Raw genomic sequence first — 57,121 nt, 5'->3', positions numbered from 1 at the left:
TAATTTTCCTAAGGAATTACTAGATAATTTAGAAGAATTATTAAGAAAAGATGAAACGCACTATAAAAATGTGGCATTAAGTGTGAGTGCTATAGATTATCAAGCTTTCGTCAGTTATTTTGAGAATATAAATAGAGAACTACAAATTTTATTTTTGGATTGTAGTGATGAAGAATTGTTGTTGCGCTATCGCTTTACAAGAAGGCAACACCCAATGATTGTAAATCATTTAGCTACAACATTAGAGGATGCGATTGAAGTTGAACGTGATTTCTTGGATCATCTACAAGAAAATTCGCAGAATACTATTCATATTGATACGACAAAATTAAGTACTTCAGCTTTGGCAAGTCGTGTTTTACATCGTTTTAAAAGTGCCAAACGAAGTGTATTTACTGTGACATTTCAGTCTTTTGGATTTAAGCATGGAGTGCCATTAGATGCAGATATGGTTATTGACGTTCGTTTCTTGCCTAATCCATTCTATGATCCTTTGTTGAGGGAAAAGACGGGAAATCAAAAAGAAGTTTATGATTATGTTATGGATAAAACCGAGACACAGGAATTTATTGTTCATCTAAAGAATTATTGTGATTTTGTATTTAATCAATATGAGAAACAAAATAAATCACATATGATTGTTGCGATAGGTTGTACAGGTGGACAACATCGTTCGGTTTCTATTTGTAACTGGTTATATGATACGTATAAAGATACATATCGTTGTTTTAAATCACATCGTGACATTGGAGTGGATGAAGAATGAAAAAGATAGTTGTGATTGGTGGAGGTACAGGTCTATCAAGCATGTTGAAAGGCATGAAGCGATTGGAAGATGTGGATTTGACTGCTATTGTTACTGTTGCAGATGATGGTGGTAGTACAGGAAGAATCCGTGACATTTACAATGTACCTGCAGTTGGGGATATTCGTCATGTTTTATGTGCGATGGCCGATGAAGAAGATGAAGGTTTCTTTTCAGATTTATTAAATTATCGTTTTGAAGGTAGTAAAGATATTGGTGGGCACAATCTAGGAAATTTGATTTTTTTAGCTATGATCAATACGACTGGTTCTTTTATGGGGGCTATTGAATCTATTTCAAGAGTTTTAAATGTGAAAGGAAATATTTTGCCAAGTACACTAGATGTTGTCACTTTGTATGCCATGATGAAAGATGGAACTTTGGTTCGTGGTGAAAAAAATATTCCGACTGTATACAATAGTATTGATCATGTATTTTATCAAACAGATGTACAAGCTTACAAGCCGGCTATTGAAGCAATCGAAAATGCGGATCTAATTATATATGGAATTGGATCTTTATATACTTCAATTATGCCAAACTTGATTATTTCCGATATTTCAAAAGCAATTGAAAAGAATCCTTGTAAAAAGATTTATTTTTGTAATGCGATGTCACAACCTGGAGAAACGGATGGGTATACTGTGCAAGATCATATTCGTGCCATTGAAAAGCATTCGTTTAAACATCCAGTGGATTTAGTTGTTGTGAATCAATCAAAGTTACCGAAGGAAGTATTGGATATGTATGCTTTACAAAAGAGTTATCCAATTTGTATTGGAAATGAGGCAACGGACTATGCTATTATACAAAGAGATTTGTTGGCCTTGGATTCAAAAGGACGTATTCGTCATAATCCAATGGCGGTTAAACAAGTTGTTGAGGAACTAATCAAGGGGGTATAGACTTGTCCTTTACTAGCGAAATCAAAAAGGAAATTTGTAAAGAAGAAATCGATGCTCAAATGATGAAGGCACAATTATGTGCCCTTTTTCAGATGCGAGCAAGTTTACATATGAACTGGCAAGGTATGTATTTATCTTTTCAGACTGAAAATGCAACGATTGCCAAACATGTATTTCAAATTATGAAAACATTATATGACGTAGATCCGCGTCTTTCTGTATTGAAAAAAATGCAGTTAAAGAAAAATAATATATATCGCATTCAAGTTTTTGATAAGGCACAGGAAATTTTGGAAGACCTTCAGATTTTGACAGATTCAGGTTTACGATATACGCCAAGTGTGAAAATGGTACGTTCAGAAAAGATGGCAAGAGCCTATCTTCAGGGATGTTTTTTGGCTAGTGGCAGTATCAATTCACCTAAGTCGAGTAATTATCATTTAGAGATGTCAAGTCAGGAAAAGGATTTGGCATTGAGTGTTCAAAAATTGATGCAGCGTTTTTATTTACCTGCAAAAGTAATTGAAAGAAAAAGTGTATATGTCGTATATATAAAGGCTGGAGATAAGATTGCTGATTTTTTACGTTTGTGTAATGCTTCCAATGCGTTGTTTGAATTTGAAGATTCTAGAATACAAAGGGATTTCTATAATCAAATTACGCGTTTAGACAATTGTGAAGTGGCAAATGAAGTGAAGAGTTTGAAAGCGGCAAAATCACAATTAGAGGCGATTGAATTTTTGGAGAATAACGCAAAAAAAATTGTGATTCCAGAAAAAATCATGCATGCGATGCAAATTCGAAAAATGTATCCGGAAGCGAATTTGAATGAATTGTGTTTAGAATGTAAAAATGAATTTGGTGAAGATATTTCAAAGTCAGGCATGAAACATCGTTTGGCTAAGGTGAAGCAGATGGCTAAAGATCTCAAGGAGGAGTTGGATGCTTAAGAAAATAGGAATTGTAGGTTTATCTTTCTTATTGTGTGCATGTTCAATGGGGGTTCAATTAAAAAAACAAATGTTTACGATTGAACTTGGTAAAGATATTTATGCCAATCCAACTTTGTATTTAAAAGATACTTCTCGATCAAATCGATTAAAAGTTGTTTCAAAAAGCGTTGGTGTAGATAAAAAAAATAATCGTTTTATGACATCGGGTATGGATTATCTTGTGGTTGGAGAATATGATTTTGCGATTCAAGATGGGAATAAAGAGTATCCGTTTGTGATCAAGGTAAAAGATACAACACCACCTGTTTGTGCAAGTGAAGTCAGTCAAATCACTGTAAGTGTTGGTCAAAATATTGATTGGAATTCATACTTCCATGCGACAGATCTATCCGGTGTGACTTTTGAAGCGAATGTGGATACATCAGCTGCATCTACACAAGATGTTCAATTGAAGATCAGTGATCGTTTTGGCAATGCAGTCACAAAAAATGTAAGTGTGGTTGTACAATGAGAAAAGCCGATAAAATATTGATTGTATGCATTATGGTTTTATCTGTTTTTCTTTGTGTTCCCTTGTTTTTTAGTAAAAATGCGAACAGCTATGCGAGTGTCTATGTGAAAGAAAAACAGGTGTTACGTATCGACTTATCAAAAGATAAATCGTATGTAGTGGATGGAAAGATTGGTAAAGTGCATATTGAAGTGAAACAAAAAAAGGTTCGTGTAACTCAAGAAAAGAGTCCGCATCATTATTGTTCAAAACAAGGATTTGTTTCGGATGCCAATGTTCCGATTGTATGTTTGCCAAATGAAACGGTGGTAAAAATCGAAAAAGAAGCCAGTCAGGATACGGTGATACAATGAATGTGAAAAAAAGTGTGATTTTAGCTTTTCTAGTTGCGGTGGGCATCTTATTGCAGCTGTTGGAAAGTTTTGTTGGTATCTTCATGATTGTTCCAGGATATAAAATTGGGCTTGCGAATATTTCAGGGTTGTTTGCACTTTATTTATATGATGAAAAATCGTTGGCTTATGTTTCGTTGCTTCGAATTTTTTTATCAAGCTTGATGCAAGGAACATTATTTTCGGTTTCATTCTATCTATCGTTAAGTGGTGGGATTTTAGCTTGTATTGCGATGATTATTGCGTATAAAAGTAAAGTGTTTTCTATATATGGAGTCAGTATACTTGGAGCTAGTTTTCATAATATAGGACAAGTGATTGCGATTACTTGGATCTATCAACAGTATTTTATGCAGCTTTTTTTGCCGATTCTTTTGGCATTATCCATTGTGAGTGGTATATTAATTGCAGTAGTATGTAAAAAGGTGTTAAGCCGAATTCATGGAGGTTTTTATGGAAAAATATAGTTATACACCAAAAGGTGTTTGTAGTCGTCAATTCAATTTTGAAATTGAAGATGGCATTATTCAAAGCTTTGAAGCCATTGGAGGATGCAATGGTAACTTAAAAGGTATTGGTTGTTTATTGAAGGGAAGAAGTGTAGACGAAGTTATTGATACATTGACAGGTGTAACTTGTGGTAATAAACCAACTTCATGTCCAGATCAAATTGCGTGTGCACTAAAGGCATATCGTGGCTGATCATTTCTTAGGGGCTTTAAAAGAAATTGAGCGTCGTGCACAAAATAATATTCTTGTATTTTCGGATGTTCTAAGCGAGCGCCTGGATATTATTGCACAAAGCATGATTTCTAAATCAATTTCAGACAATGATTATTTAAAGTTGGCGGAATTGTATTATAAGAAGTTTTCGAAAGAGGAAAATAAACAGGGAATGTTGTTTTGTCTTTTGAGGATGCAACAAATCTTGTTTTTAAAAGAACATACGGAAGCACAAACAGAAGACATTAAGATGGAGTTTAGTGAAGGGCTTGATAGTATTACGAAAGCATTTTTATCAAGGAAAAGAAATTATTATCAGAATACATTGAAGAATATATTTCAAAGATTCATCTTGTTGGATACGCTTGCATATGTCTTATTACTGATATTATTTGTGCTTTTATTCCACATTCCTTTTAAGGTGGCATTCATACTTCTTTTGCTTGTATGGATCGTCGCACTTGTCTATGCTAAACAAAAGGGTGTTCCACATTTTTATGATTTACGTATTCAAACGCTTTCACAAGATATAGATTCAGTATTTTTACAAGTAGATCAAGGTGTTTTTTCAAAAGTCGAGTAATCGACTTTTTTTCACAAGCTATCTTGTTAAATATATCACAAATGTGCTATTATTATGGCATGGGGTGATAAAAAATGCAGAATAGAAATGTGCCCAAAGCAACTTTACAAAGATACCCAGTATATTTAAAAGCTTTACGTAAGCTACAGAAAAATGGCGTTGAAAGAATCATGTCTAAAGAATTATCTAGTTTTGTTGATATTGAACCAACAACGATTCGACGTGATTTTTCATTCTTAGGTAACCTTGGAAAGCAAGGCTATGGATATGATGTGGATAAGTTGATTGAAATATTTAATAGTCAGCTTGGTGTTGATTTTGATGAAAAAATTATATTAGTAGGTGCTGGTAACTTAGGACGTGCATTAATGAATTATAATAAGTGGAATTATGTAGTTGGCGAAATTGCATGTGCCTTTGATGTGGATCCGGCAAAATGTGGAACTCAATTTGGTGTTGAAGTTTACCCAATGTCAGAATTGGATAATAAGATTCCAGAAGGATGTCGTATTGCTATTTTAACGATTTCACACGATGTACAAGAAACGGTGGATAAATTGGTTCAGTGTGGAATCAGTGGTATAGTAGATTTTACGCATCAGCATTTTTTGGTTCCAAAAGGGGTTGTCATTAAAAGTATTGATGTGGTATCATCTATACAAGAATTGGTATTTATTACAAATTCATTAGAAACAAAGACGCAGAAATAGAAGTCGTCCAAAACAAACATGTAAAGAGAGTCCTAGTCGGTGAAAATGGATAATGCAAGTTTGGATAGATAACACCTGTGGAGTCGGACTGGAGAAATGAAGTAGACAGTCACGTGTGGAATGCGTTAAATTCCAATTGAGTGCATACATACGTGTGATGAAACAGGATGGTACCGCGGTTATAATCGTTCCTTAATTATTAAGGGACGTTTTTTTATTTTGAAGGGAGAAACTATGTTAGTAAAAAAATTAAAAGAAACTTTTGAACAGTACGATGGACAAAGTGTTACTTTGCAGGGTTGGGTTCGTACAAATCGTAATTCAAAGGCAGTTGGATTCATTGCGTTGAATGATGGAACAACTTTTTCAAATGTTCAAGTTGTATATGGTGAAGGCTTAGCAAATTTTGATGAAGTATCTAAAATTACAACTGGATCTGCAATGGAAGTGACAGGTAAATTAGTTTGTACTCCAGATGCAAAACAGCCATTTGAAATTCAAGCTGAAAATATTAGCGTTTTAGGATTATGCGATCACGATTATCCTTTACAAAAGAAACGTCACAGTTTCGAATTTATGCGTGAAATTCCTCATGTACGTCCTCGTGCAAACACTTATTATGCGATGTTTAGATTAAGAAGTGTATTAAGTATGGCTATTCACACATTCTTCCAGGATCGTGGATTTGTTTATGTACATACACCAGAAATCACTGGTAATGATGCTGAAGGTGCTGGAGAATGTTTTACAGTTACAACTCGTGAGGATGCAAAATATGATAAGGATTTCTTTGGAAAACATGCACAATTAACAGTATCTGGACAATTGCATGTTGAACCTTTTGCCCTAGCATATCGTAATGTTTATACATTTGGTCCTACTTTCCGTGCAGAAAATTCAAATACAACTCGTCATGCTTCTGAATTCTGGATGATTGAACCGGAACTTGCATTTGCAGATTTAGCTGACAACATGGATTGTATTGAAGAAATGATCAAATATTGCATCAATTATTGTTTAGAACATGCTAAAGAAGAAATGGAATTCTTTGCGTCTATGATTGATAAAGAATGTATTAAGCGTGTAACGCATGTGGCTAATTCTAGTTTTGAAAGAATGACATATACAAAGGCAATCGAATATTTAGAAAAAGCGAAAGATCAATTTGAAAACCAAGACATTTTCTGGGGGATGGATCTACAGAGTGAGCATGAACGTTATATTTGTGAAAAAGTAGTAAATGGTCCAGTGTTCTTAACGGATTATCCAAAAGATATCAAAGCTTTCTATATGCGTATAAATGATGACAACAAAACAGTTGCAGCATGTGACTTGTTAGTTCCATATGTTGGAGAATTAGTTGGTGGATCACAACGTGAAGAGCGTTATGATGTGCTAGTAGATCGTATGAAAGAAATGGGAATGGAACAAGAAACTCTGCAATGGTATTTAGATTTACGTCGCTTCGGTGGATGTAAACACTCTGGATTTGGTTTAGGATTTGATCGTATGTTAATGTATTTAAGTGGTGTAGCTAACATTCGTGATGTACAGCCATATCCTCGTACACCAAGAAATTTAATTTTCTAGTGAATTAAACAGGTATCTCGTTGATACCTGTTTTCTTGTGTGATATAAATAAGGGGTATGAAAAAAACAAGAGTAATAAATAAGAAAAATTTAAGCGCAATGATTATCGGAATAGTTGCGATTGCGATCGCAATCGTTTGTGTTTTTTTATATGTTTCAAAGCCGAAACAAGCAGATAAGTCATCCCAGTCTTACTTGAATGGTGTGGATGTGGATAAATTACACAAAAAGGTAGAAAAAAATTTTGAAGGTACATATCTATTAAAGGATTATGTGGTTTATGGAGAAACGTTATCTTTGTATAAAAGTAAATATGGATCAACAGATGCTGATAAGATGCAAGGCAACAACATTGTATTAAAAAATGTCATGACGGATTCGACAACGAGTTTTACTTTTAACGGAAGTGTGGATTCAGGTATTGATTTAGGGGCTTTAAAAGAAGGAATCTATGAATTATATACGTATAATCATTTTGAAAAGGAGCGAATCTATTTCAAGGATGCTTTTAAGGCAAAGACAGTTACAACGATGCGCCGGGATGAAAAAGTGACTACGGTATCTTTTATAGCGGATAAAAATGCATTGAAAGAATATGGAATTCAATTTAAGAAGAATTATGCGTTTATTATTGTGACAAATCAAGAACCAAATGAAGATATTTATGATGTGGTTATTGATCCATGTGGTAATGCGATGAATTATTTTTCAAATACGGTTGATGTTGGTGCAAGTACATCTATTTTAGATGAGGCGAGTTCTTCTTTGAAATTTGCCAAGAAAGTCAAAAAAGAACTGGAAAAGAAAGGCTTAAAAGTAAAGATCTTGCGTAAGGAAAATGAAACTCCAGGCTATTATGGAGTGGATGGTCGTCCGGCGCGTGCTTATAAGACAAAGGCAAAACTATATTTAGCTTTAGGTGCTAGTTTAGATGAAAATGTATATGCTCCATACATGTTAACAAGTCCTTATACGAATAGTGGACTTGCCAATACGGTTTCATATTTTATGGAACAAAATGATTTAACTTTATATGAAGCAAGAACGAATACTACACAGGAAAATGGTGTTTTATATGATTCTTATGCAGAAAGTGATGATGGAAAAGTGTTAGATTATGAACTCTATCCTCAATTACGAGAAACAGGTGGAAGAGCCACTTATGCGGGTGTATATGGAGATGAGTTTAGAAATGCAGACTACAAAGATGCATACGGAATGTATGGTTTATATTTTTCATATGCGAGTGCAATGAACTCACAAAGTGTAACGTATTTTAATGAAAATGCGGATGCGATAGCTAAAATACTTGTTAAGAGTATTGTTAGATATTTTGAAATTTAAGGGTGATATAAGTATGAAATTACAATTGAGTAATATTCAAAAGTCTTTTGGTGCCAAAACGGTTTTGGCTGGTGCAAATTTTCAAGTGCGTGATAATGAAAAGATTGCTCTAGTTGGACGTAATGGTTGTGGTAAAACGACGTTGATGAAAATAATTTGTGGACAGGAAAATTACGATTCTGGCTCACGTATGGTATTGAATGGAACGAATATTGGTTATTTAGCTCAGATTACTTTTGTGGATGAGGAAAAAACGGTTTATGAAGAGCTTTTAACGGCTTTTGATAAGGTTCGTGAATTAGAGAAGCAATTAAATGAGCAAGCGGAAGTTTTAAAAACAGATTCAAGTGAAAAACAATTAGCGAAATATGATATGTTGCAGACTCGTTTTGAAGCTTTAAATGGATATCAATATGAGGTGGAACTAAAGAATGTATTTTTTCATTTTCAATTTGATGAAAAAGATTTAAATAAAAAGTTATGTGAATTTAGTTCGGGACAAAAAACGAGAATTGCCTTAGTTAAATTATTATTAACGAAGCCAGATATATTATTGTTGGATGAACCTACAAACCATTTGGATATTGCAGCTATAGAATGGCTTGAAAACTATGTGAAGCATTATCCTTTTGCGGTTGTTTTGGTCAGCCATGATCGTATGTTCTTAGATCATGTGGTGGATGAAATTGTAGAAATCGAATTTGGTAAGACGCAAAGATATGTGGGAGATTATTCGCATTATTTGAAGGCAAAAGAAGAATATTTAAAAAAGAATCATGAGGCGTATGTTCGTCAGCAACAGGAAATTCATCGTTTAGAGGATTTAATTGAGAAGTTCAGATATAAAAAGAACAAAGCTGCTTTTGCGAAAAGTAAACAGAAGTATTTAGATCGAATGGATAAAATTGAAGATAGTTCTTCGGATACAAGTCAAATGAAGGCAGTGTTTACTTGTGCAAGAAAAGGTGGTAAGCAAGTTCTTGAAGTTGAAGATTTGAGTGTTGGATATGATACAGTGTTGTCAAAAGTTTCCTTTCAATTGTTACAAGGACAACGCATGGCTATTGTTGGACCGAATGGTATTGGTAAATCAACTTTGATCAAGACTTTAGTCAAAGAACTTCCAAGTATATCGGGAAGCTTTAAATTTGGACATCAAATCGATGTGGGATATTTTAATCAGGAAAGTGCTCAGATGAAGTCCAACAAGAATGTATTGGATGAATTATGGGATATGGATCCAGATGCAACGCAAACACAGATTCGTAATACGTTGGCAAGCTTTTTATTTACACAGGATGAAGTGTTTAAAGAAGTCAATGATTTGTCGGGTGGAGAAAGAGTGCGTTTAGCTCTTGCAAAACTGATGTTAGAACATGATAACGTCTTACTTTTGGATGAGCCAACCAACCATTTGGATATACCAGCTAAAGAAGCGTTAGAATCGGCATTGGAAAAGTATGATGGAACGATTCTATTTGTGTCGCATGACCGTATGTTTTTAAAGAAAATGGCTACGCGTGTATTAGAGATGGATTCAGTTAGTAAAGTTTATGATTTGAATTATGAAGAATATTTGGATAAAAAGGCAAATAATGAATTGATTGAATCGGTAGTAAAGGTTGAAAAAGAGGTAAAGCCACAAACTGTATCTTTCACAGATTTAAAGGCTATTAAAAATCGTGTTGCGAAACTTGAAGTTTTATTAGATGAGGCGGAACAAGATTTAGAGGCTATGCGAGAATTAAGGTATGAGCCAGAGTATTATCAAGATTATCGTAAGATGGAAGAATTGGATGCGAAAATCGATGATAAGCATAATGAAATAGCAGCCTTAATGAAGGAATGGGAAGAGAAAATGGCTATGATGGAATAGGGGTGTCGTTTGGCATCCTTATTTTTTTAAAAAAAGTGTTGCGTTCAAAAATATGTTGTGGTAATATATATGGGCACTGATAAATGGACTCTTAGCTCAGCTGGCAGAGCAACTGACTCTTAATCAGTGGGTCTGGGGTTCGAATCCCCAAGAGTCCACCATTTATGTGTATAAGTCGATTTGTTCGGCTTTATTTTTTTGAAAAAAGATATTGAATAAACCAAGTCTGTGTGGTATTATCAATAAGTAAAAGAAATGGAAAGATAGAAGCACCCCTTCTCACCTGATGTCTAGAGGGACATAGGTTCACGGCCAATTCAGTTTGAATTCGTTTAAAAGAGTGATGGGTGTGGAATGCACCCATTTTCTTTTTGTGAAAATTAAAAAAGGATGGTGTCGAATATCAATAACAGAAAAGTTGCCCCAAATAATGTAAACGATGATTTGTTTAACGAAAAGATTCCGTTTAGAGAAGTTCTTGTCATCAATGCGGATGGAGAACAATTGGGAGTTATGTCAAAAAAAGAAGCATTGGACATTGCATACAAACAAAATTTAGATTTGTTGTGTGTTGCACCCAAAGCGCGTCCGGCTGTGTGTAAAGTTTTAGACTATGGTCGCTATCATTTCGAACAACAGAAAAAAGCTAAAGAAGCGAAACGTAAACAACATGTTGTTGAAGTTAAATCTTTACGTTTATCACCGATTATCGATACACACGATTTTGAAACAAAAGTTCGTCAGACGTCAAAATGGATCGAAGCGGGTATGAAAGTAAAGATTGATATGCGATTCCGTGGTCGTTTGATCACTCGCTTGGAAGTTGGTCGTAAGATCATGAATGACTTCATCGAAGCTATGTCTGAAGTAGCTGTCGTTGAAAAGAAACCTTCAATGGAAGGTAATACGATGTCAACTGTGTTGGCACCTAAAAAGAAGTAAGGAGGACTAGACTATGCCTAAAATGAAGAGTCATAGAGGATTAGCAAAACGTGTAAAAAAGACAGGTTCTGGAAAATTAAAGAGATCTCACGCTTATACATCTCACCGTTTCCATGGAAAGACTAAGAAACAACGTCGTCACTTAGCTAAACCAGGTACTGTACATGCTACAGATTACAAACGTATTAAGGAAATGTTAGTTAAGTAATTAAGGAGGATATAAAGAATGGCAAGAGTTAAAGGTGGAACAGTTTCACGCGCTCGTAGAAAAAAAGTGTTGAAACTTGCCAAAGGATACTTTGGATCAAAACATACATTATACAAAACTGCAAATGAGCAGGTAATGCATTCATTCAGATATGCATACAACGATCGTCGTAAGTTAAAAGGAAACATGCGTAAAATCTGGATTACACGTATTAATGCAGCTGCACGTATGAATGACTTATCATACTCTCGTTTAATGCACGGATTAAAATTAGCTAATATTGCGATCAACCGTAAAATGTTAAGTGAAATGGCTATTCACGATGCTGAAGGCTTCACTAAACTTTGCGAAGAAGCAAAAGCAGCTTTAAATGCATAATGAAACTGTCGTAAGACAGTTTTTTTTTCTTGTTGACAAAATAAAGATTATAGGGTATAAATTAGTTAGTTAGATGAAACTAACTAACACTAAATGCAATTATGAGATCGCTCTTTTCACTTGTTTAATAATTTATTAGATTTCATAAACTTCGGACATTTTTTTAAATGTCCTTTTTTTTATTTACAAATCTTCTGAGTAAGACTATACTAACTATAAGTTAGAATTAACTAATTCTAACTTTCATTCATAGTTCTAAGGAGGATATATATTATGAAAGACGGATGGAAAAATAAAACAATGTGGACATTTATTGGTGGTGCAGCTACTGCATTGGCAGGATCTAAATTCCTAAAAAGTGACACAGCACATGATTTAGCCGTTAAAGGTTTAGCTGGTGGTATGAAATTTAAGTCGGATACAACTTATAAGTATGAAACAATTAAGGAAGATGCAAAGGATTTATTAGAAGAAGCCAAAGTTCAAAACGAAGGCGAATAAAATGAGTAGTTTTACTATTGCCCATGACATTCCTGGACGAATGAGAATTCGCTATGGAAAGAATAAGTTTTCTAGTGTTCAGGGCGAAGTTTTAAAAAAGGATCTTTATGCATGGCCTATGATGGAAGAGGTTGAAGTCAATAGTGTTACGGGTAGTGTTTTGATGATGTATGACAAAGCCCAAAAGGATGTGTTGCTGAGTAAACTACATGCATTAGACATACAATATCTTCAAAATGCAGATACTTCTTCGATTGTAGTTCATTCACAATCACCAGAAGCTATTGCGATGAATCGAGAATATATGAATCGGTTCTTTAAGATTATTGGTAAACGTTATTTCATTAAATGGTTTTTACCAGTGGGACTTGGTAATGCGATTACAATCTATAAGTCGATTCATTTTCTTAAAGAAGGTTTAAATTCACTTTTACAATGCAAGGTCAATGTTCCTTTATTGGATGCCACAAGTATTGGTGTGAGTTTGATTCAAAAAAATTATACAATTGCTGGTAACATCATGATGTTACTAAATATTTCTGATTTGTTAGAAGATTACACACGTAAGAAAACAAAACTTGAATTATCCAATAGTTTATCGATTCAATTTGATAAAGTGTGGATTTTAGAAGATGGTGTAGAACAAGAGATTGCCATGTCTAAACTTCAAAAAGGGGATGTAGTCATCTCACAAATGGGTTCTATGATTCCAATCGATGGAGAAGTCGTGGATGGAGAAGCAATGATCAATGAATCAAGTTTTACTGGGGAGCCTCTTTCTAAACATGTAGAGAAAAATGACACGGTATTTGCGGGGACTTTAATTGAAGAAGGAAAACTGTTTATTCGTGTTCGTAATTTACAAGATGAAAGTCGTATTAGTAATATTGTTAAGATGATTGATACAAATGAATCATTAAAGGCAAGTATTCAAGCTAAGGCTGAGCATTTGGCAGATTCTATTGTTCCATTTAGCTTTTTAGGTTTCTTTGGTGTTTTGGCTCTAACAAGAAATGTAACACGCGCAACATCCGTATTGATGGTGGACTATTCTTGTGCCATTCGATTATCGACTTCCATTGCGGTTATTAGTGCAATGCTTGAAGCTAGTAAACGAAATGTTTTAGTAAAAGGTGGTAAGTATTTAGAGGCAATCAAAGATGCGGATGTGATTGTCTTTGATAAGACGGGTACTTTGACAAATGCCAATCCAACCGTAAAGAAAGTTGTTCCTTTAAACGGGTATACGCGTGATGAAGTATTAAGGATTGCAGCTTGTCTTGAAGAGCATTTTCCTCATAGCGTGGCCAATGCGATTGTAAATCAAGCTAAAGAAGAAGGCTTGATACATGAAGAAGAACATGCCAAGGTTGAATATATTATTGCACATGGTATTGCGACAAGTTTATATGGTAAGCGTGCCATTATTGGTAGTGATCATTTCATATTTGAAGATGAAGGTATTGAAAAGACGGATGATATGGATAATGTAATTCATTCTCTTGAAAGCGAAGGAGCAGGATCTATAATCTATCTTGCGATCGATAATGAAGTGGCTGGAATTATCAGTATCTATGATCCTATTAAGGATGAGGCTAAACAAGTTATTCGTAATTTAAAAACATTAGGAATTACGAAAGTTGTCATGTTGACAGGGGATTGTGATAATGCGGCTAAAGCCGTGGCTCATGAATTAGATTTAGATGATTATCGCTCATCGGTTTTACCAGAAGATAAGGCAGCTTATATTCAAATGTTGAAAGACCAAGGTCATATTGTCATTATGGTTGGAGATGGTATCAATGATACGCCAGCTCTATCAACGGCAGATGTTTCTATTTCAATGCAGGATAGCTCCGATTTAGCTCGAGAACTTGCAGACGTAACACTTGTTTCAAGCAATTTAAATGAGCTTGTGATTCTTAGAAAACTTGCGATGAATGTGTTTGATCGAATTCATGCGAATTATCGTTTTATTGTAGCCTTTAATTCAAGTTTAATTGGATTAGGTGCTTTAGGTTTGATGAGTCCAAACACTACAAGCTTATTACATAATGGAAGTACTTTTGCGCTAGCAGCATCGAGTACGCGTAATTACTTATAATAAAAACTGGATTTTTTGATCCAGTTTTTTTCTATAATGCCTTAGAAGTATATCCAACATTAGATAAAGTATCGATTAACTTATCGGTTGGATGTTGTTCTTTAGATAATATTGTCACTGTATTATCTTCAGTATTTACTTTGGCATAAAAGCCTTCTTGGCTATTAAATGTATTTTCAATCGTACGAACACAGCTTTGACAATGAATGTCATATACTTTTAAAACGGTTTTATAAGGATAATGCTCCTTGTTTTTATCTTTTACTTTAACTTTTTTAACCGTTTCACTGCCACCACAACATCCTGATGTGGCTCTTTTTTTTGTAGAACGAATGCCAATACAGATAATAATGCCTAAAATGACACAAATAATAATTGTTGGTAAGTTCATATTTTTAATCCTCCACTAAAGAAAATACAATAAATAGTTAGAATAGTCAAACTGAGTTAATCTTGTGTAACTTTTTATTGACATCACTTCATGGTAAGAGTACACTAACTGTGTTAGAAGAGTCTAACCAGGAGGGTTCGATATGCCATTATCTTTTGCAGATTTAAATTCAGTCAATACAATTAAGAAAATTGGTGGTTCAAAAGAACAGCAGCGACACTTAGAAAACTTAGGCTTTGTGCCTGGAACTGTAATTGTGGTTGTGAGTAAAACCAATGGAAATGTCATTGTGAATGTTAAAGAAGTTCGAATAGCCATTAGTGAAGAACTCGCAAGAAAGATCATGGTGTAGAAAGGAGTAATTATGACTTTAAAGGAAGTTTCAATTGGCCAAACAGTGACTGTAAAAAAATTGTCTGGTCAAGGAGCAACAAAACGAAGAATTATGGATATGGGAATTACTAAAGGAGTAAATGTTACTGTTCAAAAGGTAGCTCCATTAGGTGATCCAATTGAACTAACCGTTCGTGGATATCAATTGTCTATTCGTAAGGCAGACGCAGAAATGATTGAAGTAGAGTAAAGTTAAAAATTGGAGGGAATTATGTCAATTCAAGTCGCATTAGCAGGTAATCCGAACTGTGGTAAAACCACATTATTCAATGGCTTAACGGGTGCTACACAATATGTGGGTAACTGGCCAGGGGTTACAGTAGAGAAAAAAGAAGGAAAGTATAAGGAAGATAAAGATATTAAAATTACCGATTTACCAGGTATTTATTCATTATCACCATACACTTTGGAAGAAGTTGTATCTCGTGAATTTTTATTAAATGGAAATGTTGATGTTGTTTTAAACATCATTGATGGATCTAACTTAGAAAGAAACTTATTCTTAACAACACAAATCTTAGAGTTGGGTATTCCAACAGTTGTTGCGATCAATATGTTAGATGTCATTGAAAAAAGAAAAGATACAATTGACTATAAAAAATTATCAGAAGAATTAGGATGTCCTGTCTTGCCAATTTCAGCATTGAAAAGTACAGGAATCAAAGAATTGATGGCAGAAGTTAAAAAGACAGCTAATACTCAATTTGCAGCTAAAAATATTTATGCAGGTAAAGTATTAAATGCATTGAATACAATTGAAACAAGTTTGCCTTCAAGTATTGAAGCAAGTCGTCGTTTCTTCTATGCCGTTAAACTATTTGAAAGAGATGATAAAATTGAAGCAGCTATCAAGTCAAAGGCAGAAGCTAACGTTATTGAAGCTTGCGAAAAGTCAATGGATGATGATAGTGAATCAATCATTACGGATGCTCGTTATACATATATCACAAGTATAATTAAAGATTGCTATAAAAAAGGATCAAAAGAAGTATTAACAACTTCGGATAAGATTGATCGTATTGTCACAAACCGTGTTTTGGCATTACCAATCTTTGCGCTAGTGATGTGGTTTGTATATTATATTTCCGTAACTACAGTAGGAACGATTGTAACAGACTGGACAAATGATGTCCTGTTTGGTGAAATTATTCCACCTGCAGTAGATAGCTTCTTAACTTCAATTCAATGTGCAGATTGGTTACACGGATTGATTGTTGATGGTATTATTGGTGGTGTAGGAGCTGTCATTGGCTTTGTGCCACAGATGTTAGTATTATTCTTCTTCTTAGCTATTTTGGAAGATTGTGGATATATGGCACGTGTTGCCTTTATTATGGACCGTATTTTCCGTAAGTTTGGATTATCTGGAAAATCATTCATTCCTATGTTGATTGGTACAGGTTGTGGTGTGCCTGCCGTTATGGCAAGTCGTACCATTGAAAGTGATCGTGATCGTAAGATGACAATCATGACAACAACATTTATTCCTTGTGGTGCAAAGATGCCGATCATTGGTTTAATTGCCGGTGCTGTTTTCCATGGTGCTAGCTGGGTAGCTCCAAGTGCCTACTTTGTAGGTATGGCTGCTGTTATTATTTCTGGTATTATGTTAAAGAAGACAAAATTATTTGCCGGAGATCCTGCACCATTCGTTATGGAAATGCCAGCATACCACATGCCTCGTGCAGTTAACGTATTAAGAAGTATGTGGGAACGTGGTTCAAGCTTCATTAAAAAGGCTGGAACAATCATCTTACTTTCAACTATCGTATTGTGGTTCTTACAAGGCTTTGGTTGGGAAAAAGGTGGATTTGGTATGGTTGATGATATTGATCATTCAATTCTATCTTCAATTGGACAAACATTCGCATGGATCTTCTCACCTCTTGGATGGGGCGATTGGAAAGCTGCCGTTGCTAGTGTAACTGGTTTGATTGCGAAAGAAAATGTTGTCGCAACATTTGGACAATTGTATGGATTTGCCGAAGTGGCTGAAGAAGGAAATGAATTCTGGGGACAATTATCCGCTAGCTTTACACCTCTAGCTGCCTATTCATTCATGGTATTTAACTTATTGTGTGCTCCATGTTTTGCGGCAATGGGAGCTATCAAACGTGAAATGAATAACACAAAATGGTTCTGGATCGCCATTGGTTACCAATGTGGATTCGCTTATGTATGTTCATTGATTGTTTACCAATTAGGAAGTCTTTTCAATGGTGGATCTTTTGGATTTGGAACAATCGTAGGATTGATTTTATTGATTGGTTTGATTTATCTATTGGTTCGTCCATCAAAAGAAAGTGATACTGCAGAAGTTGAATTTGCGGTAAAATAATGTAAAAGGAGGGATTTTATGAATCTATCAACATTTCTAGTTTTATTGGTTGTGTGTGCATGTGCAGGCTTAGCTTGTCGAAGTATATATAAAGATAAAAAGAATGGTAAATCCAGTTGTGGTGGTAGCTGTGGGCATTGCGGCTCTCATTCGATGTGTGAAAATCCCAAAGCATTTTTTGATCAGATAAAAAAAGAACAATTTAGTAAATAAGAGCATCGAAAGGTGCTCTTTCTTTTGATATAATAGGTGCAAGAATCGAGGAAAATTAAAAATGAATTTAAAAGAAAAATATGCAGACTTAATTGTACGTTCAGGATTGAATGTTCAAAAAGATCAAATAGTAGTTGTACGTGCCAATGTAGAAATGAATGAATTTGTTCGTTTGATTGTAAAATCATGTTTTGAGGTTGGCGCAAAAGATGTCATTGTTCGCTATAGTGATGATGAAATCAATCGTATGCGATATCTTTCTGAAAATCGTATGCCTTATGATTATGAAGCTTTGTTCCACAATGAAACGGCTGAAAAAGGTGCTTGTTATTTGAGCTTGGTGGGCGAAGATCCAGATGGAATGAAGGGCGTAGATCCTAAACTAATGTCAAATTATAGTAAGACATTAAGAGGTATGACACAACCATATCGTGATAAATTAGATTATATGCATGCAGCATGGTGTGTGGCTAGTGTTCCAACTATGGCTTGGGCTAAAAAGGTATATCCAGAATCAGAAGATGCGTTAACTGATTTGTGGAATGCCGTATTAAAAATGAGTCGTGTCAATGAAAAGGATGCGAATGAAAACTGGAATGAGCATCGTGCTTCTTTTGATAAGCGAGTTTATATTTTGAATCATTTGGATATTGAAAGTGTTCATTATACAAATTCTTTAGGAACGGATCTAGTTGTAGAACTTCCAGAAGGCTATGTATTTGCGGGTGGAGGTTCATTCTTGGATAATGGCAATTACTATTTCCCAAATATTCCTACCGAAGAAATTTTCTCGGCTCCAAAAAAGACGGGTGTAAATGGTAAATTATATAGTGCTTTACCACTAGCTTATAATGGGGCTGTTGTAAAAGATTTCTGGTTTGAATTTAAGGATGGTCAAGTCGTTGATTATGATGCCAAAGAAGGAAAAGAAGTTTTGACAAGTATTTTAGAAACAGATGAGGGATCTAAATATCTTGGTGAAATTGCCTTGGTTCCTTATGGATCGCCAATCAGTGCTATGGATACATTGTTCTATGAAACATTGATCGATGAAAATGCTTCTTGTCATTTTGCCTTGGGTGCAAGCTACAATGAATGTATTGAAAATGGTTTAAATATGAGTGAAGAAGAATTGTTAGAACATGGTATGAATCAATCTTTTGCGCATGTTGATTTTATGGTAGGAACAAGTGATTTATCGATTGAAGCAATATTAAAAAATGGTGAAAAAATCTTTATTTTCAAGGATGGTAAATACACAAGAGAATTTGACGGATATACATTAAATTAGTACAATAGTAGAGTTGGAGGGATATTTATGGCAAATGAAAATGAAAAGAATCCCAGTGCTTTAGAAGAACTTAGACAGTTAAAAAGAACGGATCGTATTAAATCTTTAGATATACATGAACCTGAATTAAAGGGTTTTAATGCAGAAAATATTTTCCATATTGATGAAGAGCCAGAAAAGAAGACATTATTTGGAAAAAGAAGTGCAAAAACACATGTAAAAATCAATGAAAATATATTTGATGATGAAGTGAGTGAATCAGTTGAGATTACACCAAATACTTCTATTGAAGAAGTAGAGGCACCTATTGAAAAGCATACAGTAGAGCCTGTGATTGGTAAGCGTGCTGAAAAAGTGGAGGTTGAAGAACCTAAAAAAGCGGTTGTTGAAACTATTGATGCAGATGAGAATTTTACAACGGAATCGATTGAAAATGAATTAAAGACTTTTAATGTAAATCCAGTTGCAGAAGAAGAGGTAAAAACATCTGAACTTATTGAAGAAGAATCAGCTCCAGTTTTGAGTGAAGAAGATATTTATGATGATGACGAAGATGATGAAGTAGAGGAAGATGAAGATGAAAATCTTTATGAAGAAAGAAAAAGCTTCTTATATGCGGAATATCCTAAAATAGAGGCATACCTTCAAAAGAAATCAAATGAAGGATATCACTTTGTTCGTCATGAAGGAAAGAAATATTACTTCAGAAAAGGCCAGCCAAGAACATATTATTATTCTATGGATTACTTTGTGGATGAGCCTGATGCAGATCAATGGCGTCAATGGGAAGCGGATGGTTGGAAATTGGTTTCTAAATCCGAAGGTAAAAAGAAAAGTGATGCCGGATGGTTTACGTTTAGAAATGAAGAAGAAGATGGAGAATACCGTAAAGAAATTGATAATGATTCTGAAAAATATCGTTTCTTTAAGAAATATTCAAGTTCATGTCGTTCTACAATGTTCTTAGTATTTATTTGTATGGCATGTTGTGTTGTAACAGGCTTACTTCAAATTTATTTCCAGGGCTATTTAGCAGGTATCGCATTATGCGCGGCACTATTATTGATTTCATTTATTGTATTCTGTATGTATGGAAGAATGCTTAGAAAATCAAAGAAGAGAGCTCGTGAATTAAAATCGAAATTAAGAGTTAAAGAAATTCGTGCTAATGAAAGAAATAAAGATTTCTATGATACTTCTGAAAGCGAAGAAGAATTAGATACGGATTGGAACACATTAGAACAACATACGTCAAAACAAAAGAAAACATTGTTTAGACGTGTGGATGATGAATATGTGGATGATGATGAAGAATAAAGAGGCAAAATAAATTGCCTCTTTTTTAAACCGTTTCGATTTGTACATATTGTTTATAGTGTGCTAATACTTCTTCATCGATGGTATTGTCTGTAATCAATGTATCAAAGTTAAACAGATCATAATAAATATAGAAGTCAGCACGATTGAATTTTTTATTATCCGCCAATAGATATTTATTTTTAGAATTATCTAATGCGATCTGTTGCGATTCACCTTCTTCTAAAGAATATGTTGTGATGGAGGAGTTGTAGATTCCGTTACAACTTATAAAGGCTTTATTGTATTTTAATTTACCTAATACTAAATTTGTGATGGGACCTACAAATGTATTTGTGTTATCTCTATAATCACCACCTGTAAGAATAACTTCTGTAGGCGCGTGATTCACTAATATATTAAATACGGCAAGACTGTTTGTGATGACACGAATATTTCTTCCTGTCAGTTGTTCGGCTAAAAATTGAATGGTTGTTCCTGGACCTAAAAAGATGGATTCACCTTCTGAAATGAGAGTTGCTGCTTTATGGGCAATTCTCTTTTTTTCTTCAATTTGAACCGATGATTTTTCGATGTGACTCAATTCATGATCCATTGAAAAAGAAAGGCTTTGTGCACCGCCATGAACTCTTAATAACTTCCCGGATTTTTCAAGTTCGTCCAAATCTCTTCGTGCAGTCATATCCGACACACCTAATTCATCCATAATTTCTTGAATGGTAATGATTCCATTTTGATTTACTTTATGAGCAATTTTTACTAAACGTTCTTTTTTTAACATATCGATATCCTCTTCTATGTTAAACAATAACACTTCAAATTTACTGAGTCAACATAAAACAAACAAAAACAAACAGAATATACAAAAATGTTACTTAATATTTACATAAATGTTTTAAAATGTTTAAAAAAGTGTTAAAAAGTGTTTGAATGTGTTGACAATTGATTGGAAAACGCTTACACTAATGGTGTAAACGATAAGGCCGAATCGGAAAAGGAGAAAAGAAAATGACTAAAGAAGAAGTATCATTGATTGGATTTGAAATTGTTGCGTATTCAGGAGAAGCAAGATCAAAATTATTATTGGCTATTGAAAAAGCTAAGGCAAAAGAGTTTGAAGAATGTAAAAAGTTGATTGACGAAGCAAATGAATCTTTAAACGATGCACATAAATCACAAACAACTTTGCTTCAACAAGAGGCTAGAGGTGAAAATGTTGAAATTGGATTTATCACAGTACATGCACAAGATCATTTAATGACAACAATTCTATTGAAAGATATTGTGAATAATCTTTTAGATATTTATAGATAATTAATAGGAGAGTCTATATGAATAATTTAGTTGCTAAAATCGAAAAAATGAAACCTTTTTTTGAAAAGGTTTCTAGAAATAAGTATCTTAAGGCAATTCGTGATGGCTTTATGTCAGCGATGCCAGTGGTATTATTCTCAAGTATCTTTATGCTGATTGCATATGTACCTAATATTTTTGGATATTACTGGCCAGAAAATATTGAAAGTATGATTTTGAAACCATATAACTATTCAATGGGAATTTTAGCTGTATTAGTTGCAGGATCTACCGCAAAAAACTTAGCAGATAGCTTTAACCGTGAATTACCAATTAATCGACAAATTAATAATATTTCCACTTTCATGGCCGGAGTTGTTGGCTTATTGTTGATTGCTGCTGACCCTATTAAAGACGGCTTTGCAAGCGGATATATGGGATCAAAAGGTTTGTTAAGCGCATTCTTTGTTGCATTCTTTGTTTGTAATGTCTATAAATTCTGTGTAAAAAGAGATATTACAATTCACATGCCAAAAGAAGTTCCACCTAATATTTCTCAAACATTTGCTGATGTTATTCCATTCGCTATTTCAATTTTACTATTAGCTGTATTTGATATCGTGTTTAGAGATTTAGTAGGTATTAACTTTGCTGCAGCTGTAATTGAATTCTTTAAACCATTGTTTACTGCTGCTGATGGATATCTAGGATTAGCTATCATTTACGGAGCAATGGCTATGTTCTGGTTTGTTGGTATTCAAGGACCATCTATTGTAGAGCCAGCGGTTTCAGCAATCTATTATGTAAATATCGCAAACAACTTAGGATTATATCAAGCTAGTGAGCATGCAAATAATATCTTAACACCAGGTGTTCAACAATTTGTTGCTACTTTGGGTGGAACTGGAGCCACTTTGGTCGTTACTTTGATGTTTGCATTTATGGCAAAATCTAAAGAGTTGAAGGCAGTTGGTAGAGCAAGTTCTATTCCAGTATTATTCGGTGTAAACGAACCAATTCTTTTTGGAGCTCCATTGATTTTAAATCCTATATTCTTTATTCCATTTATTGGTGCACCAATTCTAAATGTTTGGTTATTTAAAGCGTTCGTTGATTTGTTAGGAATGAACAGTTTCATGTATATTCTTCCATGGACATGTCCAGCTCCATTAGGAATCGTTCTTGGATGTGGAATTAGTTTATTATCATTATTATTTGCAGTTTTAGTTCTAGTTGTTGACTTCATTGTCTACTATCCATTCTTCAAGGTTTATGATAAAGAAAAATGTGAAGAAGAAGCTTTAAAAGATCAGGAAGAAGCAGCAACAGAAGAAGCTGAGGAAAGTGTTGAAGTTTCTGGTGATGTAGTTGACGGTAAACGTGTGTTGGTTCTTTGTGCAGGTGGAGGAACAAGTGGTTTACTTGCAAATGCATTAGCGAAAGGTGCAGAAGAAAAGGGAATTAAAATGACTACTGCTGCTGGATCTTATGGAGCTCATTATGACATGTTAAAAGATTTCGATTTAGTTGTATTGGCTCCACAGGTAGCTAACTATTACCAAGATTTAAAAATTGATACAGATAGATTAGGAATTAAGAGTGTAGCGTGTCAAGGTAAGCAATATATTGCTTTAACACGTGATCCAGAAAAAGCATTAGAGTTTGTATTTTCAATTTTAAATGGTGAAAGTGAGGAACAATAACTATGAAATTTGCTGAAGATTTTGTATTTGGTGGTGCTACTGCTGCATATCAGTGTGAAGGTAGTACACGAGAATATGGTAAAGGAAAAGTGGCTTGGGATGATTATTTAGAAAAACAAGGGCGTTTTAAAGCAGATCCAGCTAGTGATTTTTACCATAAGTATCCAGTGGATTTAAAATTATGCAATCAATTTCATATTGGCGCTATTCGTATTTCCATTGCATGGTCACGCATCTTTCCGGAAGGAAAGGGTAAAATCAATCAAGAAGGTGTAGATTTTTATCACAGAGTATTCCAGGAATGTCATAAAAATGGAGTTGAACCTTATGTAACTCTTCATCATTTTGATACACCTGATGCTTTGCATCGCAATGGAGATTTCTTGAATCGAGAAACAATTGATGCATTTGTTGAATATGCAAAATTCTGTTTTGAAGAATATAAAGACGAAGTAACTTATTGGTTCACATTTAATGAAGTATGGCCAATTGCTACCAACCAATATATTGAAGGAACATTCCCTCCATGTATTACATATGATATCACTTCAGCTGTTAAGTCAATGCATGGCATGATGGTTGCGCATGCGAAGGCTGTGCTTGAATTCCACAAGGGAAATTATAAAGGACAGATTGGTGTTATCCATTCTTTAGAAACTAAATATCCTTTAGATCCGAACAATCCAGAAGATGTACTTGCAGCAAAAAAAGAGGACATTTTAGCAAACCAGTTCTTATTGGATGCAACTTTCTTAGGAAGATACACAGAAGAAACAATGTCAGTAATCCAGGATTTAGTAAAAATGAATGGTGGAGAATTTAGTGTAGATGCAAAAGATATTGAGATTATGGAAGAAGCTGCACAATATAATTGTTATCTAGGAATGAATCATTATCAGAGTCATTTTATCAAAGCATATAATGGTGAAAATGAAATTCATCACAATGGTACAGGTGAAAAAGGAACAAAGAAATTTAAATTAAAAGGCGTAGGAGAACGTGTATTCAAAGAAGGTATTCCTACTACTGACTGGGACTGGTTGATTTATCCAGAAGGTATGTATGACATGATTATGCGTATCAAAAATCAATATCCAAACTATAAAGCAATCTATATCACAGAAAATGGTATGGGATATAAAGATGATTTTGAAGATGGAATTATCTTTGATGAACCAAGAATCGATTATATTAAACAACATTTGGAATGGTTGTTAAAATCAGTTGAAGACGGAGCAAATGTCAAAGGATATTTTGTTTGGTCACTAATGGATGTATTCTCATGGTCTAATGGATACAACAAACGTTATGGTTTATTCTATGTGGATTATGAAACACAAAAACGTTATCCAAAATTGAGTGCGTATTGGTACAGACAAGTAATAGATGCAAAAGAGGTTTAATAATGCATAAATATAAAGGCGTAATATTTGATTTTAATGGAACATTGTTTTTTGACAATCCAAAACATATTTTGGCATGGTCAAAAATATCACAAGATATTCGTCATCATGGAATTGATGAAGAAGAACTTCATGTACATATTAATGGTGTACCAAACAATAAAGTTGTTGAATATATGTTTGGTGGAACGTGTGATCCATCTGAAATGGAAAAATATTCGCAGTTAAAAGAAGAATATTATCGCCAATTTTGTAAAGAGGATCAGGCAACATTTCATTTAGTAAAGGGAGCTGAAGCATATTTTGATTATTTAAAAGAATCAAACATCCCATTCACGATTGCATCTGCATCTATCAAGCCGAATATTGATTTCTTTGTCGAATCGTTTCATCTAGACAAATGGATTGAGCCATCTATGATTGTCTATGATGATGGATCGTATGAAAATAAAGTCGCAATGTTTAAAAAGGCTGCCAATAATATTGGTGTGGATATTCAAGATTGTTTAATTATTGAAGATAGTGTTAGTGGAATTTCAAATGCTTATAAAGCAGGATGTCACAATATAGTCGTTGTGGATTCAGCCAACAAAAAAGAAGAATACGAAAAGCTTCCTGGAGTTACACAAGTGATTGATTCTTTTGAGAATTTTAAATAAGAGCCATTCATACCAGAATGGCTTTTTCTATAAATAAAACATCAAATAAACAAAAACAAACAAATAATCAAGGTTTCAAACCTAAATCTAACATCTGCGTTCAAATTGTTGTTTGAATATGTTGACACAGATAAAGAAAACGCTTACACTAAAATTAAATGGGCAAATCTTATATTTATAACCAAATTTGCATTAAATTGATCGTTATAGTGTAGTGAAAAATAGGATTTGGTTGTGATAAAAATGATTGATTTTGTTTATATGGAAGGAGAAATAATGAACACAAAAATTAACCAATTATTAGAGTATGCTCTAAAAAATGGAATGATTGAAGATTATGATTATGATTATTGCGCAAATTTATTGATCGACCTATTTGGCATCAATGAATTTAAAAAAGAAGAAGTAGAAGATTGTTCAATCTATGAGATTTTAGATTTTATGTTGGATTATGCAGTTGAAAAAGGTACGATTCAGGATACTGTAACTGAAAGAGATTTATTAGATACTCGTATTATGAATTGTGTAATGCCTAGACCTAGTGAAGTTGTGAATACTTTTAATGGTTTATACTCTTCTGATCCAAAAAGTGCAACAGATTACTTTTATAAGTTAAGCATTGATTCAAACTACATTCGTAAATCAAGAATTGATAAGAATATCAGTTTCTCACATTTCTTTAAGTATGGTGATATTCAGATCACAATCAACTTATCAAAGCCAGAAAAGGATCCAAAGGAAATCGCAAAGGCGAAAAATGCGGTAAGTACTTCATATCCTGCATGTTTATTGTGTAAAGAAAATGTTGGTTTTGCCGGAAACTTAAATCATCCAGCAAGACAGACACATCGTATTATTCCGTTAGATTTAAATGGACATACATACAATTTACAGTATTCACCATATGTATACTATAACGAACACTGTATCGTATTTAATAGTGAACATACTCCAATGAAGATAAATCGTACAACATTTGAGAATTTATTCGCATTTATTGATAAATTCCCACACTATATGATTGGAAGCAATGCAGATTTACCGATTGTTGGTGGATCTATTTTAAGTCATGATCACTACCAAGGTGGAAGACACCATTTCCCAATGGAAGATGCCAAGGTTGTTAAGAGCTATACATATAAGGATGTACAAGTGGATATGTTGTATTGGCCACTATCTACACTTCGATTAACATCAAGTTCTAAAGAATCTGTGTTAGATTTAGCTACTCATATTTTTGAAACATGGTGTACATACAGTGATGAAAGCTTAGATATTATCGCAAATGAAGATGGCGTTCGTCATAATACCGTAACACCAATCGTTAGAAAGAAAGATGGTAAGTATCAAATGGATGTAGTACTTCGTAACAATCGTACGACAGAAGAATATCCATTAGGAATCTTCCATCCTCACTCAGAGCATCATCATATCAAAAAAGAAAATATTGGTTTGATCGAAGTTATGGGATTGGCTATTTTACCAGCACGATTAAAAACGGAGTTAGAAGAAATTAAATTATGTTTATCTGGAAAAGCAGATTTTGATTCTTATCCAGAACTTGAAAAACACAAAGAATGGTATGAACACCTAAAGACATGTACTTATACAAATATTGATACATTTATGGAAATGGAAGTCACAAAGAAATTCGTATCTGTATTAGAGAATGCGGGTGTATATAAAATGGATGATGAAGGGATGGACGGCTTTAGCCGATTTGTAAAGACATTATGGTAGAGGTAAAAGAAAGATTAGAGAATGGAATTGATGTATTATCGATTTCCAATTCACACTTAACTGTAGAAGTCACAAACTTTGGTTGTACTTTATTAAAAATCGTAACAAAAGATAAGAATGATCAAGATTGTGATTGTATTTTAGGATTTGAAAATGTAAGTGACTATCAAAAACGAGATGGCACTTATTTGAATGCTTTAGTAGGACGCGTTTGTAATCGTATTGAAAAAGGTACATTCACAATCAATGGCACAGAATATCATGTACCTATCAATAATGGTCCTAACTCACTACATGGAGGCATTGAAGGATTCTCTTATAAAGTATTTGATTATTCTTTGATTGAAGATGGCATTAAATTCCATTATGTATCAAAAGACGGAGAAGAAGGCTATCCAGGAACTTTAGATTTCTATGCGATCTATTGGTTGGATGGTGCAAGTCTTCATATTCAATATAGTGGAGTCAGTGACAAGGATACTTTGATCAATATCACAAACCATGGCTATTTTAATTTAAATGGACATGCATCGAATATTGATGATCATACATTACGCATTTCCGCATCTAAATTTGGTTGTGTGGATCCAGATGGTTTATATACAGGTGAATTAAAAGATGTGAAGGATACGGCATTTGATTTTAATACAGAAAAAAGAATTGGAGATTCTATTCATGCAGAGGATGAACAATTAATTAGTGCAAGAGGATATGATCATCCATATGTATTTGATACAAAAGAAAATCAAGTATGTTTATATAGCCCATTAAGTGGCATTGAATTAAAAGTATCGACTACGTATCCAACAGCACAAATCTATAGTGCCAACTATTTAGATGGACAGACAGATAAATATGGAAAGATCATGCATCCACAAGATGGATTGTGTATTGAAACAAGTTATATCGCCGATTCGATTCATAAAGAAGAGAATCCAAAAGTGTTATTAAAAGCAGGACAAGTATTTAAAGAAGAAACAACATATACATTTGAGGTAAGAAAATGAAAACAACAGAAATTAAAGAACAAGTTTTAGCAGGAAAATATGATGCATTGATTGAAGATCTATATGCAGATCCAAGTTTATTAGATTATCAAAAACAACGTTATGTAGCTGCATTAGATAAATACCAAACATTATTTGGAGATGATGAAGTTAGTATTTATAGTGCGGCTGGAAGAAGTGAAATTTCAGGAAATCATACAGACCACCAACATGGTTGTGTACTTGCAGGATCTATCAACTTAGATGCGATTGGAATTGTATCTAAACAAGAGAATGTAATCAAAGTGATTTCTGATGAATTTGATATTCAGCCAATTGATTTAAATGATTTAGATAAAAAAGAAAATGAATTAGGAACAAGTGAAGCTTTGATTCGTGGAGTCGTTTCTAAATTAAAAGAATTAGGTTATAACGTAGGTGGATTTACTGCATTTATCACAAGTGATGTATTAATGGGTGCAGGTTTATCGAGTTCAGCTGCATTTGAAACTATTATTGGTACAATTATTGATGGATTATACAATGATATGAAGATCGATATGGTTACGATTGCCAAAGTGGGTCAATATGCAGAAAACGTATATTTTGGAAAACCATGTGGATTGATGGATCAATGTGCATGTGCTGTTGGTGGGCTTATTTCAATTGACTTTAAAGATACTTCAAATCCAATTGTAAATAGTGTGAATGTTGATTTCTCAAAATATGATCACAGTTTATGTATTGTAGATACAAAGGGAAGTCATGCCGATTTAACCGATGCCTATGGTGCAGTACCACAAGAAATGAAAGAGGTAGCTCACTATTTTGGTAAGGAAGTACTTCGTGAAGTTGATGAAACAGAATTCTATTCAAAAATAGCTGAATTAAGAACAGCTTTAAATAATGATCGTGCCATCTTAAGAGCAATTCATTTCTTCAATGAAAATAGACGTGTCAATACAATCGTAGAACGATTGAATCATGATGATTTTGAAGGCTTTAAAACATTGATTCAAGAATCAGGTGATTCAAGCTACAAGTTCCTTCAAAACGTATATGCAGACTTTGACTATAAGAATCAGGCTGTATCTTTAGGTTTAGCTATGTCTGAAATGATTTTAAAAGATCATGGCGTATGTCGTGTTCATGGTGGAGGTTTTGCCGGAACGATTCAGGCCTTTGTTGAAAATGGCTATGTAGAAACATATAAAGAAGAAATTGAAAAAGTATTTGGAAAGGGAAGCTGCCATATTTTAAAAGTAAGAAAATTAGGTGGCTGCAAGGTTATTGACTAATGAATATTTTAGTAACAGGTGGAACCGGATATATTGGTAGTCATATTTGTGTTGAATTATTAGAAAGTGGTTATGATGTTGTCGTGATCGATGATTTCTCAAATTCAAAACCAGATGTATTGGATTCAATCTATAAGATTACAGGAAAGCATGTTAAGTTTTATGAATTTAATGTGTTAGATGAAGAAAAGACGGAATCTGTATTTAAGGAAAATAAACTGGATGCGGTCATTCATTGTGCGGCTTTTAAAGCGGTTGGTGAAAGTGTTCAAAAGCCAATTGAGTATTATACAAACAACTTGATGACTACTTTAGTGGTTGCCAAGATGATGAAGAAGTATCATGTGCCAAGTATTGTGTTTAGTTCAAGTGCTACTGTTTATGGAGATCCTGAAGTGGTTCCTTTAACAGAAGACTGTAAGCTAGGTGTTACTACGAATCCATATGGCTCAACAAAGGCTATGATGGAAAGAATTTTAAAGGATGTGCAATTCGCAAATCCAGAAATGAGTGTAACTTTACTTCGTTATTTCAATCCAATTGGAGCGCATGAGTCTGGATTGATTGGTGAAAATCCAAAGGGAATCCCAAATAACTTGATGCCTTATATTATGAAGGTAGCTACTGGAGAACTTAAAGAACTTGGTGTATTTGGCGATGATTATGATACACCGGATGGAACGGGTGTTCGTGACTATATTCATGTGGTTGACTTGGCAAAGGGTCATGTATTAGCGATTGAAAAATACAATACGCCTGGTGTTCATATTTGTAACTTAGGAACAGGTAAAGGGTATAGTGTATTAGATATTGTACATGCTTTTGAAAGAGTAAATGGAATCAAGATTCCTTATGTCATCAAACCAAGACGTGCAGGAGATATTGCGACTTGCTACGCAGATCCTACAAGAGCTAAAGAACAGCTTGGCTGGGTAGCTGAAAAGAATCTAGATGATATGTGTAGAGATACATGGAATTTTGCGAAACAATTTATTAAATAAATTAAAGAAAACAGGCAGCCAAGGATTTGGCTGCCTTATTCAATGAAGCATTGATAGTGTTTTAAGAAAGTTTCTACATGGATTCGAACTACTTTATATGTGACTTTCTTATCGATTGTTAGAATGATATACGATCCATGCCAGTCATCTCTAGGAAGGGTGATGGAGCCAGGATTTAGAATCAGACAATTGTTGTAGACTTGTTCTTTGACTAAATGTGTATGTCCATAAAGATAGATATCGGGATGATGGTGATCGATATCTTTTTTGATTTCATCCAAACCTTCATCTCCATGGGAAAAATGGATGCGTTTGTCTAGAATTGTTAATCTTTGGCGTATGGGTAAATCTAATGTATCATTATTTCCTTTGACACATATGAATCCGTTTAAATCATTGATATTTGTAGCTTGGGAATCTCCTAAATGAATAAATTTCACATCTTCTTTATAGAGTGAAGAATAGATGTGATAAAGAATTTTTAGGATATCCGGATTGCCATGATTATCTGAAACAATTACGATTCGCATGTGTAGGCATCAAAATAATCTTCATAAACTTGAAGATTATCATCACTATGAGCTAGAGCTGCAAAATAAGTAGAATCCTTAATTGCTTCCAATTCTACATTTTCCATAGGTTTTTGAAGTTTGTATTCTCCATCTTTTCCGGTTGCCCAAATGTTTTCATTATGATGATTTACATCTGAGAATTTATGTAACATTGTCGCAATAGCCATTTCTTCTGGATATAAACACATTTTAAATGTATTTGAACAATAGGCTAGATTATCGGCCAAGGCTTGAGCACTTTCATGTGTAAGTACAAACCAAGGATAGCTGATATAGATTGTGTCTTCAATTTCACGTTTTTTAAAGGAATGAACAAGACTGGATGTCATTTTGTTCATAGCACGAATGGTTTTTGATTTTTGGAAATCATAAGAGTTTGTAAAGAAGGCATAGTTTTCAAATCTTTTCTTAACTTCTTCATTATCATCTGAATTATCTACTTCATAATAGATATCTTCATCTTCATGTGCTTCTAAATATTCGACAAGTTTCGCTTTAGATTTTGTAGGGATCATACCATCTGTCATAATAATGAAACGATCATAAGTAAAGGACCCATCTTCTTTTTCATATTCTAGAGCATCTTTCATCAATACGATAAATCCTCTTGGTAGTGACATATCGGCTGGAAGAGCGGTTTGTTGATGGTGGGCAACATGTAGATTTGGTGTATCACAATAGGATAGAATCAAATCATCACGTAGATCATCATCGTTTACCATAATATAAACATCGTCTCCTTGATTGATCAATATATCTAGATTTTCTGTTATTTCTTCAAAATTATTTTTCATATAGTGCATTAAATAAGCAATTTTCATGGATTTCACCTCATGAAATATTATAACATTTTAGCATCGTATGATAAAATACATTTATGGAAAAAGCAATATTGATTGGTGTACAAACATACACAAGCCATTCTTTTGAAGAAAGAATGGAGGAAATGAAAGAATTAGCTCTAGCCTGTGATATTGAGATTTGTATGAGTGTATCACAAAATCTGGAGCATCCGCATAAAAAGTATTATATGAATCCAGGTAAGATCGAAGAGGTCAAACGGATTCTCGAAGACAAAGAATGTAGTATGGTTCTTGTATTGGAGGCCATTTCTCCTTCGGTACAAAGAAATTTATCGGACTTTTTTGATTGTGAAGTCATGGATAAGAGTGCTTTGATTCTAGAAATCTTTGCGTCTCGTGCTAAGACAAAAGAGAGTATGCTTCAGGTGGAGTGTGCAAGACTTAAATATTTATTACCAAGACTTCAAGGAAGCTATAAACATATGGATAGACAGCGTGGTGGTTCTAGAAACAAGGGAACGGGAGAAAAGAAAATCGAACTGGATGCGCGAAGAATTGAGGGTAAGATTCATTTTGTCGAAAAAGAATTGGATAAGATCCATACGCAAAGAAGTGTGCAGAGAAATCAGCGTAAAAAGGGCATGATCAAAAGTGTAGCACTTACAGGATATACGAATGCAGGTAAATCGAGCATTATGAATGGATTTGTGAATGAAGAGAAATCGGTATTTGAAAAGGATATGTTGTTTGCGACTTTGACAACTTCAACACGACAAATTGAAACGGAGAATCATAATGTATTTACTTTAAGTGATACAGTTGGATTTATTAGTGATTTACCACATAGTTTAGTGCAGGCCTTTCATTCTACACTTGAAGAAGCGGTGGTTTCGGATTTGATCTTAAAAGTCGTGGATATTTCAAATGAACATAAGGATAGCAAACTTCAGGTGTGTGAGGAAACATTAAAAGAAATTGGGTGTGAAAATGTTCCCTACTTGTATGTCTACAATAAGTGTGATCAGACAAATATTGAATATCCAAAACGTGTAGAGAATCGTATTTATATTTGTGCTAAGGAAAAGTCGAGTATTGAATTTTTAAAGCAGGAAATTGAAAAAGAGTTATTTCATATGGAAACTTTACATGTTTTGATTCCATATGAAAAGGTCAGTGTACTTGACTATATTCATACAAATGGTAAGGTGCATAAGCAGGAATATAAAGAGGATGGTATCGAGGTTGATTTTAGTATTCAACAAGATTTGATTCATCGAGTCGATAGATTGTTACGAATATAAGAAAAGAGGAAGAATCCTATAATAGGTGTTCTTCCTCAATTGTTTTTTCTAGAGCTTTTGCCGCTAATAAACAAGTGTTCATACATTTGATGTTTGGATCTGTACTGTGATGTACAGGTTTAATGTGGGCACAATCTAGACTGCCTAGTAGTTCTTTAAAGTTGCGTGTATGTTTTTGAATCAATGGTCTTAATTCTGGTAACATTTCATGTGCTTTTGTCTTACAAACCATTTTTGATAGGGCCGCAATCGATCCGACTAATGCACCGCATGTACTTCCAATAAACATGCCGCCACCAAATCCAGCCATCATTTTCATGTCTTCTTCTGAAATATCTAATTGATAGGTTTCATTGCAGGCATGAAGTAGTGTTTCGGAACAGTTGTATCCGTTTTGGTAATATTTTTTTACGTTTTCCTCAAGTAAAGTCATAAATAGCCTCCTATAGACTATTCTAACTTTTCTTCCATCCAAAATCCATTAGAATTTCATTTACATCTTCTTCAAATGTCGCAAAATGAATTCCAAGACTTTCTAGTTTTTCACTATCTAAACGATAATCTCTAAATCGATCTTGGTAGCGTTCGTTGTTTGGTAAAATGATTTCTTCAATGAGTTCATCACTTGCACCTAAAGCTTTAGCTACATATTTTGCCGATTCATAGGTAGTCATAGTGTTTTTGGATGCCACATGATAAATGCCTGGTTCAAGTTCTGTGATTTTATCAAATTGTGTTGCTAAATGCTTGGCATATGTCATACCACGTTTTTCATTTACAGTAAATAATGTTGGAGTGTGGCTGATTAGAGCATTCATAACATTTTTAATAATGCTTGGACTTGCCTTAATGCCTGGATAGCTTAGTCCCATCATCCATGTAAAGCGTAAGATAATCGCATCATCCAATTGGTTTTGAATCAATTCTTCACATTCGATTTTATTTTGTCCATATACAGTCACAGCACTTAATGGTTCGTCTTCTTTAAAAGGACCATGATTTTCTTTTCCGTTGAAGGCTTGCTCGGTTGAACAGAAGATTAATTTAGCACCTTTTTCTTTACAACAATCAATGATAGCTTGTGTACTTTCGACATTGATTTTATGCACTAAATCGGGATGTTCATTGCAGAATGCAGTCGTCGCATTGGCAGCTGTGTGAAAACAAATGTCAAAATCTTGAGAAGCTACAAATTTTTTTACGTCTTCAGGATTTGTAAGGTCTGCATCCTTTCTTGTCATGCAGATCCAGTTAAAGTTATCTTTTTGATAAGCTCTTACTAAGCTTGCGATATAGCCGTTGGCTCCGGTAACTAAAATTGTCTTCATAAATTAGTCCTTTCTAGGATTTGACACTAATAGGTGTGCTCCTTGTTTGATGGTAATTTTCTTAGATGCGAATGGTACAAATAAACTGTCATATTGTGGTAATACGATTTCTTCGTTGTTCCATACGATTGTACAATCTGCATCAATATTGGATAGAATCATGTAATGTTCTTCACATGTTAAATTGATGTCTGTATCTGCATATACTTCGTCTACGGTAAAGTTAGGGCAATCTCCAATTCGGTGTGTTTCATGTTTTTGTGGAACGAAAGTAGGTTTTAAATTGAAGTCTGTGACATCAAAAGATTCTTTGACATGTAAAGGGCGTGTTTTTCCGTCTTTTCCTTTACGGTTGTAGTCATAGAAACGATAGGTTGTGTTGGAGTTTGTACCAACTTCTAAAGCTAAGATGTCTTTTCCTAAGGCATGAAGCATACCACTAGGAATAATGATGTAGTCTCCTTTATGAACTTCGACTTTATTTAGGTATTTTTCAACATCGTTGTTCATTAAGGCATTTTTGATTTTGTCAGCATCATTGATTGTAGTTCCGGCAACTAGAGTAGCACCTGGTTTGGCATCTAGAATATACCAGCTTTCGTATTTTCCATAATCGTTTGAATGTTCTAAAGCGTAATCATCTTCAGGATGAACTTGAATGCTTAAAGCATCCTTTGTGTCTAGATAAGCTAATCGTAATGTTTCATGAAGCGTATAGCCTTTTCCTAATACTTCATCTGGATTTTCTTGGATGACATCCATTAATGTTTTATCAGTTCCGACAATTTTATTGGAACCATAAGGGTGGGCACTGACTTCCCACCAAGTCCCATAGTCCTCATCGATGCCTCTAGCTTTAGAGATGTGATTGGTTCCCCAAATTGTATAATCAGGAATGGGTTCTAAAAGAAATGGTTTCATGCTATTTTTCCTCAGCTTCAAATTCTTCTAAGATTTTTAGTGATGAGCTTGTTCCAATTCTTTGTGCACCTGCATCGATCATGGCTTTGCATGTTGCCCAGTCACGAATACCTCCAGCTGCTTTGACTTTTACTTGTCCTTCTACGGTTTCAACCATTAATTTAACATCTTCTAAAGTGGCTCCACCAGTTCCAAAGCCTGTACTTGTTTTAATGAAGTCTGGTTTTACTTCTTTGGCGATCAAAGCGACTTGTTTGATTTCGTCTTTTTCTAAGTAGCAATTTTCAAAGATAACTTTAGAAATGACGTTATGTTCTCTACAAATAGAAACAATGCTTTCCATTTCTTCTTTGATGTAGTCCCAGTGGTGCATTTTAGCTTGTCCAATATCAATGACATAATCGATTTCGTCTGCTCCATCTTCAATCGCAATTTTTGTTTCGGCAATTTTAGATGCTAGTCCAGCTTGTCCTAAAGGAAAGCTAATGGCAGCTCCTACATGTACGTTTGTTCCTTTTAATTGTTCTTTACAGAATTTAGTCCAAGTTGTATTGATGGCAACCATAGCGGCTCCGATTTCTTTGGCTTCGTTACAAAGCTTAGTAAGATCTGCTTCAGTAGCGTATGGTTTTAAGAATGTGTGGTCAAAATAATTTGCGAGTTGTGTTTTGTTCATAATTGTTTACCTCTCTTTTACGGTTTCATTCTAGAACTAAAAAAAGGGGATGTCAAGCAAATGTTATAACATTTAAAATAAATTGTTATATCATTTGAAACAGAAAGATTATGATATACTAATTTTAAAAGAAATGGAGAATGACATGACAGTATTAGATACGAGTATACCTTATGAAAAAGTATTGATGGTAATGGCTAGAAAGACCATTCGTAAAGAAATAGAATTAAATCCGGAATTTCATTATGTTGAATTTGATGAATCTTTAAAAGAAGCTTGGTGCAAGCTACAAACCCAGGTTTGTTTATTTGAAAATCTAGATGAGGCAAGAAAAAAATGGGATAGTATGCTTACAAGAGATAGGGATTTCTTTTCTAAACATTTCTTGTTTGTCGCAAATGAACAAAATGAATTGGTTGGTAGTGCAGGACTTTGGTATGGAAGTGACTTTGATGAAAAAAGACTTCGCGTTCATTATGTAGCGGTAAGCTTATCGGCTCAACATAAAAAGATTGGGCAGGCAATGCTTTCAAAATTATGTATGATGTATGACTTGATTCCAAGTAAGTATCCACTATATTTGGCAACACAATCTCAAAGTTATGGTGCCATTAAATTATATTCAAGACTTGGCTTTACACCTTATTTAGGTGCTTATAAGGGTTGTTCAGAACAAAAGAGTAAGAATGCGTGGCAAAATGTCACAGAGATCTTGCGTTGTAAAGCTTAATTGATAAAACGCAATTTGGAAAAGAGTCACTTTAATGATTAGGGAGTTACAAAAAGCAGATATAGATAAAGTTGCAGATATATGGTTGGATACAAATGTGACATCACATTATTTTATTCCTTCACAATATTGGCAAAATAATTTTGAATTAGTGAAGGAATTGCTGCTGCAGGCAACTGTTTATGTCTATGAGGATAATCAAGAAATACAGGGGTTCATAGGGCTAAATGATGAATATATTGAGGGGATTTTTGTTTCTAACAAAATACAATCGCATGGCATAGGAAAAGCTCTTCTAAATTATGCAAAAAATAAACGAAATAAATTATTTTTGAATGTATATCAAAAGAATGTGCGGGCAATAGCCTTTTATCAAAGAGAAGGATTTGAAATTCAGTATAGTTGTTTTGATGAAGCTACCAAAGAAAAAGAGTATGTAATGGCATGGCAACGGAAATAGTAGGATAAATATATATGGGTGGAAGAATTTATCGTGTAGGACTGATGGTTTTTGACTTAGATTGTTCGGTTGCTTTTTACAGAGATATGCTAGGGCTTGAATTTCAGGAAACAAATGTTTGAACTGGATTTTTAATGATAATGTAACCATTGAATTTACATCTATTTTTTGATATGATTACACTCAAATAGAGGTGTTAACAATGCAGATTTCCAGCAGATTTACAATGGCAATTCATATGTTTGCTTGTATAGATACATTTTCAGACCAGAAGATGACCAGTGACTTTATGGCGGCCAGTATTGGAACCAATCCTGTGATTGTCCGTAAAATATTGCGACAGTTAAAGGCTGCCGGTCTTATTGAAGTTGCAAGAGGAACTGGCGGTGTAACAATTATCAGACCATTGGAACAGATAACATTCCTTGATGTGTATAAAGCAGTGGAGTGTGCACCAGATGAAGAACTGTTTCATTTTCATGAGAATCCCAATCAGAAATGTCCGGTAGGAAAGAATATTCACCATGTTCTTGATAAGAGATTATTAGAGGTGCAGAGGGCAATGGAGGATAAACTTTCAGAAATGACACTTGCTGATGTAAAAAAAGACATTGCAGTATATATAGACAAAGAGTAGCAGACAGAAGGCTTTGGATCACGATATCCGAAGCCTTTTTTGCATAATTAATTTGTAGCTGTTGAAAAATAGTTAAAAAGTAAGATGTAACCATTGACATTACAACGAAGGAATGCTATAGTGTGACTGTAAGATGTAACCAAAAATGTTACATCGAATATAGGAGGTAATTTAAAATGCAAAAAGTAGTAGAATTTTTACAGAAAAATCCAGTTCAGTATTTAGCCACAGTTGGAACAGATGGTAAGGCAAAATGTCGTCCATTCATGTTCTGCTTTGAACAAGATGGAAAGCTTTGGTTCTGTACCAACAACACAAAGGACGTATATAAAGATATGCAGGAAAATCCTGATGTAGAAGTATCAGTATCTTCACCTGAATACGCTTGGATTCGTCTTCATGGTAAAGCCGTATTTGAGAACAACATGAGCGTAAAGGAAGGATGTATGAATAACCCTATTGTTAAGGGACAGTACCAGACAGCGGATAATCCTATTTTTGAGGTGTTCTATCTTGAAGATCCTCATGGTGTAATCGCTGATTTCTCTGGAAATCCACCATATGAATTCTAATAACAGATAAATTACAGTCTTCGGGCAAGGTGTAATTCCTGACCGGCAGTATAGTCTGCAAGCAAAAGCTGATATGGTGTAATTCCATAACCGACGGTAAAGTCCGGATGAGAGAAGATATGATAAAGCAAGTCCCGCAGGAAATCCCGTCCTGCGGGTTGTTTTAAATTCATGCATATCGTACAAAAAGGAGATTTATGAGTAACAATACAACAACTAATATAAAAAGAGGAAATCTGATTTCTGCAAGGACAATAACAATGACTGCTCTATTAGCAGCTATGTCATATGTGTTGGCATTTTTGGAGTTTCCGGTTCCTTTGAGTCCATCGTTTGCACGAATGGAATTGTCTGATTTACCTGCATTGATTGGATCATTTGCGTTTGGACCGATGATCGGTGTGATGATTGAACTGATAAAAAATATATTACAACTTGTATCAACATCAACAGGAGGAATTGGTGAACTTGCCAATTTCTTGATGGGGGCATCCTATGTGTTGACTGCCGGTTTTGTATACAAATATAAAAAGACTAAGAAAATGGCAATGTGGGCATGTGTCATATCAAGTGTTGTTATGGGAATAGTAGCAGCAATTGTAAATTATTTTATTCTTTTGCCGCTGTTTGAAATGTTTATGCCATTGGAACAGTTGATTGCATCGTTTGGTGAGTTTGTGCCTTTTATCAAGACCAAGCTAGACGTTGTGCTATTCAATGCATTGCCATTTAATATTTTAAAAGGATTAATAATTGGAGCAATTGCCATGTTGATATATAAAAAACTTACGTGGATACTGAAAGGAGAGACTGTGAAATGACAAAAATGGATTATCTTAATATTCTGGTGAATGAAATTCATTCAACTACAGTTGCTACTATAGGTTCAGATGGACATCCTCAGACAAGAATCATAGATATGATGTATTATGATGAAGAAGGTGTGTATTTTCTTACCGCAAAGGGAAAAGCGTTTTATGAGCAGTTAATGGAACAGCAGTATGTGGCAATATCTGCGACAAAAGACAAAATTGCAGTTTCTCTACGTGGAAAAATAAAGAACATCAAAAAAAAGAATCTTGATATTATGTTTGAAAAAAATCCATATATGAAGAAAATCTATCCAGGAGATACGAAAGATGCAATTGAGGTGTTTCAGCTATATGAGGCGCAGGGAGAGTATTTTGATATCAGTAATCCATCAAATATTGTGAGGGATACTATAACAATCGGTAAAGCAGAAGTTGTTCAGACAGGATATTATGTTGGAAAGGAATGTATTGGATGCAAACTGTGTTACTCTGTATGTCCACAAAAGTGCATAGATATATCTTCTGTTCCAGTATCAATCAATCAAAATCATTGCCTTCATTGTGGAAGATGTGCAGAAATTTGTCCAAGACAGTGTATTGAGAAAAGAAATTAATTATAATCTTTAAGAAAATGGGTATGTTGATTGGAAAAAATTTTTGCAGTACTCTAAAAAGATGTATATGAAGATCAAATTGAAAGGGTAATAGAATATATAAGAAATGCAGACTGTATCATAATTGGAGTGGGAACCGGTGCATTGACGGTTGCTTTCTAATGATTTGTTATATTAAGTGGCTTTTATCTACATAGCTTGTAATGGAGATGAAAGCCACTTTTTGTATTGTATAATGCGTATTATAAATGTATAAATATATGTAGAAAAAGTTCGATTTTGATATCATGCCTAGACTTAGAATGAATAATGTTTAAAATAATCACTTTTCTTGTTCTGAGGAGAGGTTAGTAGATATCCTATACGAAAAAATTAGATAAACTGGAATTTATGGAGGAAACACTTATGTACAAAGACATACAGATTAAGGAAGAGAGAATATCCTCAATTGAATATATTGAATTTTTAAAGCGCACGGATCTAGGATCACAGTATCCGAAGGAACGGTTCGAAGAAAGAATAGCAAAGCTAGTTGATCATGTATCAATCAGTCTTGTTGCAAGAAACAAGGATAATCAAATTGTTGGCGTCTTATTTGGATTGACTGACTATGCCTATTGGCTTTATATAACTGATTTAGGTGTGGACAGAGACTATTTACACCATGGAATCGGTACGGAATTGATTAAGACAGCACATTCTTTAGCAGGCGGTAAAAAGGATATTGCGGTATATTTGGTTGCGAATGAAAATGCCATTGCATTTTACGAAAAATTAGGAATGAAAAAAGCGAATGATGTGATGGAATATGACCACATTGAATGGACACCTTTCACTGTAGAGTAATTAACGTAATGCAATAGATAAATCGGAATTTATGGAGAAGACAATGATGGATAAAAAGACACAAAAAATAGGAGTGATTTGTTCAATTGTACAGATTATATTAAGCATAATATTTTCTTGATTTATAGTGCGATAAATCAAGAAAATATTATAATGTGGGTATTATTTTTATGCTCTGGAATTTTATCGTTAAGCTCGAATATTAGTAGAAACAATAAAAAAGAAGACGAGTGAGGAAGTGCAAATTCAAGTTTGGAGAATTGAGAAAATCGGAATTTGGAGAAGAAAAAATGGAATATATAAACTATATTAAATTAATGAAGAGACAAATAAAAACTTTAGACAGCAGAGAGCGGGCTTATCAAGACAATGTTATTCGACCTTTTTTGCAATCAGTTTTTGGTGATTTGGATATAGAACCAGTGGATATTAAGATTAATTCTGAAATACACCAATATGAACAATATTGTGGAACATATGAAAAGAAGTATAAAGATGAAAAAACTAACAATGAGATAATAAAACTTCTTCCTGCTACACCTGATTTATGCATAACTGATGAATGGCACTGGAACAATTTGGAAGTTCAAGTTAATTATAGAGGAGTTGTAGAAATTAAATCACCTATACTGGATTATATAACAGGATTTGACCCTTCGGAATATAAGTGTTTAACTGAAATTAAACGACATTTAAAAGCAAAGAATAATGCAAAGGTTATTCTTACAGATGGTGTAACATGGGTTTTTTATAATAAAGAACGTGGGTTGGAACCTATTATTAAACCAATATGTTTAGGTGAGTTAAAATATAGATATTCTGTTTCAAAAAATAACAGACGTATTCTTGCAAGAACAAAAGGTGGAAAACCTATTATAGATGATATAATTTTTCAAGAAGATGAAGATGAGTTTATTAGACTAAAAGAAGAGTTAAAAAATTTTATTACACCGATGTGAAAATTCAAGTTTATCGCACTATATATAAAAAAAAATCCGTTAACTTTCTAATCCCGGAAGAAAGCTTACGGATTTTTTGTGTTTCTTGACGACCAAACAGGGTGTATGCTGATTGCACATTGAACATAAGAATTTACTGGCAGGAAGTTTCAATCCGCTGATTATTCATATATACTTTATTCAGAAATATAAATCGGAATTTATGGAGGAACAAACATGACAAAGAATACTATGATTTTTGTTTTTTTTAAACATGATATACCTACTTATTTGGTATGCAACAAACAAAATAAGAAGCACTAAAGTTGGTAAAGAACTAGACAATGGGTTTGAATTTTACAATAGTTTAAACACTAGTGATAAAGAAAATTATTGGAAAGAAGATACTAAAATTTTAAATCTTTTCTTTGTACTTTTCATAATATCTATGGATATTTCCGTTATTCTTCTTTTTAATGAAAATAATCTTTGGATATCTTCATTAGTTGCAGGATTAATTATTTCATCAGTTGTTGCAATAATATTGAGTATTAATCTTAAGAAGAAATACAAATAAGTGAATAAATTATAGTTTATGATCGTATAGATTAAGACAAAGCGTATTTATAAATGAAAGGCTGAGAGATCAGTCTTTTTGTATAGTTTTCATATTTAATGGTATACTTTAAAAAATAGATAAAACCAAATTTAAGGAGTAATTATGGCTTTTGATTTTAAGAAAGAATATAAAGAATTTTATATGCCTAAAAATAAACCTGTGATTGTAAATGTTCCTGAAGCAAATTACATTGCGGTCAGAGGTGAGGGCAATCCAAATGAAGAAGGTGGAGCATATCAGCAGGCGATTGGTGTATTATATGCGATTGCTTATACTTTGAGAATGAGTTACAAAACAGATTATAAAATTGAAGGATTTTTTGAATATGTAGTTCCACCACTAGAAGGATTCTGGTGGCAGGATGATATAGATGGTGTAAACTATGCAGATAAAGATTCATTTCATTGGATTTCAGTCATTCGTTTGCCTGATTTTGTGAATGAAAAAGATTTTGAATGGGCTGTTGAAACTGCAACTAAAAAGAAAAAAATAGATTGTTCATCAGCAGAGTTTTTGACGATTGATGAAGGTTTATGTGTTCAAATCATGCATATAGGATCTTTTGATGATGAACCAGCTACAGTTGCGCTTATGGATGAATATTTAAAACAAAATGGATATGTGAATGATATGAATAGTCAAAGACTACATCATGAAATATATTTGTCGGATGCAAGAAAGGTTGCACCAGAAAAATGGAAAACAGTCATTCGACATCCTATAAGAAAGATTTAGATAAATTGGAATTTGTAGGTGCGATTGATGAAAATTATTGAAGTTAAAGAGAATAAAAAACAATATCTTGATTTGCTCCTATTAGCAGATGAGCAGGAAGATATGGTTGACCGTTATCTTGATAGCGGCAAGATGTATGTACTTGATGATAATGGGGTCAAGTGTGAGTGTGTCATAACGGATGAAAAAAATGACATACTCGAAATCAAGAACATTGCGACAGTTCCAGAATATCAAGGGAAAGGTTATGCAAAAGCCTTGATCGAGTTTATTGTTAATAATTACAGAGAGCAATACGCCATTCTACAAGTGGGAACAGGCGATAGCCCGCTGACAATACCATTTTATGAAAAGTGTGGTTTTGTCCGTTCGTATATCATATCAAATTTCTTTACAGATAATTACGACCACCCAATCTATGAGGGTGGAATACAGTTGGTAGATATGGTGTATTTGCAAAGACTTTTATAATTTAACTTACAGTTTGTCGATGCCAAAAGGACAAAACAGTATATCGCGGAGGCGATGGTATGAATAAACTCTACGATTTATTAAAATATATTATCTATGCGAGTTTCTACATGATTGTAATTAAAACGGGTATGGATTTTTATGAGTATAAGCGCTTTCCAAAACTATACAAATTGTATTCTGCGCCTTGGTATACAGAAGCGTTATTGTATATCGCTGCCTCGCTTTTCGTGATTGTTGTCTGTTTTGTGCTTAGAGTAATTATACGACGCAGGATGAAGAAGGGGTGAGCTATATGTTTACGCTGTTTGAGTTTATGTTTCCGATTATCTTCGTGATGGTTTTTGGCATGATTATCTTCCCGTTTGTATAATCGTAAAATCGGTGTTTTGCTTTACTGCAGAATGGAATGTATCAGCCACCATCCCCTGTGCGGAGATGTTTTCCCGCAGCTTGGTTCGGCTTTTCTCCTCGGCTTCTGTCCACGCCTTTTCAGTGCCGCTTTCGGGATTTTCCCCGACACATTGCTTTTCGGTATCCGTTCGGCGGGCTTTTCTTTAACATCAGTATTTTTTCTTGACAATTATGAAAAAATATCACTATACTAGAAACATATCTTTGAAACGCAAGGAGCAAAATTCTATGAACCCTCTTGATATAATAAAAAACTCTGCCGCCTATGCCAACGGCTACGAGAACACCCCCACCGCAGCACAAGCCCATGCAAAGCAGCTTTGCTGGGAGTACAACCAAACTGCGCCCAATGAACAGGACAAACGCAACGCCATTCTTCAAGCGTTATTCGGCACTTGCAGCCCCATGACAGGGATTGAGCCGAGTTTTCACTGTGACTACGGCTTTAATATCCACACACACGGTCTGGCGGTCATCAACTACAACTGTGTAATTCTGGACACTTCCCCGGTGCATATTGGCAGCGGTGCTTTTATCGCGCCGGGTGTATGCCTTGTCTGTGCGGGACACGCCATCGACCCGGAGCAGCGCAGTCACGGCATCGGCACTTCCGCACCCATCACGCTGGAGGATAATGTATGGATTGGTGCAAATGCTACGGTCTGCGGCGGCGTGACGATTGGCGCAGGCTCGGTCATTGGCGCGGGCAGCGTGGTAACGCATGATATTCCTGCGGGAGTCATCGCAGCAGGCGTACCGTGCAAGGTAATTCGCCCCATCACGGAAAAGGATAAAATCAAGCCGGAAGATATTTTGTTTTGATGTGAACAATTTTCCAAATCGAGAGTTATCACTGCGGTGCATTCGTATTTCGCACCGCCTGTAGAAACGCGCAACTTCTAGTTTGCGGAAATATATTTCTAACTTTCCCTATTTTACAGGCTTTCCAGCGTATTCATTAGTGAAATGATATGTATTTTCCCTTATTTTTGCCCTTATGAGATAATCGCATGGGAAATAAGGGAAAGTTTCATTTAGTCGTTGCCTGCCACTTTATCAAGTAACCTTGCGGATTCCTGCTTGGCTTTTCTTGTAGAGTGTGCATAGACATTCATGGTGGTACTGACATCTGAGTGTCCTAACAGTTCCTGTACATCTTTTGGTGCTGCACCGTTTGCCAGAAGGTTACTTGTGTAGGTGTGTCGCAGCTGGTGAAAATGAAATCCTTCAAATCCTTCCAGTTTCTGAGCAATCTTCCTGCAAATAGTTCCTAACGTGCTTGGCAGTTCCAGACTTCCATCCGGTCTTAAGCAGACAAAGGATATTTCCTTATAATCCTCTGGAACATTCTCTGTTCCGTCCAGATGATAGAACTCATAGTAAACTCTGTTTTTGTCTTTTACTTCTCGGTAGTAGTTTTTGTGATAAAGTTCTCCGTACTGCATCCGGTTTTTAAGCTGTTCCTTTCGGGCATTGCGAAGAATCTCTGTCAGCGTATCTCCAAAATCAACAATCCTTACTTTCTTTCGCTTGGTTGGTCCGATGATATTCTTGTGCCTTGAACCATCATATCGGATACTGCGTCTGATTGTAAGGCACTGTTCTTCAAGATTTACATCCTGCCATGCCAGACCACAGGCTTCACCGATACGAAGTCCTGCATAATAAGCTATCTGGATTGGAAGAATTGCCGGTGGATTGTAGTCCTGTAGAAATTCAATCAGTCTTTCATAATCCTCTCGTGGAATTGGCTGTATATCGCCATCCATGTCATCATCGGAAAACAGGTCAACCTCATCCGTCTGGTATTTCAGCTTAATATACGGCATCGGATTGAAAGTGATATATTGCTTTGGTGATACTGCAAATCGGAATGACTGCTGTAATACTGCCGAGAAAGAACGAATGTAATCTTTGCTATAACCTTTTCTTTCTGAACCATCTGGATAAGTGCCACCAAAGGAAAGCAGATCGAAGAAGGCTTGTAAATGCTCAGATGTTACATTTTTCAATTTTCTCTCTGAAATTGGATGCTTCTTGATGTTGGTAATAGCACCGAGGTAATTCTGGACTGTTCCATTACTGAGAGTACCGGTCTTTAATTCTTCCTCTGCCCATATATCAAGTAATTCTCCAACTGTAATATTTTCCGACTTTGCAATGAATTTCTTGCTTTCGTAATCGTCCATTGCCTGACGGAGCAGTTTTTCCGTTTCACTTTTACTTTCTGTTCCAACGTATTCTTTCTGAACCAGATTGCCGCTTGCATCTTCTACATAGAAGCGGTAGTACCATTTCTTTCCTTTTTTTCTTACAGATCCTTTTGCCATAATCGTGTGTCTCCTTTCGATATCAGACAATCGGAACTGATGAAATGCTTCTTGCGTGTAGGCATCTTATGGACAAGTCCATAAGCCAATTCGCCGCTCGTCAAATCTGTAAACAGCCTGACTCGCTCGTGCTCATTGTATCATAACTCCGGTTGTCGTTCTATACCGAATCAGAATCATCATACAAAACTTCTGATAAAAGATTTTCAAGTCTTTGTTCTGCCGCTTCCGGTTTCTTGGAATAGAGCCTTACAACATCTGCCATGTCATTAAATGCATTAACAGTATGGGTGATCTCTCGGAGAAACATAATCTCGTTATATTCATCATTCGATTCAAACCCCATTACCTTTGCAATATCCGCTTCATTCGTGTTGCCCTTGTAATTCTTGCAGGCAAACTGGAATGATTCCAGAAACAGGTTATATTGCTTTAACATCAACAGCAGTAAATCTTTGGAAAAAGCATCTTCCTTTTTACTAAGGTCGAGAGGTAACTGTTTGAGAATATCGCCCATTGCATCACGAATCTGTAACTCTTTCTTATCCGTAATATCGGCTTCATATTCATCGGTTTCACCTCTGAGCCATTCAATAGATACATGAAGTGCTTCCGAAAGACCTTCCAGCACCATCTTTTTGGTATTGTCAATCGAACCATTCTCATAACGCAGGATTGTGGAAGCTGTAACTCCCATTTTCTCTGCAACATAAGGCTGTGTCAGATCTAATTCCAGACGACGCTGTTTTGCCCTGCTACCTATCAGCTTGCGTAGTTCTTTATCTTTCATGCTGATTGCCTCCTTTTTCGGTATGTATGAATTATAGCATGTACCTTACATAATTGCAATATGCAATTTAATGATTATTTTTAAAATTTCATAACGCTTGACAACGCAGTATAAAACCGCTATACTAACAGCACAACAAAATTGCATAATGCAATTTAACGGGAGGCGACAAGATGACGGAAAGAAAGATTGCATTATCCATCGAGGAAGCAGCCGACTATACAGGGATTGGCAGAAACACTTTGAGAAAGCTGGTTGAATGGAAGAAGCTTCCGGTATTAAAGGTCGGAAGAAAAGTCCTTATTAAAACTGACATTCTGGAAAAGTTCATGGAAGCCAACGAGGGGCGAGACCTGAGGGATAAAGGGAATGTAAAAGCTGTCACAAGAAATGTGTCAATTTAAAAAGGCGGCTTCCTACGAAACCGCCAAAGGTTCTATCAGACCGAAGCCATGATATACCTGCACGCAAGAGGATTATACCATGTGTTTCTCCTGATATGCAACCGGGAACTGTTGTTTATCGGAAAAAGAAAGGATGAAGACGATATGGCGAAATCAACAAAGACTTATGAAGAAAGAATACGTGCATTAGAGAAAAAGGAACAGGAAAGTATTGAAGCTACCAAAAAGCTCATAGCACAGCGGAAGGAACTGGAAAAGAGAAAGAAAGCGGAAGAAAGTAAAAAACGAACCCACAGGCTCTGTCAGATTGGAGGAGCGGTGGAATCGGTTCTTGGCTGTCCGATTGAGGAGGAAGATTTACCAAAGTTGATAAGCTTCTTAAAAAGGCAGGAAACAAATGGGAAGTTTTTCTCAAAAGCGATGCAGAAAGAACCAGTCACAGACATGGAGGAAGTGTAATGGCGGAGGGAGTGGGTTTTCCATTCCCTTCATTGCCTTTGAATGAAGGGCGCATTTATGGACAACCAGAGATCGTCCTTATAAGTTTGCCACAAGTGGCAACCGGTCTGCGCTTACGCTTGCCGGGCTCGTTCCGTCGGCGTGGCTTTCAGCCAGACCTGCTCATGCCGCAGGGAGCACTCTTGCGCAGAGGGCGTTCCGACAGCTTCACTTCTGCCAAACCAAAAGAAGATGCTGTTGGAAATCAATGCCGGATACGGCAGAAAAGGGAAATCGTATCATGGCGATATTTCATTTTACAGTAAAAAATTGTCGGACGCAGTAAAGGAAAATCTGTCATATCCGCATCTGCATATCTTAACGGAGATGTGATGAAGAATGAGGAAACAGGCAGAATCAGCTACTACACTTCCAAAAAGGAAGTCGTCTACACCAGTCTGATGATGTGCGAAAATGCACCTCCGGAGTGGCTGCAGGTACCGGAAGAAAATATAAAAAGGTTTCAACAGTCTATCCGTTATAAAAGAGCAGGCGATAAGGAGGCCGCACTGGAAAAGTTTAAAATCACATTTCAGAAACAGCGGTTATGGAATGAGGTCTTAAAGATAGAAAAAAATGCAGATGCACAGCTTGGACGCTCATTTGAATTTTCCTTACCGAAAGAATGGAGCAGACAGGAACAGATTGATTATACAACCGAATATATTCAAAAAACTTTCGTGGACAAGGGAATGTGTGCCGATTGGAGCATACACGATAAGAACGATGGGAACCCACATGTGCATTTACTTGTAACCATGCGACCATTCAATCCAGACCACTCATGGGGCAACAAAGAAGTCAAGAGCTGGGATTTTGTCAGAGATACTGACGGAAATATCGTAGTTGATGAATCCCACCCGGACTGGTGGCAGGATAAGAAAAATCCTGACCGGCATGGAATCCGCATTCCGGTACTTGATGAAAACGGATTATAGAAAGTCGGGGCAAGAAACCGAAAACAATGGAAACGGGTTCTGACCGATGCTACCGGCTGGAACAATCCAAAGAATTGTGAGTTATGGCGAAGCGAATGGGCAAAGATGTGTAATCGGCATTTATCCGTAGGCAATCAGATTGATCACCGCTCTTATGAAAGACAGGGAAAATTAAAAGTCCCTACGATCCATGAGGGTGCAGATGCAAGGAAGATTGAGGGAAAATATCTCGACGGACAGATAAGGAAAGGTTCATGGAAGGTCGAGGAAAACCAGATGATTAAAAAACAAAATGCACTACTGCAAAAGGTAATTGCAACCTTTGGTAAGGTATCCGGTGCATTGTCGATGTGGAGGGGGTGGTTGAATGACATTAGAAGAAAGCAAAGAAGTAATTCCCATGATGGAAGCAATGATTACACAGATAGAGGAACAGCAGAATATCATGGCAGAGATGCTTCAGGAGATACGGGAAAAGGACGAGAAGCTGATGTGCTTTCAGGAGCAGGAAGAACGATTGCAACAATTAGAGAAAGAATTATCAGAGCTGCTTTAAATCTTACCGGATACAGAAGAACTGCTGATGCTTCTGGAAGAAAAGACAGACCAGATACAGCAACTTACAGACGAGAATCAGCAATGGCAGGAATTAGCACAGAAATTAAACAACGAGAACCGATTATTGCAGAAACAGAACAGCGAATTACTGAACTTGAACAGCAATTAGAGAAAGGAAGGTTGATTGATGAACGAATTAAGAAACTCAAAGAGCGACGATCAACTGGAAGAGTTATTTCTGCTGACAGAGCAGATGCAGGAAGAACTCGACCAGAAAGACCGGACTATCCGGGAACTGAAAATGCAGCTCGACGAATCGCTGACCTTGAACGAGAGGTTAAACAGCGAGAACAGAGCAGGAAACATTCAAGCCTTAAAGAACGACTTGAGGAAAACAAAGGAATTGTTGCAGAGCGAGAAAGAGAAAACGCTTACCGCAAAGGACATGATAGAGGAATGTCGAGATAAGTTAAGGCAGGCAGAACAGGAACGGGACTATGCACTCTCCCATCAGAAAAAAGTAGAGATACCGGTTGAAAAGCCGGTACTCTATCAAAAGTGTCAGAATTGTAATCAGACAGCTTATCTGAAAGCGAAGGAAAGGTATGATACACAGAGGGAAAAACTGGCAGGCAGATATAAAACAAAAACAGTCATGTATGAAGCATTGATGTTTCTGCTGATATGGTATTCCTCATCAACTACTCTCTTTCAGATGATACAGTCAAAGGTATTTATTTCTGATTGCAGAATATTCTTCGATGCAATCGGAACTTTCACACAGACTATTGCTGGCTGGATTGCACTGATAGGAAAGAATGTGGCACAGATTAGTAATGGAATATCCAATCCTGTCATTGCCGGAATTATATACTGGCTGATAAGATTATTGATTTGCGGTGGATGTCTGGTGGGGGTAGGAATACTTTTGGCATTCATCGGGATAAAGATTGCAGGGTTATATAAGAAGTGCTGCCTAGATATGATTACCATACTGGTAACACTTATGAGCTTTGCAGTAACAATCTACTTCGGACATTGGATAAAGGCAGTGTTGCCAGTCAATCTGCTATTGCTCTTATTATTCGTACAAGCGATATATGCTGCAATCAGATGGTATGTAAAAGGCTGGCGGGAAGCCAGAGGATACTGCTAGAGATAAACGGGCTGTTAATTATAATAGTCTGTTTATTTTACATTTTGTTGATTTACCATCAAATACCACTAAATATTATTAAAAATATTGAAATATGCGATAAAAATATTCTATAATAAATTGAAGAATTATTAAGAGAGGTTCATAAAATGGTAGCAGATGGTTGGATAGGGATTGATCAGGCAGCAAGTTATATGGGGGTATCGAAAGAAACTATAAGAAATTGGATAAAAAAGACCGACATTCCAGCACATAAGATTGGCAAGCTGTGGAAATTTAAACAATCAGAACTTGATGCATGGATAAAAAGTGGTCGTAGTGCCATAGATTAGAGGTCATATATATGGATTTAGGACAGATATTTACAACGGGCAATGTTGCATCTTATATGGTTAATTTATTTACAATTCCAAAGGATGCAAGAATAATTGAGCCTTGTTTTGGTGAAGGCGCTTTTTTAAGAGCTTTGACAGATAGTGGTTATTCAGAAGTTGATGGCTATGAAATAGATAGAAAATTGTTTGACAACGTGAAAAATAAGTACACAAAGTATAATTTGGTAAATGCAGATTTTTTAAGTTGTAGTACTGAACAGCTATATGATGGGATAATTATGAATCCACCATATATACGACATGAAAAAATTAATGAATTAAAAGAATTAGGTGTGAGTAAAGAAAAATTGTCGGAGAATGATTTGTTTAACAGCTTGCCGCCCACTGCAAATATGTATATGTATTTTATAGTTAAGGGATTCTCCCTACTTCGTATGGGTGGTGAAATGATAGTAATATTTCCAAGTAGCTGGATAAATACTCGTAGTGGAGATTCATTTCAAAAAATGATAAAGGAATGCGCGGGAATAAAAAGACGAATACATATTTCAGGGGAAGTATTTGAAAAAAATGCATTGGTTGAAGTTCTAATTCTTAAACTTGTAAAAGGAGATTTAAACACGAATTATAAGACGGAATATGTTCATTTATCGAATGATGAATTTATTAAACTGGACGCTCCAGAACAAAGTGATATGGTTAGTTGGAAAACAAGTTTCTCTAAGTTAGCAAATGTAAGGAGAGGATTAACAACTGGGTACAATGAAATGTATATTAATCCTAACTTAAATAATAAAAAATATATGAGACCTATTATCTCTTCTCCCAAAAACATATGTGGCTTTTCTACAAAAGATGCAAGAAAAGATTGGTTGTTTGCACCATTAGATGAAAATCTTGATAAAAAGTGTATAGAATATTTAAAGTATTGGAAAAAGATAATACTTGAGAACAAAAAGCCGCAAACATTGTTGAATAAAATGGCAACGACTAAAACATGGTATAGACTAAATCTTTTTGATTGTGAAGGTATTATTTTTAGTTATTTTGTAAGAAATGATATGAAGTTTGTGATGAATGAGGAACAATGTATAATACGAGATAATTTTTATATTATTTATCCCAAGATAGATAAATGGATTTTGTTTTCTTTGTTAAATAATTATTATACATATTATCAACTTGAAAGTATGGGCAAAAAATATGGAGCAGGGTTGTTGAAACTGCAAAGATACGATATTGAAAGTATTACATTTCCTGATATTGATGTTGTTAAAGAAAATGACATGCATTTATTAAAAAAATATGGTAGCCAATTAGCGCAAAATGGAAACAGAAAATGTATAGATGACATAACAAAAATTTTATCTGTTTATTCAGAATATGATTTTAATATGATAAAACAAAAATATGAAACAAAGCAGAAAAAAAGACTGGAGGGTCTATAATGTCAATAAAAGTAGTTAGCCTTTTTTCAGGTGGTGGAGGATTAGATCTTGGGTTTCAAAAAGCAGGATATGAAATTATATGGGCTATAGATAATAATAAAAATGCGGTAGCGACATATAAGGAAAACATTGGAAATCATATAATATGTGCGGATATCAATAAAATTGATTTAGCAATGATTCCAAATGCAGATGTTGTAATAGGCGGACCACCATGCCAGTCGTTTTCTTTAGCAGGAAAAAGAAATGTTGAGGATGAAAGAGGACAACTTGTATGGAGATATATAGAAATAATTAGACATGTAAAACCAAAAGCGTTTGTATTTGAAAATGTAATGGGTTTATTATCTGCAAAGAATAAAAATGGGGAAAAAATATTTGAGTTATTAAAAAGAGCTTTTTGTGATATTGGATATAACATCGAAAGTATGGTTGTAAATGCAGCTGATTATGGTATCCCGCAAAGAAGAAAAAGGGTATTAATAGTTGGAGTAAATAATGGAAAAGAATTTGCATTCCCTTCACCAACTCATAATGAATCAGGAACAGGATTAAAAAAATATGTAAGTGTGAAGGAGGCACTAGATGATTTGCCAGAAGCTATTTTGAATGAAAATGGAATAGTACACTATAGGTGTGAGGCTGAAAATGACTATCAGAGAAAAATGCGAACAAACCAAGGTGTAACGGAACATTTTATGCCGAAAATGAGTGAACTAGACAAATATATTGTATCACATGTAAGACCAGGTGGAAATTATATGGATATACCACCAAATGTAAAATCAGAACGAATAAGGAGATTACAGCGTGAGGGAGGACACACTACATGTTATGGTCGCATGAGCCCCGATAAGCCCTCATATACAATTAACACTTATTTTAATAGACCTAATGTTGGCTGTAACATTCATTATGCAGAAAATAGGCTGATTACAGTTAGGGAAGCATTACGTTTACAAAGTTTTCCTGATTCATATAAAATTGTCTCATCCAGTAAGCAGGGGAGAAATCTGATTGTTGGGAACGCAGTTCCTCCTCTTATGGCAGAGATAATAGCCAATCAATTAAAAAAACATTTGAAGGAGGAAGAGAATAATGATTAGTTATACAGATTCAGAAGTTAGGACATTTCACCCGTTGTGTGAAAAAGCTTTAACACAAGCAATAGCAGCGTTAGGTTTGAGTTCGATTTATGAAGCAAAACATCATGTATATACAGGAAGTCTTGAAATGGACTATGTTGTTATAAATAAAACAACTGGAAAATATTTATGTGTAATTGAAGTTAAGAGAACTCCTTCAGATGTACAAAGTACCAGATATCAATTTCAAGCGCAATCGTATGTTCAATCCAATATGGCAGTAACAGAGAAACCATTTTATATTATAACTAATTTGGAAAAATTAATTAGTTTTAGATATGATGTCCATAAGCCCAGTGTCCATCAGCAAGTTTTAGAACCAGGATTAGAAAATGTATGTGATTTTTCCGCTGATGACGAAAATAGTATCGTGAACAAATTGGCATTAGTTTTTCAAAGATTATTAGATGATTTTATTAATAACAGATATACAGAACTTACAACACTGGATAATTTCTTAACATGTATGAAATCTACTCTACCAAACAATCGTGAATGGAAAAGTAAAATGGCAATGCTTCTATATGAATATATAAGAGGTGCTTTTCATGCAGTACATAAACCTGCGCCAACTATAACATATAGTGTATCAACATTTGCCGGAGATGTTCAACAAATTTGCATAGAAGCAAATAGAGTAGACTTTGATGGTATTTTTGCATACAATGCGGCGGATTATCTTCCAAGAGTATCTTTGACAAATAAGCTTTTGTCTGATTTATATAAGTATGGGGAGGCAAATATATCAGGTGATGCAATAGCAGATTCATTACATGAAATGCTATCTGAAAGCAGTAGACATGATGGAGAAGTTGCAACTGATCCTGAATTGGCTAATCTAGCTGCTACTATGGCAAAAATGATTAATGGCAATTTATCTGCTAATAAGAAAATATGTGATCCTGCAGCTGGAAGTGGAAGTCTAATTAGTTCGGCAATGAAGGTATTTAATATAAACGGCAATCAGGTTGTAGCAAATGATATAAATCCAAAACTAATAGAACTTTTATCATTACGTCTAGGATTAAATAATCCTATAACAATCAATAAATCAAATGCTCCAGTAGTAACAACAAAAGATATTTTATCATTTGTTCCTTCCGATTTTAATGATGTTGAGGTTGTTTTGTTAAATCCACCATTTGTGGCAGGAATAAATTGTGTAAATAGAAAGGCTCCTTTTATAAGTTTCATACAAAGGACAAAAGGAAGTCCGTCGGATACTGGAGTTGGACAGCAGAATTTAGGAGCAGTTTTCTTAGAAACTGTTTGTTGTTTAATGCCAACAGGAACAACTATTGTATGTATATTTCCCAAAGCACAGTTGGTAGAGCGGGGAAATGAAGCAATTGCTTTTCGAGAAATGTTGCTCAATATTTTTGGATTACAATGCATTTTCAATTATCCGGGAAAGGGACTTTTTGAATCTGTTTCAGAAGAAACATGCATCTTGGTTGGAAAGAAAGATCAACCTGCAAGTACAGTGAAAATTTTTTCTAGTGATGTTGCAGTGGCTGATATAGATCTACATGCTTTAGAAGCATATTCTGGGGTATATAATTCATTAGCTTTTGATTATATTACACCAGATATAGAGGCAAGACAAATTTCATATGCACAATTACAGGCAAAACTAAATGATGGCTGGAGAGTTGTATGTAGTGAAATGTCTGAAGCTATTATATATATTGATAATAATATTGTAAGAAATGCTATAATGACATATTTGCCAAATACTACTCAAATGTTTCGTAAAGGTCAAGTAGGGGTTAATGGAGGAAGTGATTTATTATTCTTTGATTCATTCGATGAATTATATTCTAAATATATATCACAAGTCACACTTGATGAAGGAATGAGAAATGCAGATAGAGATGATTTTATTCTGAACACTGGAGATTCAAAATTTTTAAATTTTAATTCTATTCCATCTTCATTAAGTACAGCAATAATTTCTGATTATATGTCTATGACTAGACCAGCTAAACAACAGCAAAGGAAGGTAAAAACTGTTACAGAATGGGAGAAAATTACAAAAAAGGACGGTACAATACGATTTCCTGCCAACTCAATATTATTACCAACAAAACTTCGTAGAAATGGAAGGGTATATGTATCGGCAGTGTCTATGTATGTTTCAACAAACTTTACAGTATATTCATACCAAACATTGACGGAAGCACAGGTAATTGGTTCATATATGACAACGGTTTTTTATCAGTTAGAATGTGAAGTTGCATCTAAGGATCATTCGGGGATGAGAAAAAGTGAATTAAGGGATGCAAAAATGACCCATGTTCCTGATTATAATATGCTTTCTCAAAATCAAATAAGACAAATATTGTCCGAGATTCCTAATATAACATTTAAGGATCTTAACAATCCAACAATTACACATATGGACGAGATATGGGCAGAAATTTTGTTTGGAGCAAATGCATCAAATAAACTAGAAGAAGCAATTCGATTACAGAGATTTTTAGCAAATAGAAGAAATCCTCTGTCGTAAAATATAAAATGGGTTATAGTAGGAATATTGCAGATAGTTAAGGTGTAAATAAGAATGGAGCATAATGTGTCAGATAAAAACTTGAAAGAAATAATCTCAGAATTATTAAGACTTGGATATGAAGGAACTTATTAGGATTTTAAAGAAGATTACACTGATTGTAGAGAAGATAAATTGATCGATATTATTTGCATGGCAAATAATATCGATGGACATCAAGCATATCTAATTTACGGTGCAGATGACAATGGAAATGTAAAGGGAATTGAAAAAACAAAATATAGTAGATATACAACTAAGTCAGTTACAGAATTTTTAAGATCAAAGCCATTTGCAGGAGATTATATACCTAAAGCAACAGTTCAGACGGTTGAGATTGAAAATCACGAATTGGATATAGTAATAATTAAGAACACGAATAATACGCCATATTATTTGACAGAGGCATATTCGCCAAGCCATGATGTAAAGAAAAAATTGTATGCAGGTGCAATATATACTAGAGTAAATGATATAAACACACCGAGGATACAGACCGCAAATATTGAACATACAGAATTTTTATGGAGAAAAAGATTTGGTATTGATTTGTCGCCTTCTCAAAAATTACTTCATTTATTAGAACATACAGAGGATTGGTCTGAAACTACATGGGATTCCGATAGACATAGCTATAACCTAAAATCGTCAGAATATCAAATAATAGTTCTTGATTCAGATGAAGTATATGAAACTTTAAGTTATTTTTACGATGATGAAAAGATGTTATATGCCCCACTACAATTAAAGTACTTAACTACAACATTGTATGAAACTGAATTATGGTATATGGACATGGGAAGATGTCTGATTCCGAAACCGGAGATAAGATATAAAATAGAAAATGGTTTATTTTATTATTACATAGAAAAAGACTCTTTGAGTGGCAAATTGCTCAATGTCATTAAGTTAAGAAATGACGGCTTCGAGGGGAACACAAAAAATGTGCTCCTCTTTTTTTTATGGAAAAT

64 protein-coding genes, 1 tRNA gene, 1 pseudogene and 1 riboswitch (1 of these 67 cut by a window edge) are annotated in these 57,121 nt (G+C 34.8%); of the genes and pseudogenes, 56 read left to right on the top strand and 10 right to left on the bottom strand.

What is annotated here, in order from left to right; genetic code table 11:
- The 18 genes from rapZ to Q0E86_RS03710 form a co-directional block, all read left to right on the top strand.
- On the top strand, positions 1-766 hold the 3' portion of the coding sequence (gene rapZ, locus Q0E86_RS03795) for an RNase adapter RapZ (RefSeq protein WP_181979240.1). It extends 95 nt beyond the left edge of the window; 766 of the gene's 861 nt are visible here — the last part of the coding sequence; the start codon falls outside the window, past its left edge; it ends in the stop codon at positions 764-766.
- On the top strand, positions 763-1,710 hold the full coding sequence (gene yvcK, locus Q0E86_RS03790) for a uridine diphosphate-N-acetylglucosamine-binding protein YvcK (RefSeq protein WP_295754617.1): 948 nt from the start codon (positions 763-765) through the stop codon (positions 1,708-1,710). Before rapZ ends, yvcK begins: the two co-directional genes overlap by 4 nt.
- Before the next feature lie 2 nt (positions 1,711-1,712).
- A complete protein-coding gene (gene whiA, locus Q0E86_RS03785; protein ID WP_295754616.1) occupies positions 1,713-2,660 on the top strand; it encodes a DNA-binding protein WhiA in 948 nt (315 codons plus the stop codon).
- Entirely contained in the window at positions 2,653-3,174 is a 522-nt protein-coding gene (locus Q0E86_RS03780) for a hypothetical protein (protein ID WP_295754615.1), read from the top strand. The genes whiA and Q0E86_RS03780 overlap by 8 nt, the downstream gene beginning before the upstream one ends.
- Positions 3,171-3,527 carry a NusG domain II-containing protein gene (locus tag Q0E86_RS03775; protein ID WP_295754614.1) on the top strand — a complete coding sequence of 119 codons (357 nt, stop codon included), beginning with the start codon at positions 3,171-3,173 and terminating at the stop codon, positions 3,525-3,527. Before Q0E86_RS03780 ends, Q0E86_RS03775 begins: the two co-directional genes overlap by 4 nt.
- Positions 3,524-4,033: a Gx transporter family protein gene (locus tag Q0E86_RS03770; RefSeq protein ID WP_295754613.1), complete on the top strand. Its 510-nt coding sequence runs from the start codon at positions 3,524-3,526 to the stop codon at positions 4,031-4,033. Before Q0E86_RS03775 ends, Q0E86_RS03770 begins: the two co-directional genes overlap by 4 nt.
- The gene (locus tag Q0E86_RS03765; RefSeq protein WP_220412586.1) at positions 4,020-4,268 is read left to right on the top strand and encodes a TIGR03905 family TSCPD domain-containing protein; all 249 of its coding nucleotides are present in this window, start codon (positions 4,020-4,022) and stop codon (positions 4,266-4,268) included. The genes Q0E86_RS03770 and Q0E86_RS03765 overlap by 14 nt, the downstream gene beginning before the upstream one ends.
- A complete protein-coding gene (locus tag Q0E86_RS03760; RefSeq protein WP_295754612.1) occupies positions 4,261-4,872 on the top strand; it encodes a hypothetical protein in 612 nt (203 codons plus the stop codon). Before Q0E86_RS03765 ends, Q0E86_RS03760 begins: the two co-directional genes overlap by 8 nt.
- Positions 4,873-4,946: 74 nt before the next feature.
- The gene (locus tag Q0E86_RS03755) at positions 4,947-5,582 is read left to right on the top strand and encodes a redox-sensing transcriptional repressor Rex (RefSeq protein WP_295754611.1); all 636 of its coding nucleotides are present in this window, start codon (positions 4,947-4,949) and stop codon (positions 5,580-5,582) included.
- Between the two features lie 234 nt (positions 5,583-5,816).
- Complete coding sequence (gene asnS, locus Q0E86_RS03750) at positions 5,817-7,172, top strand: asparagine--tRNA ligase (protein ID WP_295754610.1); 1,356 nt, start codon at positions 5,817-5,819, stop codon at positions 7,170-7,172.
- A gap of 57 nt (positions 7,173-7,229) precedes the next feature.
- On the top strand, positions 7,230-8,516 hold the full coding sequence (locus tag Q0E86_RS03745; protein WP_295754608.1) for a hypothetical protein: 1,287 nt from the start codon (positions 7,230-7,232) through the stop codon (positions 8,514-8,516).
- Between the two features lie 13 nt (positions 8,517-8,529).
- Entirely contained in the window at positions 8,530-10,392 is a 1,863-nt protein-coding gene (gene abc-f / locus Q0E86_RS03740; RefSeq protein ID WP_295754606.1) for a ribosomal protection-like ABC-F family protein, read from the top strand.
- 85 nt (positions 10,393-10,477) lie between these two features.
- Positions 10,478-10,553 (top strand) — tRNA-Lys (locus Q0E86_RS03735).
- A gap of 229 nt (positions 10,554-10,782) precedes the next feature.
- Positions 10,783-11,334: a translation initiation factor IF-3 gene (infC, locus tag Q0E86_RS03730; protein WP_118010556.1), complete on the top strand. Its 552-nt coding sequence runs from the start codon at positions 10,783-10,785 to the stop codon at positions 11,332-11,334.
- Between the two features lie 13 nt (positions 11,335-11,347).
- Positions 11,348-11,542: a 50S ribosomal protein L35 gene (gene rpmI, locus Q0E86_RS03725; protein WP_003865815.1), complete on the top strand. Its 195-nt coding sequence runs from the start codon at positions 11,348-11,350 to the stop codon at positions 11,540-11,542.
- An 18-nt stretch (positions 11,543-11,560) separates the two neighbouring features.
- Positions 11,561-11,920 carry a 50S ribosomal protein L20 gene (rplT, locus tag Q0E86_RS03720; RefSeq protein WP_003865814.1) on the top strand — a complete coding sequence of 120 codons (360 nt, stop codon included), beginning with the start codon at positions 11,561-11,563 and terminating at the stop codon, positions 11,918-11,920.
- Positions 11,921-12,193: 273 nt separating this feature from the next.
- On the top strand, positions 12,194-12,421 hold the full coding sequence (locus tag Q0E86_RS03715) for a DUF1490 domain-containing protein (protein ID WP_295754604.1): 228 nt from the start codon (positions 12,194-12,196) through the stop codon (positions 12,419-12,421).
- 1 nt (position 12,422) lies between these two features.
- Positions 12,423-14,525: a heavy metal translocating P-type ATPase gene (locus Q0E86_RS03710; protein WP_295754602.1), complete on the top strand. Its 2,103-nt coding sequence runs from the start codon at positions 12,423-12,425 to the stop codon at positions 14,523-14,525.
- A gap of 31 nt (positions 14,526-14,556) precedes the next feature.
- Here Q0E86_RS03710 and Q0E86_RS03705 read toward each other — a convergent pair whose 3' ends face one another.
- Positions 14,557-14,916 (bottom strand): heavy-metal-associated domain-containing protein, encoded by a 360-nt coding sequence (locus tag Q0E86_RS03705; protein ID WP_295754600.1) that lies wholly within the window; start codon positions 14,914-14,916, stop codon positions 14,557-14,559.
- Positions 14,917-15,058: 142 nt separating this feature from the next.
- Here Q0E86_RS03705 and Q0E86_RS03700 point away from each other — a divergent pair, with 142 nt between their 5' ends.
- The 6 genes from Q0E86_RS03700 (at position 15,059) to Q0E86_RS03675 (ending at position 20,468) form a co-directional block, all read left to right on the top strand.
- Positions 15,059-15,268: a FeoA family protein gene (locus Q0E86_RS03700; protein WP_117571186.1), complete on the top strand. Its 210-nt coding sequence runs from the start codon at positions 15,059-15,061 to the stop codon at positions 15,266-15,268.
- 12 nt (positions 15,269-15,280) lie between these two features.
- The gene (locus Q0E86_RS03695) at positions 15,281-15,499 is read left to right on the top strand and encodes a ferrous iron transport protein A (RefSeq protein ID WP_295754598.1); all 219 of its coding nucleotides are present in this window, start codon (positions 15,281-15,283) and stop codon (positions 15,497-15,499) included.
- Positions 15,500-15,520: 21 nt separating this feature from the next.
- Positions 15,521-17,647: a ferrous iron transport protein B gene (gene feoB, locus Q0E86_RS03690; RefSeq protein ID WP_295754597.1), complete on the top strand. Its 2,127-nt coding sequence runs from the start codon at positions 15,521-15,523 to the stop codon at positions 17,645-17,647.
- Positions 17,648-17,665: 18 nt separating this feature from the next.
- Positions 17,666-17,860, top strand: coding sequence for a FeoB-associated Cys-rich membrane protein (locus Q0E86_RS03685; protein WP_003865798.1), 195 nt, complete (start codon positions 17,666-17,668; stop codon positions 17,858-17,860).
- Positions 17,861-17,921: 61 nt separating this feature from the next.
- The gene (locus Q0E86_RS03680) at positions 17,922-19,151 is read left to right on the top strand and encodes an aminopeptidase (protein WP_295754594.1); all 1,230 of its coding nucleotides are present in this window, start codon (positions 17,922-17,924) and stop codon (positions 19,149-19,151) included.
- A gap of 27 nt (positions 19,152-19,178) precedes the next feature.
- Positions 19,179-20,468: a DUF2812 domain-containing protein gene (locus Q0E86_RS03675; protein WP_295754592.1), complete on the top strand. Its 1,290-nt coding sequence runs from the start codon at positions 19,179-19,181 to the stop codon at positions 20,466-20,468.
- 25 nt (positions 20,469-20,493) lie between these two features.
- Here Q0E86_RS03675 and Q0E86_RS03670 read toward each other — a convergent pair whose 3' ends face one another.
- On the bottom strand, positions 20,494-21,249 hold the full coding sequence (locus Q0E86_RS03670) for a DeoR/GlpR family DNA-binding transcription regulator (RefSeq protein WP_295754590.1): 756 nt from the start codon (positions 21,247-21,249) through the stop codon (positions 20,494-20,496).
- A gap of 227 nt (positions 21,250-21,476) precedes the next feature.
- On the opposite strand from Q0E86_RS03670, the gene Q0E86_RS03665 reads away from it, so the two are divergent.
- The 8 genes from Q0E86_RS03665 to galE all read left to right on the top strand — a co-directional run bounded on the left by Q0E86_RS03665 (position 21,477) and on the right by galE (position 30,551).
- The gene (locus Q0E86_RS03665; RefSeq protein ID WP_295753419.1) at positions 21,477-21,782 is read left to right on the top strand and encodes a PTS lactose/cellobiose transporter subunit IIA; all 306 of its coding nucleotides are present in this window, start codon (positions 21,477-21,479) and stop codon (positions 21,780-21,782) included.
- A 17-nt stretch (positions 21,783-21,799) separates the two neighbouring features.
- Positions 21,800-23,464, top strand: coding sequence for a PTS lactose transporter subunit IIBC (locus Q0E86_RS03660; RefSeq protein ID WP_295754588.1), 1,665 nt, complete (start codon positions 21,800-21,802; stop codon positions 23,462-23,464).
- A gap of 2 nt (positions 23,465-23,466) precedes the next feature.
- Positions 23,467-24,867 (top strand): 6-phospho-beta-galactosidase, encoded by a 1,401-nt coding sequence (gene lacG, locus Q0E86_RS03655; protein WP_295754586.1) that lies wholly within the window; start codon positions 23,467-23,469, stop codon positions 24,865-24,867.
- A gap of 2 nt (positions 24,868-24,869) precedes the next feature.
- Positions 24,870-25,526 carry an HAD family phosphatase gene (locus tag Q0E86_RS03650; RefSeq protein WP_295754584.1) on the top strand — a complete coding sequence of 219 codons (657 nt, stop codon included), beginning with the start codon at positions 24,870-24,872 and terminating at the stop codon, positions 25,524-25,526.
- Between the two features lie 276 nt (positions 25,527-25,802).
- A complete protein-coding gene (gene galT / locus Q0E86_RS03645) occupies positions 25,803-27,266 on the top strand; it encodes a UDP-glucose--hexose-1-phosphate uridylyltransferase (RefSeq protein WP_295754582.1) in 1,464 nt (487 codons plus the stop codon).
- Entirely contained in the window at positions 27,260-28,273 is a 1,014-nt protein-coding gene (locus Q0E86_RS03640; protein ID WP_295754580.1) for an aldose epimerase family protein, read from the top strand. The genes galT and Q0E86_RS03640 overlap by 7 nt, the downstream gene beginning before the upstream one ends.
- Positions 28,270-29,550, top strand: coding sequence for a galactokinase family protein (locus Q0E86_RS03635; protein ID WP_295754578.1), 1,281 nt, complete (start codon positions 28,270-28,272; stop codon positions 29,548-29,550). Before Q0E86_RS03640 ends, Q0E86_RS03635 begins: the two co-directional genes overlap by 4 nt.
- Positions 29,550-30,551 (top strand): UDP-glucose 4-epimerase GalE, encoded by a 1,002-nt coding sequence (gene galE, locus Q0E86_RS03630; RefSeq protein ID WP_295754576.1) that lies wholly within the window; start codon positions 29,550-29,552, stop codon positions 30,549-30,551. The genes Q0E86_RS03635 and galE overlap by 1 nt, the downstream gene beginning before the upstream one ends.
- A gap of 35 nt (positions 30,552-30,586) precedes the next feature.
- Here galE and Q0E86_RS03625 read toward each other — a convergent pair whose 3' ends face one another.
- Both Q0E86_RS03625 and Q0E86_RS03620 read right to left on the bottom strand, forming a co-directional pair.
- Positions 30,587-31,081 (bottom strand): metallophosphoesterase, encoded by a 495-nt coding sequence (locus Q0E86_RS03625; RefSeq protein ID WP_295754573.1) that lies wholly within the window; start codon positions 31,079-31,081, stop codon positions 30,587-30,589.
- Positions 31,069-31,944 carry a hypothetical protein gene (locus Q0E86_RS03620; protein WP_295754572.1) on the bottom strand — a complete coding sequence of 292 codons (876 nt, stop codon included), beginning with the start codon at positions 31,942-31,944 and terminating at the stop codon, positions 31,069-31,071. Before Q0E86_RS03620 ends, Q0E86_RS03625 begins: the two co-directional genes overlap by 13 nt.
- A 56-nt stretch (positions 31,945-32,000) precedes the next feature.
- Between Q0E86_RS03620 and hflX the strand changes: the two genes are divergently transcribed.
- A complete protein-coding gene (gene hflX / locus Q0E86_RS03615; RefSeq protein ID WP_295754571.1) occupies positions 32,001-33,227 on the top strand; it encodes a GTPase HflX in 1,227 nt (408 codons plus the stop codon).
- Positions 33,228-33,243: 16 nt separating this feature from the next.
- Here the strand turns inward: hflX and Q0E86_RS03610 are convergent, their stop codons facing one another.
- From Q0E86_RS03610 to deoC, 4 genes are read right to left on the bottom strand one after another with little or no spacing between them, the layout of a single operon-like run.
- Complete coding sequence (locus Q0E86_RS03610; RefSeq protein ID WP_295754570.1) at positions 33,244-33,660, bottom strand: C-GCAxxG-C-C family (seleno)protein; 417 nt, start codon at positions 33,658-33,660, stop codon at positions 33,244-33,246.
- 22 nt (positions 33,661-33,682) lie between these two features.
- A complete protein-coding gene (locus Q0E86_RS03605; protein WP_295754569.1) occupies positions 33,683-34,555 on the bottom strand; it encodes a sugar nucleotide-binding protein in 873 nt (290 codons plus the stop codon).
- A 3-nt stretch (positions 34,556-34,558) separates the two neighbouring features.
- Complete coding sequence (locus Q0E86_RS03600) at positions 34,559-35,476, bottom strand: type I phosphomannose isomerase catalytic subunit (RefSeq protein ID WP_295754568.1); 918 nt, start codon at positions 35,474-35,476, stop codon at positions 34,559-34,561.
- 1 nt (position 35,477) lies between these two features.
- Entirely contained in the window at positions 35,478-36,152 is a 675-nt protein-coding gene (gene deoC, locus Q0E86_RS03595; protein WP_217292984.1) for a deoxyribose-phosphate aldolase, read from the bottom strand.
- Between the two features lie 145 nt (positions 36,153-36,297).
- On the opposite strand from deoC, the gene Q0E86_RS03590 reads away from it, so the two are divergent.
- From Q0E86_RS03590 to Q0E86_RS03535, 12 genes are all read left to right on the top strand, one after another.
- Positions 36,298-36,882, top strand: coding sequence for a GNAT family N-acetyltransferase (locus tag Q0E86_RS03590; protein ID WP_295754567.1), 585 nt, complete (start codon positions 36,298-36,300; stop codon positions 36,880-36,882).
- A gap of 34 nt (positions 36,883-36,916) precedes the next feature.
- A complete protein-coding gene (locus Q0E86_RS03585) occupies positions 36,917-37,342 on the top strand; it encodes an N-acetyltransferase (protein ID WP_295754566.1) in 426 nt (141 codons plus the stop codon).
- A 202-nt stretch (positions 37,343-37,544) separates the two neighbouring features.
- Positions 37,545-37,979, top strand: a complete 435-nt coding sequence (locus Q0E86_RS03580) for an Rrf2 family transcriptional regulator (protein WP_295754564.1) — start codon at positions 37,545-37,547, stop codon at positions 37,977-37,979.
- A 176-nt stretch (positions 37,980-38,155) separates the two neighbouring features.
- Positions 38,156-38,551 carry a pyridoxamine 5'-phosphate oxidase family protein gene (locus Q0E86_RS03575; protein ID WP_288538594.1) on the top strand — a complete coding sequence of 132 codons (396 nt, stop codon included), beginning with the start codon at positions 38,156-38,158 and terminating at the stop codon, positions 38,549-38,551.
- 12 nt (positions 38,552-38,563) lie between these two features.
- Positions 38,564-38,674, top strand: a riboswitch (FMN riboswitch).
- 74 nt (positions 38,675-38,748) lie between these two features.
- Positions 38,749-39,372, top strand: coding sequence for an ECF transporter S component (locus Q0E86_RS03570; protein WP_295754561.1), 624 nt, complete (start codon positions 38,749-38,751; stop codon positions 39,370-39,372).
- On the top strand, positions 39,369-39,977 hold the full coding sequence (locus Q0E86_RS03565; protein ID WP_295754559.1) for a 4Fe-4S binding protein: 609 nt from the start codon (positions 39,369-39,371) through the stop codon (positions 39,975-39,977). Before Q0E86_RS03570 ends, Q0E86_RS03565 begins: the two co-directional genes overlap by 4 nt.
- Positions 39,978-40,382: 405 nt before the next feature.
- Complete coding sequence (locus Q0E86_RS03560) at positions 40,383-40,823, top strand: GNAT family N-acetyltransferase (protein ID WP_295754558.1); 441 nt, start codon at positions 40,383-40,385, stop codon at positions 40,821-40,823.
- Between the two features lie 290 nt (positions 40,824-41,113).
- On the top strand, positions 41,114-41,782 hold the full coding sequence (locus Q0E86_RS03555) for a hypothetical protein (protein WP_295754557.1): 669 nt from the start codon (positions 41,114-41,116) through the stop codon (positions 41,780-41,782).
- Positions 41,783-42,482: 700 nt separating this feature from the next.
- Positions 42,483-43,115 (top strand): GyrI-like domain-containing protein, encoded by a 633-nt coding sequence (locus Q0E86_RS03550; protein WP_295754556.1) that lies wholly within the window; start codon positions 42,483-42,485, stop codon positions 43,113-43,115.
- 27 nt (positions 43,116-43,142) lie between these two features.
- On the top strand, positions 43,143-43,586 hold the full coding sequence (locus Q0E86_RS03545; protein WP_295754555.1) for a GNAT family N-acetyltransferase: 444 nt from the start codon (positions 43,143-43,145) through the stop codon (positions 43,584-43,586).
- A 59-nt stretch (positions 43,587-43,645) separates the two neighbouring features.
- Complete coding sequence (locus Q0E86_RS03540) at positions 43,646-43,876, top strand: hypothetical protein (protein ID WP_295754554.1); 231 nt, start codon at positions 43,646-43,648, stop codon at positions 43,874-43,876.
- 352 nt (positions 43,877-44,228) lie between these two features.
- Positions 44,229-44,822 (top strand): sugar O-acetyltransferase, encoded by a 594-nt coding sequence (locus Q0E86_RS03535; RefSeq protein WP_295754552.1) that lies wholly within the window; start codon positions 44,229-44,231, stop codon positions 44,820-44,822.
- 212 nt (positions 44,823-45,034) lie between these two features.
- Here Q0E86_RS03535 and Q0E86_RS03530 read toward each other — a convergent pair whose 3' ends face one another.
- Both Q0E86_RS03530 and Q0E86_RS03525 read right to left on the bottom strand, forming a co-directional pair.
- Entirely contained in the window at positions 45,035-46,330 is a 1,296-nt protein-coding gene (locus tag Q0E86_RS03530; protein WP_295754550.1) for a tyrosine-type recombinase/integrase, read from the bottom strand.
- Between the two features lie 160 nt (positions 46,331-46,490).
- Complete coding sequence (locus Q0E86_RS03525) at positions 46,491-47,120, bottom strand: helix-turn-helix domain-containing protein (RefSeq protein WP_295754549.1); 630 nt, start codon at positions 47,118-47,120, stop codon at positions 46,491-46,493.
- A gap of 173 nt (positions 47,121-47,293) precedes the next feature.
- Between Q0E86_RS03525 and Q0E86_RS03520 the strand changes: the two genes are divergently transcribed.
- The 11 genes and pseudogenes from Q0E86_RS03520 to Q0E86_RS03465 form a co-directional block, all read left to right on the top strand.
- Complete coding sequence (locus Q0E86_RS03520; RefSeq protein WP_295754547.1) at positions 47,294-47,524, top strand: helix-turn-helix domain-containing protein; 231 nt, start codon at positions 47,294-47,296, stop codon at positions 47,522-47,524.
- 144 nt (positions 47,525-47,668) lie between these two features.
- Positions 47,669-47,983: a relaxasome subunit MobC gene (locus tag Q0E86_RS03515; protein ID WP_295754546.1), complete on the top strand. Its 315-nt coding sequence runs from the start codon at positions 47,669-47,671 to the stop codon at positions 47,981-47,983.
- Entirely contained in the window at positions 47,983-48,288 is a 306-nt protein-coding gene (locus tag Q0E86_RS03510) for a hypothetical protein (protein ID WP_295754545.1), read from the top strand. Before Q0E86_RS03515 ends, Q0E86_RS03510 begins: the two co-directional genes overlap by 1 nt.
- Before the next feature lie 66 nt (positions 48,289-48,354).
- Positions 48,355-49,125: pseudogene (locus Q0E86_RS03505) on the top strand (MobA/MobL family protein); the annotation flags it as partial.
- Between the two features lie 111 nt (positions 49,126-49,236).
- Positions 49,237-49,986 (top strand): hypothetical protein, encoded by a 750-nt coding sequence (locus Q0E86_RS03495; RefSeq protein WP_295754543.1) that lies wholly within the window; start codon positions 49,237-49,239, stop codon positions 49,984-49,986.
- A complete protein-coding gene (locus tag Q0E86_RS03490) occupies positions 49,964-50,674 on the top strand; it encodes a DUF6040 family protein (RefSeq protein ID WP_295754635.1) in 711 nt (236 codons plus the stop codon). Before Q0E86_RS03495 ends, Q0E86_RS03490 begins: the two co-directional genes overlap by 23 nt.
- A 149-nt stretch (positions 50,675-50,823) precedes the next feature.
- A complete protein-coding gene (locus tag Q0E86_RS03485; RefSeq protein WP_295754542.1) occupies positions 50,824-51,006 on the top strand; it encodes a helix-turn-helix domain-containing protein in 183 nt (60 codons plus the stop codon).
- An 11-nt stretch (positions 51,007-51,017) separates the two neighbouring features.
- The gene (locus Q0E86_RS03480) at positions 51,018-52,457 is read left to right on the top strand and encodes a class I SAM-dependent methyltransferase (protein ID WP_295754541.1); all 1,440 of its coding nucleotides are present in this window, start codon (positions 51,018-51,020) and stop codon (positions 52,455-52,457) included.
- The gene (locus Q0E86_RS03475) at positions 52,457-53,563 is read left to right on the top strand and encodes a DNA cytosine methyltransferase (RefSeq protein WP_295754540.1); all 1,107 of its coding nucleotides are present in this window, start codon (positions 52,457-52,459) and stop codon (positions 53,561-53,563) included. The genes Q0E86_RS03480 and Q0E86_RS03475 overlap by 1 nt, the downstream gene beginning before the upstream one ends.
- Positions 53,556-56,111, top strand: a complete 2,556-nt coding sequence (locus tag Q0E86_RS03470) for a BpuSI family type II restriction endonuclease (RefSeq protein WP_295754539.1) — start codon at positions 53,556-53,558, stop codon at positions 56,109-56,111. Before Q0E86_RS03475 ends, Q0E86_RS03470 begins: the two co-directional genes overlap by 8 nt.
- Before the next feature lie 174 nt (positions 56,112-56,285).
- A partial coding sequence (locus tag Q0E86_RS03465; protein WP_295754538.1) for an ATP-binding protein occupies positions 56,286-57,121 on the top strand: 836 nt, incomplete at its 3' end.

Origin of the sequence: uncultured Holdemanella sp. (genome assembly GCF_934754935.1) — a bacterium.
Lineage (GTDB): Bacteria > Bacillota_I > Bacilli_A > Erysipelotrichales > Erysipelotrichaceae > Holdemanella.
The sequence above is the reverse complement of the archived record's forward strand: the minus strand, read 5'-3'. Positions and strand labels throughout refer to the sequence as shown.

Excerpts from the sequence above, each read along its gene's own strand:
- Q0E86_RS03525 (WP_295754549.1), bottom strand. The coding sequence starts at position 47,120 with ATGAAAGATAAAGAACTACGCAAGCTGATAGGTAGCAGGGCAAAACAG.
- Q0E86_RS03635 (WP_295754578.1), top strand. The coding sequence starts at position 28,270 with ATGAAAACAACAGAAATTAAAGAACAAGTTTTAGCAGGAAAATATGAT.
- Q0E86_RS03565 (WP_295754559.1), top strand. The coding sequence starts at position 39,369 with ATGACAAAAATGGATTATCTTAATATTCTGGTGAATGAAATTCATTCA.
- Q0E86_RS03475 (WP_295754540.1), top strand. The coding sequence starts at position 52,457 with ATGTCAATAAAAGTAGTTAGCCTTTTTTCAGGTGGTGGAGGATTAGAT.
- Q0E86_RS03665 (WP_295753419.1), top strand. The coding sequence starts at position 21,477 with ATGACTAAAGAAGAAGTATCATTGATTGGATTTGAAATTGTTGCGTAT.
- Q0E86_RS03745 (WP_295754608.1), top strand. The coding sequence starts at position 7,230 with ATGAAAAAAACAAGAGTAATAAATAAGAAAAATTTAAGCGCAATGATT.
- asnS (WP_295754610.1), top strand. The coding sequence starts at position 5,817 with ATGTTAGTAAAAAAATTAAAAGAAACTTTTGAACAGTACGATGGACAA.
- Q0E86_RS03560 (WP_295754558.1), top strand. The coding sequence starts at position 40,383 with ATGTACAAAGACATACAGATTAAGGAAGAGAGAATATCCTCAATTGAA.
- galE (WP_295754576.1), top strand. The coding sequence starts at position 29,550 with ATGAATATTTTAGTAACAGGTGGAACCGGATATATTGGTAGTCATATT.
- Q0E86_RS03590 (WP_295754567.1), top strand. The coding sequence starts at position 36,298 with ATGACAGTATTAGATACGAGTATACCTTATGAAAAAGTATTGATGGTA.
- Q0E86_RS03765 (WP_220412586.1), top strand. The coding sequence starts at position 4,020 with ATGGAAAAATATAGTTATACACCAAAAGGTGTTTGTAGTCGTCAATTC.
- galT (WP_295754582.1), top strand. The coding sequence starts at position 25,803 with ATGAACACAAAAATTAACCAATTATTAGAGTATGCTCTAAAAAATGGA.
- Q0E86_RS03695 (WP_295754598.1), top strand. The coding sequence starts at position 15,281 with ATGACTTTAAAGGAAGTTTCAATTGGCCAAACAGTGACTGTAAAAAAA.
- Q0E86_RS03470 (WP_295754539.1), top strand. The coding sequence starts at position 53,556 with ATGATTAGTTATACAGATTCAGAAGTTAGGACATTTCACCCGTTGTGT.
- Q0E86_RS03605 (WP_295754569.1), bottom strand. The coding sequence starts at position 34,555 with ATGAAGACAATTTTAGTTACCGGAGCCAACGGCTATATCGCAAGCTTA.
- Q0E86_RS03705 (WP_295754600.1), bottom strand. The coding sequence starts at position 14,916 with ATGAACTTACCAACAATTATTATTTGTGTCATTTTAGGCATTATTATC.
- Q0E86_RS03620 (WP_295754572.1), bottom strand. The coding sequence starts at position 31,944 with ATGAAAATTGCTTATTTAATGCACTATATGAAAAATAATTTTGAAGAA.
- Q0E86_RS03545 (WP_295754555.1), top strand. The coding sequence starts at position 43,143 with ATGAAAATTATTGAAGTTAAAGAGAATAAAAAACAATATCTTGATTTG.
- hflX (WP_295754571.1), top strand. The coding sequence starts at position 32,001 with ATGGAAAAAGCAATATTGATTGGTGTACAAACATACACAAGCCATTCT.
- feoB (WP_295754597.1), top strand. The coding sequence starts at position 15,521 with ATGTCAATTCAAGTCGCATTAGCAGGTAATCCGAACTGTGGTAAAACC.
- Q0E86_RS03770 (WP_295754613.1), top strand. The coding sequence starts at position 3,524 with ATGAATGTGAAAAAAAGTGTGATTTTAGCTTTTCTAGTTGCGGTGGGC.
- Q0E86_RS03510 (WP_295754545.1), top strand. The coding sequence starts at position 47,983 with ATGGCGGAGGGAGTGGGTTTTCCATTCCCTTCATTGCCTTTGAATGAA.
- infC (WP_118010556.1), top strand. The coding sequence starts at position 10,783 with ATGGTGTCGAATATCAATAACAGAAAAGTTGCCCCAAATAATGTAAAC.
- lacG (WP_295754586.1), top strand. The coding sequence starts at position 23,467 with ATGAAATTTGCTGAAGATTTTGTATTTGGTGGTGCTACTGCTGCATAT.
- Q0E86_RS03485 (WP_295754542.1), top strand. The coding sequence starts at position 50,824 with ATGGTAGCAGATGGTTGGATAGGGATTGATCAGGCAGCAAGTTATATG.
- Q0E86_RS03780 (WP_295754615.1), top strand. The coding sequence starts at position 2,653 with ATGCTTAAGAAAATAGGAATTGTAGGTTTATCTTTCTTATTGTGTGCA.
- Q0E86_RS03675 (WP_295754592.1), top strand. The coding sequence starts at position 19,179 with ATGGCAAATGAAAATGAAAAGAATCCCAGTGCTTTAGAAGAACTTAGA.
- Q0E86_RS03715 (WP_295754604.1), top strand. The coding sequence starts at position 12,194 with ATGAAAGACGGATGGAAAAATAAAACAATGTGGACATTTATTGGTGGT.
- Q0E86_RS03670 (WP_295754590.1), bottom strand. The coding sequence starts at position 21,249 with ATGTTAAAAAAAGAACGTTTAGTAAAAATTGCTCATAAAGTAAATCAA.
- Q0E86_RS03685 (WP_003865798.1), top strand. The coding sequence starts at position 17,666 with ATGAATCTATCAACATTTCTAGTTTTATTGGTTGTGTGTGCATGTGCA.
- Q0E86_RS03480 (WP_295754541.1), top strand. The coding sequence starts at position 51,018 with ATGGATTTAGGACAGATATTTACAACGGGCAATGTTGCATCTTATATG.
- Q0E86_RS03710 (WP_295754602.1), top strand. The coding sequence starts at position 12,423 with ATGAGTAGTTTTACTATTGCCCATGACATTCCTGGACGAATGAGAATT.
- rpmI (WP_003865815.1), top strand. The coding sequence starts at position 11,348 with ATGCCTAAAATGAAGAGTCATAGAGGATTAGCAAAACGTGTAAAAAAG.
- abc-f (WP_295754606.1), top strand. The coding sequence starts at position 8,530 with ATGAAATTACAATTGAGTAATATTCAAAAGTCTTTTGGTGCCAAAACG.
- Q0E86_RS03600 (WP_295754568.1), bottom strand. The coding sequence starts at position 35,476 with ATGAAACCATTTCTTTTAGAACCCATTCCTGATTATACAATTTGGGGA.
- Q0E86_RS03520 (WP_295754547.1), top strand. The coding sequence starts at position 47,294 with ATGACGGAAAGAAAGATTGCATTATCCATCGAGGAAGCAGCCGACTAT.
- Q0E86_RS03775 (WP_295754614.1), top strand. The coding sequence starts at position 3,171 with ATGAGAAAAGCCGATAAAATATTGATTGTATGCATTATGGTTTTATCT.
- Q0E86_RS03575 (WP_288538594.1), top strand. The coding sequence starts at position 38,156 with ATGCAAAAAGTAGTAGAATTTTTACAGAAAAATCCAGTTCAGTATTTA.
- Q0E86_RS03550 (WP_295754556.1), top strand. The coding sequence starts at position 42,483 with ATGGCTTTTGATTTTAAGAAAGAATATAAAGAATTTTATATGCCTAAA.
- Q0E86_RS03555 (WP_295754557.1), top strand. The coding sequence starts at position 41,114 with ATGGAATATATAAACTATATTAAATTAATGAAGAGACAAATAAAAACT.
- Q0E86_RS03495 (WP_295754543.1), top strand. The coding sequence starts at position 49,237 with ATGATTAAAAAACAAAATGCACTACTGCAAAAGGTAATTGCAACCTTT.
- Q0E86_RS03540 (WP_295754554.1), top strand. The coding sequence starts at position 43,646 with ATGAATAAACTCTACGATTTATTAAAATATATTATCTATGCGAGTTTC.
- Q0E86_RS03660 (WP_295754588.1), top strand. The coding sequence starts at position 21,800 with ATGAATAATTTAGTTGCTAAAATCGAAAAAATGAAACCTTTTTTTGAA.
- yvcK (WP_295754617.1), top strand. The coding sequence starts at position 763 with ATGAAAAAGATAGTTGTGATTGGTGGAGGTACAGGTCTATCAAGCATG.
- Q0E86_RS03755 (WP_295754611.1), top strand. The coding sequence starts at position 4,947 with ATGCAGAATAGAAATGTGCCCAAAGCAACTTTACAAAGATACCCAGTA.
- Q0E86_RS03585 (WP_295754566.1), top strand. The coding sequence starts at position 36,917 with ATGATTAGGGAGTTACAAAAAGCAGATATAGATAAAGTTGCAGATATA.
- Q0E86_RS03680 (WP_295754594.1), top strand. The coding sequence starts at position 17,922 with ATGAATTTAAAAGAAAAATATGCAGACTTAATTGTACGTTCAGGATTG.
- deoC (WP_217292984.1), bottom strand. The coding sequence starts at position 36,152 with ATGAACAAAACACAACTCGCAAATTATTTTGACCACACATTCTTAAAA.
- Q0E86_RS03700 (WP_117571186.1), top strand. The coding sequence starts at position 15,059 with ATGCCATTATCTTTTGCAGATTTAAATTCAGTCAATACAATTAAGAAA.
- Q0E86_RS03625 (WP_295754573.1), bottom strand. The coding sequence starts at position 31,081 with ATGCGAATCGTAATTGTTTCAGATAATCATGGCAATCCGGATATCCTA.
- Q0E86_RS03650 (WP_295754584.1), top strand. The coding sequence starts at position 24,870 with ATGCATAAATATAAAGGCGTAATATTTGATTTTAATGGAACATTGTTT.
- Q0E86_RS03535 (WP_295754552.1), top strand. The coding sequence starts at position 44,229 with ATGAACCCTCTTGATATAATAAAAAACTCTGCCGCCTATGCCAACGGC.
- rplT (WP_003865814.1), top strand. The coding sequence starts at position 11,561 with ATGGCAAGAGTTAAAGGTGGAACAGTTTCACGCGCTCGTAGAAAAAAA.
- Q0E86_RS03640 (WP_295754580.1), top strand. The coding sequence starts at position 27,260 with ATGGTAGAGGTAAAAGAAAGATTAGAGAATGGAATTGATGTATTATCG.
- Q0E86_RS03490 (WP_295754635.1), top strand. The coding sequence starts at position 49,964 with ATGATAGAGGAATGTCGAGATAAGTTAAGGCAGGCAGAACAGGAACGG.
- Q0E86_RS03580 (WP_295754564.1), top strand. The coding sequence starts at position 37,545 with ATGCAGATTTCCAGCAGATTTACAATGGCAATTCATATGTTTGCTTGT.
- Q0E86_RS03530 (WP_295754550.1), bottom strand. The coding sequence starts at position 46,330 with ATGGCAAAAGGATCTGTAAGAAAAAAAGGAAAGAAATGGTACTACCGC.
- Q0E86_RS03610 (WP_295754570.1), bottom strand. The coding sequence starts at position 33,660 with ATGACTTTACTTGAGGAAAACGTAAAAAAATATTACCAAAACGGATAC.
- Q0E86_RS03570 (WP_295754561.1), top strand. The coding sequence starts at position 38,749 with ATGAGTAACAATACAACAACTAATATAAAAAGAGGAAATCTGATTTCT.
- Q0E86_RS03515 (WP_295754546.1), top strand. The coding sequence starts at position 47,669 with ATGGCGAAATCAACAAAGACTTATGAAGAAAGAATACGTGCATTAGAG.